Origin of the sequence: Methylobacterium sp. Leaf465, assembly GCF_001424705.1 — a bacterium.
Taxonomy (GTDB): domain Bacteria; phylum Pseudomonadota; class Alphaproteobacteria; order Rhizobiales; family Beijerinckiaceae; genus Methylobacterium.
Map to the genome: position 1 here is coordinate 113282 of NZ_LMRA01000034.1, position 56704 is coordinate 169985.

The 56704-nt window shown below is 71.7% G+C and carries 50 protein-coding genes and 1 pseudogene (2 of these 51 cut by a window edge); 15 read left to right on the forward strand and 36 right to left on the reverse strand.

Going from position 1 to position 56704, the window contains the following annotated elements; translation table 11 throughout:
• Positions 1-129, reverse strand: partial view of a response regulator transcription factor gene (locus tag ASG51_RS15655; protein WP_056218401.1) — the beginning only. Its footprint begins 558 nt before the window's first position; only the first 129 of its 687 coding nucleotides appear in the window; the start codon lies at positions 127-129; the stop codon falls past the left edge of the window.
• Between the two features lie 345 nt (positions 130-474).
• On the opposite strand from ASG51_RS15655, the gene ASG51_RS15660 reads away from it, so the two are divergent.
• Positions 475-1047, forward strand: a complete 573-nt coding sequence (locus ASG51_RS15660) for a L,D-transpeptidase family protein (protein ID WP_056381785.1) — start codon at positions 475-477, stop codon at positions 1045-1047.
• A 441-nt stretch (positions 1048-1488) separates the two neighbouring features.
• Here ASG51_RS15660 and ASG51_RS15665 read toward each other — a convergent pair whose 3' ends face one another.
• The 9 genes and pseudogenes from ASG51_RS15665 to ASG51_RS15705 form a co-directional block, all read right to left on the reverse strand.
• Complete coding sequence (locus tag ASG51_RS15665) at positions 1489-1968, reverse strand: hypothetical protein (RefSeq protein WP_056381787.1); 480 nt, start codon at positions 1966-1968, stop codon at positions 1489-1491.
• 136 nt (positions 1969-2104) lie between these two features.
• Positions 2105-3964: a dihydrolipoyl dehydrogenase gene (lpdA, locus tag ASG51_RS15670; RefSeq protein WP_056381789.1), complete on the reverse strand. Its 1860-nt coding sequence runs from the start codon at positions 3962-3964 to the stop codon at positions 2105-2107.
• Positions 3965-4004: 40 nt separating this feature from the next.
• Positions 4005-5333: pseudogene (gene aceF / locus ASG51_RS15675) on the reverse strand (dihydrolipoyllysine-residue acetyltransferase); the annotation flags it as partial.
• Positions 5334-5432: 99 nt separating this feature from the next.
• Entirely contained in the window at positions 5433-8096 is a 2664-nt protein-coding gene (gene aceE / locus ASG51_RS15680; RefSeq protein WP_056381793.1) for a pyruvate dehydrogenase (acetyl-transferring), homodimeric type, read from the reverse strand.
• A gap of 437 nt (positions 8097-8533) precedes the next feature.
• Positions 8534-9262, reverse strand: coding sequence for an amino acid ABC transporter ATP-binding protein (locus tag ASG51_RS15685; protein ID WP_056219417.1), 729 nt, complete (start codon positions 9260-9262; stop codon positions 8534-8536).
• A 132-nt stretch (positions 9263-9394) separates the two neighbouring features.
• The gene (locus tag ASG51_RS15690; protein WP_056218418.1) at positions 9395-10087 is read right to left on the reverse strand and encodes an ABC transporter permease subunit; all 693 of its coding nucleotides are present in this window, start codon (positions 10085-10087) and stop codon (positions 9395-9397) included.
• Between the two features lie 40 nt (positions 10088-10127).
• Positions 10128-10850 (reverse strand): amino acid ABC transporter permease, encoded by a 723-nt coding sequence (locus ASG51_RS15695; RefSeq protein WP_056381795.1) that lies wholly within the window; start codon positions 10848-10850, stop codon positions 10128-10130.
• Between the two features lie 370 nt (positions 10851-11220).
• Complete coding sequence (locus ASG51_RS15700) at positions 11221-12537, reverse strand: MFS transporter (RefSeq protein ID WP_056381796.1); 1317 nt, start codon at positions 12535-12537, stop codon at positions 11221-11223.
• 160 nt (positions 12538-12697) lie between these two features.
• Positions 12698-13441 (reverse strand): YggS family pyridoxal phosphate-dependent enzyme, encoded by a 744-nt coding sequence (locus tag ASG51_RS15705; RefSeq protein ID WP_056351799.1) that lies wholly within the window; start codon positions 13439-13441, stop codon positions 12698-12700.
• 244 nt (positions 13442-13685) lie between these two features.
• On the opposite strand from ASG51_RS15705, the gene leuS reads away from it, so the two are divergent.
• From leuS to holA, 3 genes are all read left to right on the forward strand, one after another.
• Positions 13686-16292, forward strand: a complete 2607-nt coding sequence (gene leuS / locus ASG51_RS15710) for a leucine--tRNA ligase (RefSeq protein ID WP_056381798.1) — start codon at positions 13686-13688, stop codon at positions 16290-16292.
• A 412-nt stretch (positions 16293-16704) separates the two neighbouring features.
• Entirely contained in the window at positions 16705-17256 is a 552-nt protein-coding gene (gene lptE / locus ASG51_RS15715) for an LPS assembly lipoprotein LptE (protein WP_056276722.1), read from the forward strand.
• A 13-nt stretch (positions 17257-17269) separates the two neighbouring features.
• Positions 17270-18298: a DNA polymerase III subunit delta gene (gene holA / locus ASG51_RS15720; RefSeq protein WP_056218436.1), complete on the forward strand. Its 1029-nt coding sequence runs from the start codon at positions 17270-17272 to the stop codon at positions 18296-18298.
• A 13-nt stretch (positions 18299-18311) separates the two neighbouring features.
• On the opposite strand, the gene ASG51_RS15725 is transcribed toward holA, so the two are convergent.
• From ASG51_RS15725 to ASG51_RS15765, 9 genes are all read right to left on the reverse strand, one after another.
• Positions 18312-19211, reverse strand: coding sequence for a ParB/RepB/Spo0J family partition protein (locus ASG51_RS15725; RefSeq protein ID WP_056219423.1), 900 nt, complete (start codon positions 19209-19211; stop codon positions 18312-18314).
• Positions 19212-19283: 72 nt separating this feature from the next.
• Entirely contained in the window at positions 19284-20132 is an 849-nt protein-coding gene (locus tag ASG51_RS15730; RefSeq protein ID WP_056218438.1) for a ParA family protein, read from the reverse strand.
• Positions 20129-20767, reverse strand: coding sequence for a 16S rRNA (guanine(527)-N(7))-methyltransferase RsmG (gene rsmG / locus ASG51_RS15735; protein WP_056381800.1), 639 nt, complete (start codon positions 20765-20767; stop codon positions 20129-20131). Before rsmG ends, ASG51_RS15730 begins: the two co-directional genes overlap by 4 nt.
• Positions 20757-22637 (reverse strand): tRNA uridine-5-carboxymethylaminomethyl(34) synthesis enzyme MnmG, encoded by a 1881-nt coding sequence (gene mnmG, locus ASG51_RS15740; protein WP_056381803.1) that lies wholly within the window; start codon positions 22635-22637, stop codon positions 20757-20759. The genes rsmG and mnmG overlap by 11 nt, the downstream gene beginning before the upstream one ends.
• Positions 22638-22753: 116 nt before the next feature.
• On the reverse strand, positions 22754-24070 hold the full coding sequence (mnmE, locus tag ASG51_RS15745) for a tRNA uridine-5-carboxymethylaminomethyl(34) synthesis GTPase MnmE (protein WP_056381804.1): 1317 nt from the start codon (positions 24068-24070) through the stop codon (positions 22754-22756).
• Positions 24071-24216: 146 nt separating this feature from the next.
• Positions 24217-25557 carry a transcription termination factor Rho gene (rho, locus tag ASG51_RS15750; protein ID WP_056218446.1) on the reverse strand — a complete coding sequence of 447 codons (1341 nt, stop codon included), beginning with the start codon at positions 25555-25557 and terminating at the stop codon, positions 24217-24219.
• A 250-nt stretch (positions 25558-25807) separates the two neighbouring features.
• The gene (locus tag ASG51_RS15755; RefSeq protein WP_056276401.1) at positions 25808-26488 is read right to left on the reverse strand and encodes a Smr/MutS family protein; all 681 of its coding nucleotides are present in this window, start codon (positions 26486-26488) and stop codon (positions 25808-25810) included.
• The gene (locus tag ASG51_RS15760; protein ID WP_082514037.1) at positions 26485-27591 is read right to left on the reverse strand and encodes a murein transglycosylase A; all 1107 of its coding nucleotides are present in this window, start codon (positions 27589-27591) and stop codon (positions 26485-26487) included. Before ASG51_RS15760 ends, ASG51_RS15755 begins: the two co-directional genes overlap by 4 nt.
• 107 nt (positions 27592-27698) lie before the next feature.
• On the reverse strand, positions 27699-28427 hold the full coding sequence (locus ASG51_RS15765; protein ID WP_056218452.1) for a Tim44/TimA family putative adaptor protein: 729 nt from the start codon (positions 28425-28427) through the stop codon (positions 27699-27701).
• A 549-nt stretch (positions 28428-28976) separates the two neighbouring features.
• On the opposite strand from ASG51_RS15765, the gene secB reads away from it, so the two are divergent.
• From secB to hisS, 4 genes are all read left to right on the forward strand, one after another.
• Complete coding sequence (secB, locus tag ASG51_RS15770) at positions 28977-29486, forward strand: protein-export chaperone SecB (protein ID WP_056218455.1); 510 nt, start codon at positions 28977-28979, stop codon at positions 29484-29486.
• A 161-nt stretch (positions 29487-29647) separates the two neighbouring features.
• Positions 29648-30958, forward strand: coding sequence for an MFS transporter (locus ASG51_RS15775; protein ID WP_082514038.1), 1311 nt, complete (start codon positions 29648-29650; stop codon positions 30956-30958).
• Between the two features lie 79 nt (positions 30959-31037).
• Positions 31038-31529, forward strand: coding sequence for a DUF3429 domain-containing protein (locus tag ASG51_RS15780; RefSeq protein WP_056218460.1), 492 nt, complete (start codon positions 31038-31040; stop codon positions 31527-31529).
• 82 nt (positions 31530-31611) lie between these two features.
• Complete coding sequence (hisS, locus tag ASG51_RS15785; protein WP_056382066.1) at positions 31612-33120, forward strand: histidine--tRNA ligase; 1509 nt, start codon at positions 31612-31614, stop codon at positions 33118-33120.
• 52 nt (positions 33121-33172) lie between these two features.
• Here the strand turns inward: hisS and ASG51_RS15790 are convergent, their stop codons facing one another.
• Positions 33173-33595 carry an organic hydroperoxide resistance protein gene (locus tag ASG51_RS15790; RefSeq protein ID WP_055946503.1) on the reverse strand — a complete coding sequence of 141 codons (423 nt, stop codon included), beginning with the start codon at positions 33593-33595 and terminating at the stop codon, positions 33173-33175.
• Positions 33596-33783: 188 nt separating this feature from the next.
• On the opposite strand from ASG51_RS15790, the gene ASG51_RS25375 reads away from it, so the two are divergent.
• Positions 33784-34374 (forward strand): MarR family transcriptional regulator, encoded by a 591-nt coding sequence (locus tag ASG51_RS25375; protein WP_156389745.1) that lies wholly within the window; start codon positions 33784-33786, stop codon positions 34372-34374.
• Positions 34375-34516: 142 nt separating this feature from the next.
• On the opposite strand, the gene ASG51_RS15800 is transcribed toward ASG51_RS25375, so the two are convergent.
• Complete coding sequence (locus ASG51_RS15800; protein WP_056218463.1) at positions 34517-34879, reverse strand: c-type cytochrome; 363 nt, start codon at positions 34877-34879, stop codon at positions 34517-34519.
• 304 nt (positions 34880-35183) lie between these two features.
• Between ASG51_RS15800 and ASG51_RS15805 the strand changes: the two genes are divergently transcribed.
• Positions 35184-36617 (forward strand): FAD-linked oxidase C-terminal domain-containing protein, encoded by a 1434-nt coding sequence (locus tag ASG51_RS15805; protein WP_056218466.1) that lies wholly within the window; start codon positions 35184-35186, stop codon positions 36615-36617.
• 122 nt (positions 36618-36739) lie between these two features.
• On the opposite strand, the gene rlmJ is transcribed toward ASG51_RS15805, so the two are convergent.
• The 4 genes from rlmJ to ASG51_RS15825 form a co-directional block, all read right to left on the reverse strand.
• On the reverse strand, positions 36740-37585 hold the full coding sequence (rlmJ, locus tag ASG51_RS15810; RefSeq protein WP_056218469.1) for a 23S rRNA (adenine(2030)-N(6))-methyltransferase RlmJ: 846 nt from the start codon (positions 37583-37585) through the stop codon (positions 36740-36742).
• Between the two features lie 65 nt (positions 37586-37650).
• Positions 37651-38286 (reverse strand): ribonuclease T2, encoded by a 636-nt coding sequence (locus ASG51_RS15815; RefSeq protein WP_056276715.1) that lies wholly within the window; start codon positions 38284-38286, stop codon positions 37651-37653.
• A gap of 62 nt (positions 38287-38348) precedes the next feature.
• Positions 38349-38816 (reverse strand): hypothetical protein, encoded by a 468-nt coding sequence (locus ASG51_RS15820; RefSeq protein ID WP_056218471.1) that lies wholly within the window; start codon positions 38814-38816, stop codon positions 38349-38351.
• Between the two features lie 151 nt (positions 38817-38967).
• Entirely contained in the window at positions 38968-39984 is a 1017-nt protein-coding gene (locus tag ASG51_RS15825) for an extensin family protein (protein ID WP_056381806.1), read from the reverse strand.
• Between the two features lie 110 nt (positions 39985-40094).
• Between ASG51_RS15825 and ASG51_RS15830 the strand changes: the two genes are divergently transcribed.
• A complete protein-coding gene (locus ASG51_RS15830; protein ID WP_056381808.1) occupies positions 40095-41333 on the forward strand; it encodes an amidase in 1239 nt (412 codons plus the stop codon).
• A 76-nt stretch (positions 41334-41409) separates the two neighbouring features.
• On the forward strand, positions 41410-42177 hold the full coding sequence (locus tag ASG51_RS15835; RefSeq protein WP_056381811.1) for a methyltransferase domain-containing protein: 768 nt from the start codon (positions 41410-41412) through the stop codon (positions 42175-42177).
• Between the two features lie 23 nt (positions 42178-42200).
• Here the strand turns inward: ASG51_RS15835 and metW are convergent, their stop codons facing one another.
• Positions 42201-42908, reverse strand: coding sequence for a methionine biosynthesis protein MetW (gene metW, locus ASG51_RS15840; protein WP_082514039.1), 708 nt, complete (start codon positions 42906-42908; stop codon positions 42201-42203).
• A complete protein-coding gene (locus tag ASG51_RS15845; RefSeq protein WP_056276378.1) occupies positions 42905-44122 on the reverse strand; it encodes a homoserine O-acetyltransferase in 1218 nt (405 codons plus the stop codon). Before ASG51_RS15845 ends, metW begins: the two co-directional genes overlap by 4 nt.
• A 311-nt stretch (positions 44123-44433) precedes the next feature.
• Between ASG51_RS15845 and ASG51_RS15850 the strand changes: the two genes are divergently transcribed.
• The 3 genes from ASG51_RS15850 (at position 44434) to ASG51_RS15860 (ending at position 47548) form a co-directional block, all read left to right on the forward strand.
• Entirely contained in the window at positions 44434-45297 is an 864-nt protein-coding gene (locus tag ASG51_RS15850; RefSeq protein WP_056218486.1) for a chorismate mutase, read from the forward strand.
• A gap of 174 nt (positions 45298-45471) precedes the next feature.
• Positions 45472-46614 (forward strand): histidinol-phosphate transaminase, encoded by a 1143-nt coding sequence (locus ASG51_RS15855; RefSeq protein ID WP_056276374.1) that lies wholly within the window; start codon positions 45472-45474, stop codon positions 46612-46614.
• Position 46615: 1 nt separating this feature from the next.
• Positions 46616-47548, forward strand: coding sequence for a prephenate/arogenate dehydrogenase family protein (locus ASG51_RS15860; protein WP_056382071.1), 933 nt, complete (start codon positions 46616-46618; stop codon positions 47546-47548).
• Positions 47549-47574: 26 nt separating this feature from the next.
• Here the strand turns inward: ASG51_RS15860 and ASG51_RS15865 are convergent, their stop codons facing one another.
• From ASG51_RS15865 to ASG51_RS15905, 9 genes are all read right to left on the reverse strand, one after another.
• Positions 47575-48657: a DUF2125 domain-containing protein gene (locus ASG51_RS15865; protein WP_056351835.1), complete on the reverse strand. Its 1083-nt coding sequence runs from the start codon at positions 48655-48657 to the stop codon at positions 47575-47577.
• A 162-nt stretch (positions 48658-48819) separates the two neighbouring features.
• The gene (locus ASG51_RS15870) at positions 48820-49266 is read right to left on the reverse strand and encodes a hypothetical protein (RefSeq protein ID WP_055946546.1); all 447 of its coding nucleotides are present in this window, start codon (positions 49264-49266) and stop codon (positions 48820-48822) included.
• Between the two features lie 124 nt (positions 49267-49390).
• Positions 49391-50188, reverse strand: coding sequence for a lysophospholipid acyltransferase family protein (locus ASG51_RS15875; RefSeq protein WP_056381813.1), 798 nt, complete (start codon positions 50186-50188; stop codon positions 49391-49393).
• Between the two features lie 100 nt (positions 50189-50288).
• Positions 50289-52061, reverse strand: coding sequence for a gamma-glutamyltransferase (ggt, locus tag ASG51_RS15880; protein ID WP_056381816.1), 1773 nt, complete (start codon positions 52059-52061; stop codon positions 50289-50291).
• Position 52062: 1 nt separating this feature from the next.
• Positions 52063-52575, reverse strand: coding sequence for a hypothetical protein (locus ASG51_RS15885; RefSeq protein ID WP_056381818.1), 513 nt, complete (start codon positions 52573-52575; stop codon positions 52063-52065).
• A gap of 3 nt (positions 52576-52578) precedes the next feature.
• A complete protein-coding gene (gene rlmN, locus ASG51_RS15890; RefSeq protein WP_056276363.1) occupies positions 52579-53868 on the reverse strand; it encodes a 23S rRNA (adenine(2503)-C(2))-methyltransferase RlmN in 1290 nt (429 codons plus the stop codon).
• Between the two features lie 129 nt (positions 53869-53997).
• Positions 53998-54444 (reverse strand): hypothetical protein, encoded by a 447-nt coding sequence (locus ASG51_RS15895; protein ID WP_056381820.1) that lies wholly within the window; start codon positions 54442-54444, stop codon positions 53998-54000.
• Between the two features lie 97 nt (positions 54445-54541).
• A complete protein-coding gene (hisG, locus tag ASG51_RS15900; protein ID WP_056218509.1) occupies positions 54542-55522 on the reverse strand; it encodes an ATP phosphoribosyltransferase in 981 nt (326 codons plus the stop codon).
• A protein-coding gene (locus tag ASG51_RS15905; protein WP_056381821.1) for an ATP phosphoribosyltransferase regulatory subunit crosses the window boundary here: on the reverse strand, positions 55515-56704 show its 3' portion. The gene runs 1 nt beyond the window's last position; only the last 1190 of its 1191 coding nucleotides appear in the window; only part of the start codon is in view: it crosses the right edge, with 2 bases visible at positions 56703-56704; it ends in the stop codon at positions 55515-55517. Before ASG51_RS15905 ends, hisG begins: the two co-directional genes overlap by 8 nt.

Here is a 56704-nt window from a genome sequence, read left to right on the forward strand (position 1 = left end):
GGTGATCGCGCTCTGTCCGTCCAGGGCGGTCAGCACGGTGAATTCGTCGTAGAGATCGAGCTGCTCCATCAGCGTCTCGCGCAGCGAGGCATCGTCGTCGCAGATCAGCAGGCGATGGGTATTCGGCATCGACCGAAGGACTTTCAGGCAGTTTGCAGGATCCGCCAGCGGTGTTCGGGTCCGCGGGCGGGCGGTGAGAGACAGGATCGACGGTGACGCCGCGATCCCGAGGCACGATGATGACACGCGGGCATCGTCTTGCCGTCAGGAAATCACACCGGGGTCATTAAACCAACAATCCGGGCTGCGCACAATACGGTTGTGCGCAGCCTAACACTGCGGAAACGGTGAAGCCCCAAGAAAAGTTTTAGCGGATGTAGCCGCCAATTGGTCCCGTCGCCGTTCCGCGCGGGGTGCGGCCGGATGGGGCCGGGCGGATTTGGCAGCCGCGCGGGCCCGCGCGATAAGCGCCCCATGAAGCGGACCCCGACCTCGACGCGGCAGCGTCCCCCGACGCCCACCGCCCTCCCCCGCCTGCGCGTCCGCGCCCTGGTGACGGACCGGAGCCGGGGCCAGCTCCTCGCGGGCGCCGCCATCATCCCCTGCGCCCTCGGGCGGAGCGGGATCGTGCAGGTGAAGCGCGAGGGCGACGGCGCCTCGCCCCGGGGCACGGTCCGCCTGCGCGGCGGGGTCTACCGGCCGGACCACTTCGCGAGCCGGCCGGCGAGCCCCCTCCCCCTGCGCCCGAGCGCCCCCGGCGACGGCTGGTGCGACGACGCCCGCGACCGGCGCTACAACCGGCCGATCCGCCTGCCCGCGCCGGGGGTCGGGCACGAGCGGATGTGGCGGGAGGACGGGCTCTACGACCTCGTGGTCGACCTCGACCACAATCGCGGTCCGATCCGGCCCGGCCGCGGCTCGGCGATCTTCCTGCACGTGGCGCGGGGCGGCTTCCTGCCCACCGAGGGCTGCGTCGCCCTGCGCCGGGCCGACCTCGTCCGCCTCCTGCGCCGGGTCGGCCCGGGCACCCGGATGCGGATCGGCTGAACCGGGTTCAGGCCAAATCCGCTGGATCCCTTCGGGAGGGCGGTTCTGGGCCTCGTTCGAACGCCGCGCGGGCCCGCAGGGCGGCGAGGCTCGCCGATTCCCCCCGATCGCCCCGGCAACCGGGGCCAGGCTGGCGATCATCGCATCCGCCTCTCTCCTCCCACGGGGCCGAGGCGGCGTGGGACGGGCGTGAACGCCCCCTGCCGAAAGGCGGCCGGCTCGGCAGATCTCAAGAAGAATTGCCGGCTCAGTAAGCGTGTAGCCGGCTCTTCCTGCTCGTCCCGGCCCGGTTGTTCCGGGGACCCGATCGGGCATTTCCAACGTAGGCGGCCTTCCCCGCGCCGTCGTTCCCGGAGCGCCGGAGGCGTGCAATCCGGAAACGCCGGCGGTGGAAAGGCTTGCACCACCGCGATCTCGTGGCCCGGCGCCCCGGTCCTGGGTTCAGGACGAGCCGGGTCGGCGCGCACCGGAGACGGGCGGACCCGCATCCGGCTCCTCCGCTCCCTGGCGGCCCTCCTTCAGCAGGTCGAGGGCCTGGGCCCGCATCCGCTCCCAATCGCCCAGGGCCCAGTCCATTTGCCGGCGCAGGAAATCCTGCTGCAGCTGGAGCATCGCGGACAGGGTCCGCGCGGCCATCAGGCCCTCCACCAGGGCGAGGTTGGCGGCGAGCTGCCGGTGGGTGGTGCGGGCCACCAGCCGGCCAGCGGCCTGCAGATCGGCGTCGAGGTCGGTGCGGGCCGCCCGACCCAAGGTGGCCAGGCGATCCAGATGGTCTTCCAGGGCCTCCGTGACGGCATCGCGGGCGGCCTCGGCGCGCCGGAGAGCCGGGTCTGTCTCGGGTGCCGGGCCGGGCTCCGGGGCCGGGCCGGGCTCGGGCGCGGGGCGGGAATCGGGTTTGGTCTCGGGCTCGTTCGATGACATCCGCGGGTCTCCCGAAGCCGGAGCCGGGACGGGCTCCGCGCGGACCGCGCCGGTCGTGGCGCGGTCCTGTCTTCCCGATGCGGCGCCCGTCCCGAAGGCGCTGCCGATCCCGAAGCCGCGGCGCGAACGCCCGGCCTCAGTGACCGGCCTTTTTCGGCCCGTCCTTCCGGGGCATGTAGAGGTCCGTGATGGTGCCCTCGAAGGCCTCCGCCGCCAAGCCGATCGTCTCCGACAGGGTCGGGTGCGGATGGATGGTCAGGCCGATATCCTCGGCATCCGCCCCCATCTCGATGGCGAGGGCCGCCTCCGCGATGAGGTCGCCGGCCGACGGGCCGACGATGCCGCAGCCGAGGATGCGGTCCGTCTCGGGGTCGAACAGGACCTTGGTCAGGCCCTCCTCGCGCCCCAGGGCCAGGGAGCGCCCGGAGGCGGCCCAGGGGAACACGCCCTTGCCGACCTTGATGCCCTTCGCCTTGGCCTCGTTTTCGGTCATGCCGACCCAGGCCACCTCGGGGTCCGTGTAGGCCACCGAGGGGATCACCTTGGCGTCGAAGGCGCTGGACTTGCCGGCGGCGACCTCGGCCGCGACCTTGCCCTCGTGCGTCGCCTTGTGGGCCAGCATCGGCTGGCCGACCACGTCGCCGATGGCGAAGATGTGGGGCACGTTGGTGCGCATCTGCCGGTCCACGGGAATGAAGCCGCGCCCGTCGACGGCGACCCCCGCCGCCTCCGCGCCGATGCGCTGGCCGTTGGGGCGCCGCCCCACCGAGACCAGCACCTTGTCGAAGGTGTCGCTGGCCGGGGCCGTGCCGCCCTCGAACGAGACCTTCAGCCCCGCCGGGGTCGCCTCCACGGCGGTGACCTTGGCCTTGAGGTGGATCGCCTCGTACTGCTTCGCGATCCGCTTCATCAGCGGCGTGACCATGTCCTTGTCCGCACCCGGGATGATCTGGTCCATCAGCTCGACGATGGTCACCTTCGAGCCCAGCGCGTGGTAGACGGTGGCCATCTCCAGCCCGATGATGCCGCCGCCGATCACGAGGAGGCGGGCCGGCACCCCGTCGAGTTCCAGCGCCCCCGTCGAGTCGAGGACGCGCGGGTCGTCGTGCGGGATGAAGGGCATCCGCACCGGCTCGGAGCCGGCCGCGATGATGGCGTGGTCGAAGCCGATCACGCGGGTCCGGCCCTCGTGCTCCACCGCGACCTGATGGGGTGAGACGAAGCGGGCCTCGCCCGTCACCACCGTGACCTTGCGCTGCTTGGCGAGGCCCGAGAGGCCGCCGGTGAGGCGCTTGACCACCCCGTCCTTCCAGCTGCGCAGCTTGTCGATGTCGATCTGCGGCGCGGTGAAGGAGATGCCGTGCGCCGCCATGGCGTGGCTCTCGTCGATGACCTTGGCCGCGTGCAGCAGGGCCTTCGAGGGGATGCAGCCCACGTTGAGGCAGACGCCGCCGAGGCTCGGCCAGCGCTCGACCAGCACCACCGACTGCCCGAGATCGGCCGCCCGGAAGGCGGCGGTGTAGCCGCCCGGCCCAGCCCCGATGACGAGCACCTGGGCCCGCATCGCCTCGCCGGAGACGGGGGCCGCCGCCGTCGGGGCCGGGGCGGGCGCCGCCCCGCCGGCGGCGGCGGCCGAGGAGCCGTAGCCGGCCTGACCCTCGCCCGGGGCGTGGCCAGGGACGCCCGCGCCGTTTGCGGACGCCCCCGCGCCCGCCTTGGTGGTGTCCGTCACCGTGGGCTTCGGCGCACCGGTGGCGGCGGCCTCGGCCATCACCAGGATCAGGTCGCCCTGGCTCACCGTGTCGCCGGGCTTGATCCGCACCTCGGCCACCGTGCCGGCCACCGGGGACGGGATGTCCATGGTGGCCTTGTCGGATTCCAGCACGATGATCACGTCGTCGAGCGCGATCACAGCGCCGGGGCCGACGCTGACCTCGATCACGGGCACGTTCTTGAAGTCGCCGATATCCGGCAGGTGGACGTCGTTGCTGCTCATCGGGTCACCTCGCTCGTTGGGTCGCGTGGGCCGGCCTTCGTCAGACGACGAGGCGCCGGACGTCCTCGAGGACGTGGGCGAGGTGGCGGGTGAAGCGCGCGGCGAGCGCCCCGTCGATGACGCGGTGGTCGTAGGAGAGCGAGAGCGGCACGATCAGGCGCGGCGCGAACTCGGTGCCGTTCCAGACCGGGCTCATCTTGGAGCGGGCGACGCCGAGGATCGCGACCTCCGGGGCGTTGACCAGCGGCGTGAAGGCGGTGCCGCCGATGCCGCCCAGGCTCGAGATCGAGAAGGTGGCGCCCTGCATGTCGGCGGCACTGAGTTTGCCGTCGCGGGCTTTGGCCGAGATCGCACCGAGATCGCGGCTGATCTCGACGAGGCCCTTGCGGTCGGCCTCCTTGATGACCGGGACGACGAGGCCGTCCGGCGTGTCCACCGCCACGCCGATGTTGTAGTAGCGCTTGAGGATCAGGGCGTCCTTCTCAGGCGACAGCGAGGCGTTGAACTCGGGATGCTTGCGTAAGCCAGAGACCGCGGCCTTGATCAGGAAGGCCAGCAGGGTGACGCGGTAGCCCTTGTCCTTGAGCTCCTTGCCCTGGGCGTCGAGCTCCCGGCGGTAGGCGTCGGTCTCGGTGATGTCCGACTCGTCCTGGTGGGTGACCAGCGGCACGTTGAGCCAGGACCGGTGCAGGTGCGCGCCGGAGATCTTCTTGATCCGCGACAGGGGTTGGGTCTCGATCGGGCCGAACTTGGCGAAGTCCACCGCCGGGATCTCCGGGATGCCCATGCCGCCGCCCTGGAACGCCGCCGTGCCGGCGGCCGCGGGGGCGGCCGAGCGGGTGAGATGGCCCTTCACGTCCTCCTTGGTGATCCGGCCCTTCTCGCCGGTGCCCTTCACCGCCGTCAGGTCGAGGCCGAGTTCGCGGGCGAGGCGCCGCACGCCGGGGCTGGCATGGACCTGGGAGAAGTCGGGCAGGGGGCCGGCGGGCGCGGCCGACGGCGCAGGCGAAGGCGCGGCGGGGGCGGCGCTCGGGGCCGGCTCCTGCTTGGCCAGCAGGGCGGCGCTGTCGGCGCCGGCCGGGGCCTCGGCGGCCTTCGCGGGGCTGCTCGACGCCTCACCCTTGAACACCAAGAGCGGCGAGCCCTCGCTCACCGTGTCGCCGAGCTTGACCAGGATCCGCTCCACCACGCCGGCGCTCGGTGAGGGCACGTCCATGGTCGCCTTGTCGGATTCCAGCGAGACCAGCGGGTCGTCGGGCCCGATCGTATCGCCCTCCTTCACGTGGATCTCGATGATCGGGATGTCCTTGAAGTCGCCGATGTCCGGGATCTGGATCTCGATGCCCACTGCGCGTTCTCCCTGGCTCTGAGTCGAGGCCTCTCGCGGGCCCCCTCGTGCGGTCGCTTATCGTCGATGATGGCGGAAAGGGTCGGGGCGCCGGCCGCGGGCGGGCGGCCGGCGCCGGAATCAGACGGTCCAGGGTGCCGGTCGGTCCGTGTCGATGCCGTACTTGGCGATGGCGTCCGCCACGGTCTGGGCCGGGATCACGCCGTCCTCGGCCAGGCTGTGCAGGGCCGCCACCACGACCCAGTGCCGGTTGACCTCGAAGAAGTCGCGCAGGCGGGCCCGGTAGTCGGAGCGGCCGAAGCCGTCGGTGCCGAGCACGCGGTAGCGTCCGGGCACCCAGGTGCGGATCTGGTCGGCGAACAGGCGCATGTAGTCGGTGGCCGCGATGACCGGGCCGGTGCGGCCGGTCAGGCAGGTCTCGACATGGGAGAGGCGCCGGCCCTCCAGCGGGTGCAGGAGGTTCCAGCGCTCCGCCGCCATGGCGTCGCGGCGCAGCTCGGTGAAGCTCGGGCAACTCCAGATGTCCGACGCGATCCCGAAATCCCGCTCCAGCAGCTCGGCCGCGGCGATGACCTCCCGCAGGATGGTGCCCGAGCCCAGGAGCTGGACCCGGTGGCCCTGGGTCGTCTCCTTCGGGCCGTCCTTGAAGAGGTACATGCCCTTGATGATGTCGGCCTCGGCGCCCTCCGGCATGCCGGGGTGCTCGTAGTTCTCGTTCATCACGGTGATGTAGTAGAACACGTCCTCCTGCTCGGCATACATCCGGCGCAGGCCGTCCTGCACGATCACCGCCACCTCGTAGGAGAAGGTCGGGTCGTAGGAGACGCAGTTCGGGATGGTGGACGAGATCAGGTGGCTGTGGCCGTCCTCGTGCTGCAGGCCCTCGCCGTTGAGGGTGGTGCGCCCCGCCGTGCCGCCGATGAGGAAGCCCCGCGCCCGCATGTCGCCCGCCGCCCAGGCGAGGTCGCCGACCCGCTGGAAGCCGAACATCGAGTAGTAGACGTAGAACGGGATCGTCGGCGCGTTGGAATGCGAGTAGGAGGTCGCGGCCGCGATCCAGGACGACATCGCCCCCGGCTCGTTGATGCCCTCCTGGAGCATCTGACCGTTCTTGTCCTCCTTGTAGTACATGAGCTGGTTGGCATCCTCCGGCCGGTAGAGCTGGCCGACCTGGGAGAAGATGCCGAACTGGCGGAACATGCCCTCCATGCCGAAGGTGCGGCTCTCGTCGGGCACGATCGGCACGATGCGGTTGCCGATGTTCTTGTCGCGCAGCAGCGTGTTGAGGATGCGCACGAAGGCCATGGTGGTGGAGATCTCGCGGCCCGCGGTCTCCTTGAGCTGGGCCGAGAAGGCCGAGAGCGGCGGGATCTCCAGGGCCTGCGAGGTGCGCCGCCGGGCCGGGAGCGGGCCGCCCAGGGCTTCCCGCCGCGCCATCAGGTAGCGGTGCTCGGGGCTGCCCTCGGGGAACTTGATGAAGGGGATCTCCTTCAGCTGGTCGTCGCTCAGGTCGATCTGGAAGCGGTCGCGGAACTGGCGCAGCACCGCCTCGCCCATCTTCTTCTGCTGGTGGGTGATGTTCTGGCCCTCGCCGGACTCGCCCATGCCGTAGCCCTTGACCGTCTTGGCGAGGATGAGGGTTGGCTGGCCCTTGTGCTTGGAGGCGGCGCTGTAGGCGGCGAAGACCTTGCGCGGGTCGTGGCCGCCGCGGGTGAGGCGCCAGATGTCGTCGTCGCTCATGTCGGCCACCAGGGCCGCGGTCTCGGGGTAGCGCCCGAAGAAGTGCTCGCGGATGTAGGCGCCGTTCTTCGACTTGAAGTCCTGGTACTCGCCGTCGACGCATTCCTCCATCAGGCGCGCCAGCATGCCGGTGCCGTCGCGCTGGATCAGGGCGTCCCAGCCCGAGCCCCACAGCACCTTGATGACGTTCCAGCCGGCGCCGCGGAAATCGGCCTCGAGCTCCTGGACGATCTTGCCGTTGCCGCGCACCGGGCCGTCGAGGCGCTGCAGGTTGCAGTTGATGACGAAGACGAGGTTGTCGAGCTTTTCCCGGGCCGCGAGCGCGATGGCGCCGAGGCTCTCCGGCTCGTCCATCTCGCCGTCGCCCATGAAGGCCCAGACCTTGCGGCCGTCCGTCTGCGCGAGGTTGCGGTGGTGCAGGTAGCGCAGGAAGCGCGCCTGGTAGATCGCCATCAGGGGGCCGAGGCCCATGGAGACGGTGGGGAACTGCCAGAAATCCGGCATCAGCCAGGGATGGGGATAGGACGACAGGCCCTTGCCGCCGACCTCCTGCCGGAAGCCGAGGAGCTGGTCCTCGGTGAGGCGGCCCTCCAGGAAGGCGCGGGCATAGACGCCCGGCGAGGAATGGCCCTGCACGTAGATGAGGTCGCCGCCGTGGCTGGCGTCGGCCGCCCGCCAGAAGTGCATGAAGCCGGTGTCGTAGAGGGTCGCGGCCGACTGGAAGCTGGCGATGTGGCCGCCGAGCTCGGACGAGTCCTTGTTCGCCCGTAGGATGATCGCGATGGCGTTCCAGCGGATAGCCGAGCGGATGCGGTGCTCGATCGCCCGGTCGCCGGGATGCGGGTCCTGCTTCTCGGGCAGGATCGTGTTCAGGTAGGCGGTGTTGGCAGAATACGGGACGGGCGCGCCCTTCTTGCGGGCCCCGTCGATCACCTGCTCGATCAGGTAGTGGGCCCGCTCCGGCCCGTCGACGTCGAGGACGCCGTCCAGCGAATCGAGCCATTCCTGCGTCTCGACGGGATCGAGGTCGCGGTTCCGCTCCATGGCATCCTCCTTGATTTTTCAGCGGCTCTCGTCGTCCGCCCTTTGGCTGGCCACGCTTCAGCGGCGTTCGTGCGTCGGCAGCGTGCGTTCGCCAGCAGCGTTCGTGCCAACTCCACCCAATCGCTTTTCGCGTTGTCTGGCAACGGCTTCGCCTGAACCGAAGGTTTTTGGTCTGCGATATTTGTTACGGGTTTGAATTTTTTTGTCTGGCTTTCCAGACCGGGGCCGACGGCGTTGGCCCGCGAGGGGGCGACGCAGCGCTCGGACAGCAGGGCCGGGACCGTCCGGGTACCGGACGATCCGCCCGCGCAGGGGAGCGCCCGGCGGGGCGAAGCCGAGTCGAAACGACGACGAGCCGGTTCCGTCTCGGCGGAACCGGCTCGTGCGAGCGCCGGGGGCATGGGAGCGTTCGGGGCGCCGGACCCGGCGCGCGGCCCTCAATGCACCAGGATCTTCGACAGGAAGTTCTGGGCGCGCTCGGAACGGGCGTTGGCGAAGAAGTCCTCCTTGGTGGCGTCCTCGACGATCTCGCCCTTGTCCATGAAGATCACGCGGTTCGCGACCTTGCGGGCAAAGCCCATCTCGTGGGTGACGCACATCATGGTCATGCCCTCGCGGGCGAGCTGGACCATGACGTCGAGCACCTCGCCGACCATCTCGGGATCGAGGGCCGAGGTCGGCTCGTCGAACAGCATCACCACCGGGTTCATGGCGAGCGCCCGGGCGATGGCCACGCGCTGCTGCTGGCCGCCCGAGAGCTGGCCGGGAAACTTCTTGGCATGGGCCGAGAGGCCGACCCGGTCGAGGAGCGCCAGGCCCGTCTTGAGGGCGGTGTCCTCGTCGCGCTTGAGCACCTTGCGCTGCGCCAGGGTCAGGTTCTCCGTGATGGAGAGGTGCGGGAACAGCTCGAAGTGCTGGAACACCATGCCGACCCGGGCCCGCAGCTTCGGCAGGTTGGTCTTCTTGTCGTGTACGGGCGTGCCGTCGACGACGATCTCGCCCTTCTGGAAGGGCTCGAGGGCGTTGACGCACTTGATCAGGGTCGACTTGCCGGAGCCCGAGGGCCCGCAGACCACGACCACCTCGCCCTTGTTCACGGCGGTGCTGCAATCGGTGAGGACCTGGAAGTCGCCGTACCATTTGCTGACGGACTTCATGGTGATCATGGGCCCCGTGGTCACGGGGGCCTGGGCGGTGTTGAGCGACGTGGGGTTGGGCGACGTGGTCATGGCGGAAATCCTCGTCTGGGGTGCGGCGACGCCTCGTCCGGGGGAGGCCTGGACAGGGGAGGCCGGGCGTCAGCGGATGATGGCGATCTTCTTCTGGAGGCGGCGCACCGCCAGGGAGGCCACGAAGCAGACCGCGAAGTAGACCACGGCCGCGAACAGGTACATTTCCACGAGGCGGCCGTCGCGCTGGGCGATCTTCGAGGCCGCGCCGAGGAAGTCGGTCACCGAGAGGACGTAGACCAGCGAGGTGTCCTGGAAGAGGACGATGGTCTGGGTCAGCAGGATCGGCGTCATGTTGCGGAACACCTGGGGCAGGATCACGCTGCGCATCGAGGCGAAGTAGGTCAGGCCCAGCGCCGAGGCCGCCGCCGCCTGCCCCTTGGGGATCGACTGGATGCCGGCGCGCATGATCTCGGAGAAGTAGGCCGCCTCGAACAGGGTGAAGGTCACCAGCGACGAGGTGAAGGCGCCCACCGTCATCGGCCGGTCGGCGCCCGTGACCCACTGCCCGAGATAGGGCACCAGGAAGTAGAACCAGAAGATCACCAGCACGAGGGGCAGCGACCGCATCAGGTTGACGTAGCCCTTGGCCACCAGCGGGATCACCGGGATGCTGGAGAGCCGCATCATGGCGATGAGCGTGCCGAGCACGATGCCGCCGATGGCGGCGAGCGCCGTCAGCGTCAGGGTGAAGCGCATGCCGTCCAGGAACAGGTACGGCAGCGCGGAGGTGATGACGGAGAAGTCGAAATTCGCGAGCATCGCGGCGATCCTTGAGGATGAGGAGGCGGAGGGCGGACCCTCAGCGATGGCCCGGGACGGCGACGCGGCGCTCGATCCAGCCGGAGGTGAAGATCACCACGACGTTGATCAGGACGTAGAGGACGGTGGCGGCGGTGAAGGCCTCGAACACCTGGAACGAGAATTCCTGCATGGCGCGGGCGCGGGCGGTGAGCTCGAGCAGGCCGATGGTGAGGGCGACCGAGGTGTTCTTGAGGTTGTTGAGGAATTCCGAGGTCAGCGGCGGGAGGATCATCCGGTAGGCGCTGGGCAGGAGCACGTAGCGGTAGGTCTGGTAGACCGTCAGGCCCATGGCGGTGCCGGCCATCTTCTGGCCGCGCGGCAGGGCCTGGATGCCGGCGCGCACCTGCTCGGCGACGCGGGAGGCGGTGAAGAAGCCCAGGCACACCACCGCCGTGTAGAACGGCGCGTTCGGCAGCTGCTTGATCCAGCCGCCCCAGGATTCGGGCAGCACCTCCGGCAGGACGAAGTACCAGAGGAACATCTGCACCAGCAGGGGGATGTTGCGGAACAGCTCGACGTAGGTCGTGCCGAGGGTGTTGGCGACCTTGGAAGGCAGGGTCCGCATCACGCCGATGAGCGAGCCGAGGAAGAAGGCGATGACCCAGGCGCAGAGCGCCGTCACCACCGTCCACATCAGGCCCGAGAGGAGCATGTCCGCGTAGGTCCCGGTGCCTTCCGGGGAGGCTTCGAAGAAGATGCCCCAGTTCCAGTTGTAGTTCATCGCGTCGTCGTCCCCTGTGATCGGGCATCCGGGCGAGCGCCCGTGGCAGGCATGCGGGCGCGCGCCCGTGAATGTGGCGGTGCTGTGTCGGACAGTGCCGAGACCTTGAGCGGAAGGTCCAGGGCCTTGAGGGTCGCGCCCCGGTCCCACACTGACATTTCCAGAGATTTGCTGCTTTTCCGGGCATCCCCCGGCGCAGGCCATGCGACGGCCGTCGCCCCGCCCCACGGGGGCGGCGCGGCGGCCTTCCGGCGATTCGGCCGGGCATGGAGGGGGTTGGGACGGATCGGTCGGGACCCAGGGCGGCACATCGGTGCCCGTCCCAAGCATCATCCGGACCAGAGCCTACAGGGGCAGGCCGGCCCCCGGCTCAGGCGCGGGCGGGTGTGGCCGCGGGAACACCCTGCGGGGCCGGCCGGCCCAGGGTGAGGATCAGCCCGGCGGCGGCGAGGCAGAGCGCCCCGGCGGCGAAGAAGGCCGGCAGGTAGCTCGCGAGTTCGGTCCGCGACAGGCCGGCCCCGTAGGCGATCGTCGCCGCGCCGAGCTGGTGGCCGGCGAAGACCCAGCCGAAGACGAGGTTGGCGCGCTCGCGCCCGAACCGCGCCGCGGTGAGCCGCACGGTGGGCGGCACCGTGGCGATCCAGTCGAGGCCGTAGAACACCGCGAACAGCGACAGGCCCACGAAGGAGAAGTCCGAGAACGGCAGGAACATCAGCGAGAGGCCGCGCAGGCCGTAGTACCAGAACAGGAGCCAGCGGTTGTCGTAGCGGTCGGAGAGCCAGCCCGAGGCCACGGTGCCGATGAAGTCGAACACGCCCATGGCCGCGAGCACGCTGGCCCCCTGCACCGGCCCGATGCCGTAATCGGCGCAGAGGGGGATGAAGTGGGTCTGGATCAGCCCGTTGGTGCTGGCCCCGCAGATGAAGAAGGTGGCGAACAGCACCCAGAACACGCGGGTGCCGGCGGCGTCCCGCAGGGCGGACAGGGCGCCGTTCGCACTCGGTCCCGGCATGGCCGGGGGCGCGAGGGGACGGGTCTCGCCGTAGGGCGCGAGCCCGAGATCCTCCGGCCGGTCGCGCATCAGGGCGAGGACGCCGAGACCCGCCGCGAGGAGGAGCGCGCAGATCACCAGGAGGGCGGCGCGCCAGCCGAGCGCCTCCGTGAGGGCGGCCAGCAGGGGCAGCACGACGAGCTGCCCGGTGGCGGAACTGGCGGTGAGGAGGCCGACCACGAGGCCGCGCGATCGCGAGAACCAGCGCGTCGCCACCGTCGCCCCCAGCACCAGGGCGGTGAGCCCCGTGCCGATGCCCACCACCACGCCCCAGAGCAGGACGAGCTGCCAGACCCGGGTCATGCTTAAGGAGGCCAGCAGGCCGCCGGCGATGAGCGCCAGGGCCAGGAGCACGATCCGGCGCGGGCCGTAGCGGTTCATCAGGGCGGCGGCGAAGGGGCCCATCAGACCGAACAGGATGAGGCGCACGGCGAGCGCCGAGCCGATCGTCGCCGTGTCCCAGCCGAACTCCTTCTGCAGGGGCAGGATCAGCACCCCGGGGGCCCCGACGGCGCCCGCCGTCACCAGCATGGTCAGGAAGGTCACGGCGGCCACCGCCCAGCCGTAATGGACGCCGCGGCGGGCGAGGCCCGCCGCGACGGCGTCGGAGAGGCGAAGGGTGGGGTCGGTGGCCATGGCGCATCGCTCCGGAGCGCCGGCTGCCGAGGCGCTGCGCCCTCCATAGGGGCATGGACACGGATGAGCCAAGGGGCCCGGTCCCGCCGGCCCGGCCCGAGCGCGCTCGCGGCCTTGGCCGGCGCCCTGGCGGTGGACCGCGCCGGTGCGAGGCGGCGCCCTAGTCCCTGCGCGGGCGGGCGCCGAAGATCGCGGTACCGACCCGGACATGGGTCGCGCCCATCTGGATCGCGGCGGGGTAGTCCGCGCTCATGCCCATGGAGAGGATCGGCAGGTTGTGGCGCTCGGCGATCCGGGCCAGCAGGGCGAAGTGCGGCGACGGCGGCGCCTCGGCGGGCGGGATGCACATCAGCCCCTGGATCGCGAGGCCGTGGGTCTCGCGGCACTCCGAGAGCAGGGTGTCGACCTGGGCCGGGGAGATGCCGCCCTTCTGCGGCTCGTCGCCGGTATTGACCTGGATCAGGAGCTTGGGCGCCCGTCCGACCCGCGCGATCTCCTTGGCGAGCGCCGCCGCGAGGGAGAGCCGGTCGAGGCCGTGGATGACGTCGAACAGCTCCACCGCCTCCCGGGCCTTGTTGGATTGCAGCGGGCCGACGAGGTGGAGCTCCACATCCGGGAAGCGCTCGCGCAGGGCCGGCCACTTGGCCTTCGATTCCTGGACGTAGTTCTCGCCGAACAGGCGCTGCCCGGCCTCGAGCGCCGGCAGGATGCCCGCGGCGGGAATCGTCTTCGACACCGCCACCAGGGCGACCGAGGCGGGGTCGCGCTCGGCATCCTCGGCCGCCTGGGCGATCTGGTGGCGCACCGCCGCGAGCCCGGCCACCACGTCGGCGGCGTTCGGGGGGGGCGGGGCGGCGTGGGGAGCGGCTTCGGGAGCGGCGTCGTCGGAGACTGTGTCGGCCATGCTGCCTCGCAGGGAAGGGGTTCGGTGAACCGGTCGGCCCGGGAACTACCATCCCGGGCGCGGGCCGCGAAGGACAACGCGCATCGCGCCGACGCGGCCCCCGCGACGCGGCTCCCCCGGCGGGCGGGACGACCCGATCCGTGTTGACCCCTCCCCTCCCCGTGGTAGTCCGGCCCTCAGCCTCTCAGGGCGCGCCCGCACCGTGCGGGGCGCGCCCCTCACCCCCAAACCCCGGCGCCGGCCCATGACGACCACCCCCGCCCCCAAACCCGCTCCCGAGCGCTACAACGCCAAGGAGACAGAGCCGCGCTGGCAGCAGGCGTGGGATGCGGCGGCCATCTACGCCACGAAGAACGACGATCCGAAGCCGAAATACTACGTGCTGGAGATGTTCCCCTACCCGTCGGGGCGCATCCACATGGGCCACGTGCGCAACTACGCCATGGGCGACGTGGTGGCGCGCTACAAGCGGGCGCGGGGCTTCAACGTGCTGCACCCGATGGGCTGGGACGCCTTCGGCCTGCCGGCCGAGAACGCCGCCATGGAGCGCAAGGTCAACCCGCGCGACTGGACCTACGCCAACATCGCGACGATGCGCGGCCAGCTCCAGAGCATGGGCCTGTCGCTGGACTGGAGCCGGGAGATCGCGACCTGCGACCCCGACTACTACAAGCACCAGCAGCGCATGTTCCTCGACTTCCTGGCCAAGGGTCTGGTGACGCGCCGCACCGCGAAGGTGAACTGGGACCCGGTGGACCACACGGTGCTGGCCAACGAGCAGGTCATCGACGGGCGCGGCTGGCGCTCGGGCGCCCTGGTGGAGCAACGCGAGCTGACCCAGTGGTTCTTCAAGATCACCGATTTCGCCCAGGATCTCTACGACGCCCTCGACGGCCTGGAGCGCTGGCCCGAGAAGGTCCGGGTGATGCAGAAGAACTGGATCGGCCGCTCGGAAGGGCTGGAGGTCCGCTTCGCCCTGGAGGCGCCGCCGGCCCATGTCGACCCCGAGGTGAAGGTCTACACGACGCGGCCCGACACCCTGTTCGGGGCGAAGTTCCTGGCCATCGCCGCCGACCACCCGATCGCCGCCGCCCTGGCCCCGGCCCACCCGGCCCTGCAGGGCTTCATCGAGGAATGCCGGCGCACGGGCACGGCCCAGGCCGCCATCGACACGGCGGAGAAGCTCGGCTTCGACACCGGCCTCACGGTCCGCCACCCCCTCGACCCGTCCTGGCTGCTGCCGGTCTACGTCGCGAACTTCGTGCTCATGGACTACGGCACCGGCGCGGTGTTCGGCTGCCCGGCCCACGACCAGCGCGACCTCGACTTCGCCAACAAGTACGGGCTCGGCAACACGCCCGTGGTCTGCCCGGAGGACCAGGACGCGGCCAGCTTCGTCATCACCGACACCGCCTATGACGGCGACGGGCGGATGATCCACTCGCGCTTCCTCGACGACATGACCACGGACGAGGCCTTCCACGCCGTGGCCAACCGCCTGGAGGCGGAGATCCTCGACGGAGAGCCGGTGGCGCAGCGCAAGGTGCAGTTCCGCCTGCGCGACTGGGGCGTCTCGCGCCAGCGCTACTGGGGCTGCCCCATCCCGATCATCCACTGCGAGGCCTGCGGGCCCGTGCCGGTGCCGGTGGCCGACCTGCCGGTGAAGCTCCCCGACACGGTTTCCTTCGACGTGCCCGGCAACCCCCTGGAGCGCGACCAAGCCTGGCGCAACGTCCCCTGCCCCACCTGCGGGCAGCCGGCGCGGCGCGAGACCGACACCATGGACACCTTCGTGGATTCGTCCTGGTACTATGCCCGCTTCACCGCCCCCTGGCTGCAGGACGCGCCCACCGACCGCGCCGCGGTCGACCAGTGGCTCGCCGTCGACCAGTATATCGGTGGCATCGAGCACGCGATCCTGCACCTGCTCTACGCCCGCTTCTTCATGCGGGCGATGAAGGCCACCGACTGGTCCGGCGTCTCGGAGCCCTTCGACGGCCTGTTCACGCAAGGCATGGTGGTCCACGAGACCTACAAGGATGCGGCCGGGGCCTGGGTGCCGCCGGCCGACATCCGGATCTCGGCCGAGTCCGGCACGCGGGAGGCGTTTCACGTGAAAACGGCGGCGCCGATCACGATCGGCGCCATCGAGAAGATGTCGAAGTCGAAGAAGAACGTCGTCGACCCGGACGACATCATCGCCAGCTACGGCGCCGACACCGCGCGCTGGTTCATGCTCTCCGACTCGCCGCCCGAGCGCGACGTGATCTGGACCGAGGACGGCGTCCAGGGCGCGGCCCGCTTCGTCCAGCGCGTCTGGCGTCTCGTCTCCCTGGCGAGCACCGTGGCGGCACCGGAGGCCGCCGGCGACGCCGCCCTGCGCAAGGCCGCCCACAAGGCCCTGGCCGCCGTGGAGGAGGATGTGGAGCGCCTGCGCTTCAACCGCTGCGTGGCGCACATCTACACCCTTGCCAACGCCCTCGACGAGGCCCTGCGGGGCGGCGTCTCGCGGGCCGTCGCCGGGGAGGCGGCCGGGATCCTGACCCAGCTGATCGCCCCGATGATGCCGCATCTCGCCGAGGAATGCTGGCAGGCGCTGGGCCGCGACGGCTTGGCCGCGCAGGCGGCCTGGCCGGAGGTCGAGCGCGCGCTTCTCGTGGAGGACAGCGTCACCCTCCCCGTCCAGCTCAACGGGAAGAAGCGGGCGGACGTCACGGTGCCGCGCAGCGCCGACGTGGCGGCGGTCCAGGCCCTGGTCCTGGCCGACGAGGCGGTGCAGCGAGCTCTGGAGGGCCGTAGCCCGAAGAAGGTCATCGTGGTGCCGGGCCGGATCGTGAACCTCGTCGTCTGATCGAGGAGACCGCGCTCCGGCTTCCGGCGGGCGGAACGGAGCCTGGCACAGCGCCCGGCCTTCCCAACGCTGAAATTCGGTTCGGCGCGCGCGACGCAGCCCTCCTCCCCAGCGGATCTCGGGCCTGCCCGAGATCCATAGCGCTTGTGGGGAGGCGTTGGAGGCGGGGTGGTTGGGCGACCCTCGCGTTGCGGAGGCAAGTGGAACCGCCCCCACCCCCGACCCCGCCCCTTTAAGAGGAAGGGGGACGCCCACATTGTCCACACCCCCGGTCCGGCGACCATGATCCTGCCGGATAGGAAACGTAAAGCTTGGCGCGAATAGGCTGTCGTCGAACTCCGGTTCGCCGTACAGACGGGCAGGACGAGACAGCGGGACGGCAGCGGGCATGATGCGCTTGGCAAACGGGGCGATGGCGGTTCGGGTCGCGGCAACCGGTTCGGTCGGCCGGGCCGTGCGGGTCGCGGCCGTCGCCGCCCTGGCGCTCAACCTGTCGGCCTGCTTCCGCCCCCTCTACGGCCCCACCGCCTCCGGCGAGCCCATGGCCGCCCTCCTCGCCTCCGTCCAGGTGGACGACGTGGCGATGGCGCAGGGCCAGGAGCGCCTGGGGCATTACCTGCGCAGCGAACTCATCTTCGATCTCGACGGCTCGGGCCAGCCCTCCGCCAAGCGCTATCGCCTGAAGATGCAGGGCAGCGAGTCGGTGCAGACCCCGATCGTCTCCTCGCAGACCGGTCGCGCCGAGGCCGGCACCATCGTCGGAACCGTGAAGTACGCCCTGGAAGACCTGAGCGGCACGAAGATCATCAGCGAGGGCGTGGCGACCTCCACCGCCACCTACGACCGCTCGATCCAGCGCTTCGCCAGCCTGCGGGCCGCCCGTGACGCCGAGATCCGCCTCGCCAAGGTCCTGGCCGAGCAGATCAAGACCCGCATCGCCTCCGTGCTGGTGACGAAGCCCTGAGCGGGACGGGCGCGTGACCGCCGTCAAGGCCGGCGACGTCGACGGGCTGATCCGGCGCGGGCCCGATCCGCGCATCGCGATCCTGCTCGTCTACGGCCCGGATACGGGCCTCGTCTTCACCCGTGCCAAGGCCCTGGCGGAAGCCTTCGTCAGCGATCCGGGCGACCCCTTCGCCATGGTGAAGATCGACGGGGACGTGCTCGCCCAGGACCCCGGACGCCTCGTGGACGAGGCCGGCACGGTCGGGCTCTTCGGCGGCACCCGCACGATCTGGGTCCGCTCCGGCAGCCGCAACTACGCCCCCGCCGTCGAGGCCGCCCTGAAGGCCGAGATCCAGAACGCCCGCATCGTGGTGGAGGGCGGCGACCTCGCCAAGAGCGCGCCCTTGCGGACGCTCTGTGAGAAGTCGCCGAAGGCCCTCGCCCTGCCCTGCTATCCCGACGACGAGCGGGCCTTGGGCGACCTCATCGACCGCACCCTGCAGGACCAGGGCCTGCGCATCGCCCGCGAGGCGCGGGACGTGCTCGCCACCAGCCTCGGCGGCGACCGCGGCGCCAGCCTGTCGGAGATCGAGAAGCTCGCCCTCTACGCCCGTGGCCAGAGCCAGGTGAGCCTCGACGATGTCGAGGCGGTGGTCAGCGACGTCGCCGGCAGCGTGCTCAACACCCTGATCGATGCGGCCTTCGCCGGGCGCAGCGGCGAGGTCGAGCGCGATTATCGCCGCTTCCGCCACGAGGGCATGGATCCCTCGGTGATGCTCGGCTCGGCCCTGCGGCACGCCCTGACGCTCCTGGCCACGCGGCTCGCCGGGGAGGGGCAGAGTGCCAGCCTGATGGTGGCGAACTGGCGTGGCCTGCATTTCCGGCGGAAAGCCCTGGTGGAGACCCAGCTCGCCCGCTGGTCGCCCCCGGCCCTGCGCCACGCGATCCAGCTGTTGCAGGACTCCGTCCTAGCCTGCCGCCGCGCGGACCCGGACCTGGCCCACGCGCATGCCTCGAGCACCCTCCTGCGCATCGCCGGCGAGGCGGCCCGGCGGCGTTAGCGATCGGTCTGGCTCAGGCCTCCGCCTGCCCCAGGTTGAAGCGCTGGCACAGGGCTTCGAGCTCGGCCGCGTTCTCGTAGCGGATGCGGATCTCCCCCGCCCCGGCCACCTTCGACTTGACGGCCACCGTCATGCCGAGGGCGCGGGCCATGGCCTGCTCCAAGGTGCGGATCTCCGCATCCTTCTCGGCCGCGCGCCGGGGCCGGCCGGGGCGGGGGCCGTCGCCCTCCGGCACCTCGGCGGAGGCCAAGGCCTCGACCTCGCGGACCGACAGGCCCTCCTCCACAATCCGGCGGGCAACGCCCTCGGCATCCCGCACGGCCAGGAGCGCGCGGGCATGGCCGGCCGTGATCTCACCGGCCACGACCCGGTCCTGAATCGTCGGGGCGAGCTGGAGCAGCCGAAGGGTGTTGGCGAGGTGGCTGCGGCTCTTGCCGAGGATCTCCGCGAGCTCGCTCTGGCTGTACTGGAACTCGCTCATCAACCGCTCGTAGCCCGCGGCCTCCTCGATGGCGTTGAGGTCCGTGCGCTGGACGTTCTCCAGGATGGCAAATTCGAGGGAGGTCCGATCGTCGATCTCCACCGTGACCACCGGCACTTCGTGGAGCCCGGCCCGCTGGGCCGCGCGCCAGCGGCGCTCGCCGGCGACGATCTCGTAGGTGTCCGGCACGCCGGCCAGGGCCCGGACCACGATGGGCTGGATGATGCCGCGCAGCTTGATCGAAGCCGACAGCTCCTCGAGGTCGGATTCGTGGAAACGGCGACGGGGGTTGCGCGGGTTGGGACGCAGGAATTCCACCGCGACCTTGCGCTGCTCCTGCGACTTGCTCGCCGCGGCACTGTCATCGCCGAAATCGCCGATCAGGGCCGCGAGGCCGCGCCCGAGCCGGGGCCGCACCACATCATCCGCCATCGCCACCTGCTTCAACTCCGAACCTTCGGGAAACGCTTGTCACACACCGGGGGCAGGGGGCCCCCGCATCGGTCACGCGGCGACGGGCAGACGCCCCTCGCGCTGGATGATCTCGGAGGCGAGGCGCAGGTAGGCCTGCGAGCCCGCACATTTGAGATCGTAGAGCAGCACGGGCTTGCCGTGCGACGGCGCCTCGGACACGCGGACGTTGCGGGGAATCATGGTCTCGTAGACCTTCTCCCCCATGAAGCTGCGCACATCCGCCACCACCTGCGCCGACAGGTTGTTGCGGGGATCGAACATGGTCAGGACGATGCCCTGGATGGTGAGGCGCGGATTGAGGGCGCCCCGCACCTGCTCCACCGTGCGCAGCAGCTGGCTCAAGCCTTCGAGGGCGAAGAACTCGCATTGCAGGGGGACCAGCACCGCGTCGGAGGCCGCCAGGGCGTTGATCGTCAGCAGGTTCAGGGAGGGCGGGCAGTCGATCAGCACGTAGGTGACACCCGCCGTGGCGCCGACCTCGCCGACGCCCTTCAGCACGTTGCGCAGGCGATGGGCGCGGTCCGGCGCGCTCGCCATCTCCAGCTCCAGGCCGAGGAGGTCCATGGTGGAGGGGGCCACCATCAGGCGCGGCACCGCGGTGGGGATGCAGGCCTGCCCCAGGGACGCCTCGCCGGCGAGCACGTGGTAGGTCGAGACCTTGCGCTGGCGGCGGTCGATGCCGAGACCCGTGGAGGCGTTGCCCTGCGGATCGAGGTCGATCACCAGAACGCTCTCGCCGATGGCCGCCAGAGCGGTGCCGAGGTTGATCGCCGTCGTCGTCTTGCCGACGCCCCCCTTCTGGTTGGCCAGGGCCAGGATGCGCAGCGGCCGATCCGGATGCGCTCCGGTCGTCGGTACGGCAGTCGGATCGCTTGTCATGAATCCACGCGAGATAGGGTCGTGACGCGGACGATCCGCGCTTCCGACTCGGTTCGGCTCGGCACGAGATCGTAAACGAATCTCCACCGTTGCGCGGCCTCGGTCAATTCCGATTGGACATCCCGTCCTTTCGGAAACAGGCCGACCGTGCCGGTTGTCAACAGCGGCTCAGCCCAGGCGAGCAGCTGGGCGAGGGGGGCGAGCGCCCGGGCGCAGACCACCGCGGCGCCGCGATGCGCGCCGATGACCTGGTCGATCCGGGCGTTGTGCACCGTCGCCGGCGCGCCAGTGAGGCGCGCGGTCTCGGTGAGGAAGGCGCATTTGCGCGCATTGCTCTCGACGAGATCGACCCGAAACCCGGGACGCTCCCGGCCTGCGATGGCAAGGACGAGGCCGGGAAGTCCCGCCCCCGCACCGAGGTCCAGCCAGGTGTCGGCCTCCGGCACGAGCTCCCGAAGCTGGAGCGCGTCGGCAATGTGGCGGGTCCAGACGTCGGACAGGGTGGCCGGTCCGACCAGATTCTTGACCGTCTGCCAGCGCCGAAGCTGGTCGACATAGAGATCGAGGCGCTGCGCTGTTTCACGTGAAACACCCGCAGCGGCCAGGACCCGATCGCGGTCGCGATCAGCGGCCATGGATGGCCCCACGCTCGGCCCGGCGGGCATGGGCGGCGAGGAGCGTAAGGGCGGCGGGGGTCACGCCCTCGATGCGGGCCGCCTGCCCCAGGGTTCCCGGACGCACGGCTTCGAGCTTCAGCCGCATCTCGTTCGACAACCCGGGAATGCCCGCATAATCCAGGCGGATCGGCAGGGCCACGGCCTCGTCCCGGCGGAAGGCGGCGATGTCGGCCCGCTGCCGGTCGAGATAGACGGCGTAGGTGGCATCGGTGCAGAGTCGCTCCGCCACGCGGGGCGGGACCGCCGCGAGTTCCGGCCAGACCGCGCAGAGGCGCGCCCAGTCGATGTCCGGGTAGGACAGGAGCTGGAAGGCGCTGCGGCGGATTCCGTCCTGGTTGAGCGCGATGCCGGCGGCCCCGGCCTGGTTCGGGCTGAGACTCAGGCAGTCGAGCTGCGCGCGCGCGGCCTCGAGGGCCGTCTGCCCGGCGGCGAAATGCGCGGCGCGGTGCCGCCCGACGCAGCCGAGGGCGGCGCCCTTCGGCGTCAGGCGCTCGTCGGCATTGTCGATGCGCAGGGAGAGCCGGTACTCCGAGCGCGAGGTGAACATGCGGTAGGGCTCGCTCACCCCATGGGTAACGAGATCGTCGATCATCACGCCGAGGTAGGATTCGGCCCGGTCGAAGGTGGCGAGGGCCGAGCCGCCGGCGAGGCGGGCCGCGTTGATGCCGGCCACGAGCCCCTGCCCCGCCGCTTCCTCGTAGCCGGTGGTGCCGTTGATCTGCCCGGCCAGGAACAGGCCCGGCAGGCGCTTGGCCTGGAGGGTCGCGTCGAGTTCGCGGGGGTCCACGTAGTCGTACTCGATGGCGTAACCCGGCCGCAGGATCGCGGCACGCTCCAGCCCGGGGATCAGCCCGATGACGTCGCGCTGCACGCTCTCGGGCAGCGCGGTGGAGATGCCGTTGGGGTAGACGGTCGGGTCGTCCAGGCCTTCCGGTTCGAGGAAGATCTGGTGGCCCTCGCGATCGCCGAAGCGCACCACCTTGTCCTCGATGGACGGGCAGTAGCGCGGCCCCCGGCTGGCGATGCCGCCGGAATACATCGGCGAGCGGTGCAGGTTGGCGCGGATGAGGTCGTGGACCGCCTGGGTCGTGCGGGTAATACCGCACTGAATCTGCGGCGTGGTGATTCGCTCGGTGAGGGTCGAGAACGGGACGGGGTCCGCGTCGGCCGACTGCATCTCCAGGCCGGACCAGTCGATGGTGCGCCCGTCGAGGCGGGCCGGCGTGCCGGTCTTCAGGCGGCCGAGGGCGAAACCGGCGCGGTCCAGTGTCCGGGCCAAGCCCACGGACGGCCCCTCGCCAATCCGACCGGCGGGGATCTGGGTCTCGCCGATATGGATGAGGCCGCGCAGGAAGGTGCCGGTGGTCAGTACGACAGCGGCGCAGGGGAGGGTGCGCCCATCGGCCAGGATCACCCCCGAGACGCGTCCCCCGGCGAGGGCGAGGTCGGCCACCTCCCCTTCGATCACCGCCAGGTTCGCGGTCCCGGCGATGGCCGCCTGCATGGCGCGGGCGTAGAGCTTGCGATCGGCCTGGGTGCGGGGACCGCGGACCGCGGGACCCTTGCGTCGGTTGAGGAGCCGGAACTGGATGCCGGCCGCGTCGGCGACCCGCCCCATCAGGCCGTCGAGGGCATCGACCTCGCAGACCAGATGACCCTTGCCCAGACCGCCGATGGCGGGATTGCAGGACATGGCACCGATGGTGGCGGCCTGATGGGTCACGAGGGCCGTCCGCGCGCCGATCCGGGCCGCGGCGGCCGCCGCCTCGACGCCGGCATGGCCTCCACCGACGACGATCACGTCGTAGGAATCAGGGGTGTGGTGCATGGGATCGATTAAGCGGCTGGCGCGCCGATGGTCAATCGATGGTTCGACCACGGCGTGGTTTTCACGTGAAACCGCCGCCCCGTGGTCCCAGGGTCACAGGCCGGGGTCGACCGGGCTCACTTGCCGATGCAGAAGCCGGAGAACAGCCGATCCAGCATCTCCTCGACGCTCACATGCCCTGCCACTTCGCCCAGCGCGCGCACGGCGAGCCGGAGATCCTCGGCGGCGAGCTCGGGCAGGGCCGCCCCCGCCAGCAGGCGGTCGAGATCCTCGCGGCAGCGGGTCAGCCCCAGCCGGTGGCGTTCGCGGGTGATCAGGGCATCGCCGCTCCCGACTGCTCGGGAAGCCTCGGCCTCGATGGCCGCCAGCAATCCGTCCAGGCCCGCGCCGGTGATCGCCGAGATGCCGATCGCGCTCTCCGGCACGCCGACGGCAGGCTCGAGGTCGCGCTTGGTCCGCACGCGGAGCACTGGTCCCTCCGGCATCGGCTCGAGCGTGGTCGCCGGCGCGTCCGGGCCGTCGAGCATCACGACGAGGTCGGCCTGCCGCATCCGGGCCCGTGTGCGGCGGATGCCCTCCGCCTCGATGGCATCGCCCGCCTCGCGCAGGCCGGCGGTGTCGACCAGGATCACCGGCAAGCCGCCGAGGTCGCAGCGGACCTCAATGACGTCGCGGGTGGTGCCGGGGATGGCCGAGACGATGGCCGCCTCGCGCCGGCTCAGGGCGTTCAGCAGCGTCGACTTGCCGGCATTGGGTGGCCCGGCCAGGACCACGGTGAAACCATCCCGCAGGCGCTCGCCGCGCCGGGCATCGGCCAGGACCGTTGCGATCTCGTCGCGGATCGCGCGGGCCTTCTGCGCCAGGGCGGCGTCCAGGGCCGCGTCGTCGACGTCCCCTTCGTCGGAGAAATCGAGGGCCGCCTCGACGCCCGCGAGGAGATCGATGAGGCGTGCGCGCCAATCGGCCACCCGCCCGCCCAGGGCCCCATCGAGTTGGCGCAGGGCCTGGCGTCGCTGCGCCTCGGTCTCGGCATCGACGAGGTCGGCGATCCCCTCGGCTTCGGTGAGGTCCAGACGGCCGTTGAGGAAGGCCCGGCGGGTGAAGGCCCCGGGCTCGGCCGGTCGACAGTGCGGGATCTCGGCCAGGGCTTGCAGGACCGCGCTGCGAACGGCCAGGCCGCCATGCAGGTGCAGCTCCACCATGTCCTCGCCGGTGAAGCTGGCGGGGCCCGGCATCCAGGCGACGAGGGCCTGGTCGAGCGGCGTGCCGTCGGGGCTGCGCAGCGTGCGCAGGGACAGGCGGCGGGGCGGGGGGAGGGGGCCGGCGAGGGTGTATATCACCGCGGCCGAGGCCGGTCCGGAGATCCGGATGACGCTGACCGCCGATCGACCCGGGCCGGTGGCAGGCGCGTAGAGGGTGGGGGTTTCGGTCATCGGCGCGGCGCCCCGGACGCCAATCCCTGACGCGTCAGGCAATCATTAACCAGCTAACAAACTTATTTCAGCCGGAAATCTTCGAGCGGGCGAGGGCACCGACCGGACCCGTAGGCTGATGCCGCGCGGGTCCGGTCGGGTCGGTCTCAGGTGTTCATCGAGTCGAAGAAGTCGTTGTTGCTCTTGGTCTGGCGCAGCTTGTCCATGAGGAACTCGATCGCGTCGGTGACGCCCATCGGGTTGAGGATGCGGCGCAGGACGTAGGTCTTCTTGAGCGCATCCGGCGGCACCAGGAGCTCTTCCTTGCGGGTGCCCGAGCGGGTGATGTCGATGGCCGGGAAGATGCGCTTGTCGGAGACCTTGCGGTCGAGAATGATCTCGGAGTTGCCGGTGCCCTTGAACTCCTCGAAGATCACCTCGTCCATGCGCGAACCGGTGTCGATGAGCGCGGTGGCGATGATCGAGAGCGAGCCGCCCTCCTCGATGTTGCGGGCGGCACCGAAGAAGCGCTTCGGGCGCTGCAGGGCGTTGGCGTCGACGCCGCCCGTGAGCACCTTGCCGGAGGACGGCACCACGGTGTTGTAGGCCCGGCCCAGGCGGGTGATCGAATCGAGCAGGATGACCACGTCGCGGCCATGCTCCACGAGGCGCTTGGCCTTCTCGATCACCATCTCGGCGACCTGCACGTGGCGGGTGGCCGGCTCGTCGAAGGTCGAGGCGATGACCTCGCCCTTCACCGAGCGGATCATGTCGGTGACTTCCTCGGGGCGCTCGTCGATGAGCAGCACGATGAGGTAGCATTCCGGGTGGTTGATGGTGATCGACTGCGCGATGTTCTGCATCAGCACGGTCTTGCCGGTGCGCGGCGGCGCCACGATCAGGGCGCGCTGGCCCTTGCCGATGGGGGCGACGATGTCGATGATCCGCGGCGAGAAATCCTTCTTGGGGGGATTGTCCAGTTCGAGCTTGAAGCGCTGCGTCGGGAAGAGCGGCGTCAGGTTGTCGAAATGGACCTTGTGCTTGATCTTCTCCGGGTTCTCGAAGTTGATCGTGTTGACCTTGAGCAGCGCGAAGTAGCGCTCGCCGTCCTTGGGTCCGCGGATCGGCCCCTCGACGGTGTCGCCGGTGCGCAGGCCGAAGCGGCGGATCTGCGTCGGCGAGATGTAGATGTCGTCGGGACCCGGCAGGTAGTTCGAATCGGACGAGCGCAGGAAGCCGAAGCCGTCCTGCAGCACCTCGACGGTCCCGGCCCCGATGATCTCGACTTCCTTGGCAGCGAGCTGCTTCAGGATGGCGAACATCAGTTCCTGCTTGCGCATGGTCGAGGCGTTCTCGACCTCGACCTCTTCGGCGAAGGCGATCAGGTCGGTCGGCGTCCTGGACTTGAGGTCCTGGAGCTTGACCTCGCGCATGCCGTCGAGATCGGCGGCGACGATTCCGCCCTCGGCCGGGCTTTCCACGGGGAGGGTCTCGTACGGTGACGTCATGGGGGATTCAGAACCGGCGGGAAGGGCGAGGCGGGGCAGAGGGTCGGACAGGGCAGTCGGGGAGTTTGGTCGCCGGGCGCCGTTTCGGCGCCGATCAGTCGGTCCGTCCTGGGGAAAGACGGCTCCGCGCATCGTCTTGGCGGAGCCAGGGGCTCACGGATGCAACACGGCGTAACGAGGAGAGGCCTCAGCGGTAGCGCGTTTCCCGGCTTTTCGCAAGGTCCGTCCGTCGGGGCACCGCCAGGGGCCCTCAGCGGCGGCGCAGGCGGACGTAGAGGGCCCCGGCGCCGCCGTGGTGGCGGGCCGCCTCCTCGAAGCCGAGGACCACGGTGCGCAGCTCCGGCGCGCGCAGCCAGTGGGGCACGCTGCGGCGGAGCACGCCGCGCTCGGAGAAGGCGTCGTCGTAGGTCGGGCCGCCCTTGCCGGTGACCACGAGGACGTGGGTGTGGCCCGACGCCCGGGCCCGCATCAGGAAGCCGATCAGCGCCCCGTGCGCCTCCGCCTGGTACATCCCGTGGAGATCGATCCGGGCATCGACCTGGAGGGCGCCCCGGCGCAGGGCAAGGCGGACGCGGCGCTCGAGACCGGGCGCGGTCGGCGGTGCCGGTGCCAGAACGGGGGCCGGCGGCGCCGGCGGCGGGTTCGGCTTCAGCGCCGCGCGCTTGGCCAGCGTCCGGGGCATCGGTTTCGGGGGCGCGGGCTTGGCGGGACCCGAGTTGGTGATGGCGGACTTGGCGATGGCGGACTTGGCGGGGACGACCTTGGACGACGCCCCCGCGGGCGTCGCCGGGGCCGGCGTGGCGGCGGCCGGCTTGCCCGCCGCGCCCCGCCCCGCGAGGCGGCCGCGCAGGGGCGTGATCAGCCGGGCGATCTCGCCCCACAGATAGGCGTCCTCCCCGGAGAGGCCGCGCGGGCGCCGGGGCGTCTTCATGGGGCGGACGTCCCGGATTTCGGGAGCAGGACGACGAAGCCGACGGCGTCGCGCAGGTTGCCGGCGGCGATCCCCGCCTCCGCGCCGGTGCCGAGATAGAGGTCGCCGCGCGCCGGGCCGACGATGGCCGACCCCGTGTCGGCGGCGACGACGAGGCGCCCCGGCTCGGCGGATCCGGCGATCCGGCCCTCGAGCCAGAACGGCAGGCCGTAGCGCCAGAGGGTGGCGTCCACCGCGAGGTTGCGGCCGGGGCTCAGGGGCACGCCGGCCCCGCCGGGCGGCCCGAGCGTCGGGTCGTCGATCTCGGCCAGGCGGAAGAAGATGTAGGAGGCGTTGGCCCGCATCAGCCGGGCGGCGTGCCGGGGGTTGGCCCGCAGCCAGCCGGTCCAGCGGGCCAGGGTGAGGCCGTCGAGGGGCAGGTGCCCCTCCGTCACGATGAGCTTGCCGATGGAGGTGTAGGGCCGGCCGTTGCGGCCGTCGTAGAGGACCCGGACGGAGCGCCCGTCGGTCAGGCGGACCCGGCCGGAGCCCTGGACCTGGAGCACGAACAGGTCGACGGCGTCGCGCAGGTAGAGGAGGGGGCGGGCGCGGGCGCCTAGGGCGCCGTCCTCGATCGCGGCCCGGTCGGGATAGGCCTCGAAGCCGTCGCCGGTCCGGCGCGCGGCGCGCAAGGACGGGTCGAGGCCGGGCCGCGTCTCGCCGGGCTCCAGGCTGACGAGGTCGTCGGGCCGGGCCAGCACCGCGGCGGTGAAATCCGGGCTCGGGGTGACGGCGCCGACGAGTTCCGGCTCGAAGTAGCCGGTGAGGAAGCCCGTGCGCTGCTCGGGCTTGCCCCCGGCCGAAGGCCTGACGATCCGGTAGGGCGTGAAGGCTTCGGCGAAGAAGCGGGCCGCCGCGGCGTCAGCCACGGTCTCGGACACGGTCTCGGCCCGGGCGCAGGCGGTCCGGAGCGCCTCGGGCGCGCCCGCGACGGTGGCGGGCTGGGGCGTCCCCGGCGGGGTCCGGCAGGTCCGGCGGAAGGCCGCGAGCGCCGCGCCGGCGTCGGGGCCGGGGAACCCCGGCAGCGAGGCGGGATCGACCGGCTCCAGCACGGCCCCGCCCACGCGAAACGGCTCGGCCGCGGGGGCGGCCGAGCCGGGGGCTGAGGGCGGCGAGGAGACTCGCCGCGGGACGGAAGAACCGGATCACGCGACCTTGGGCCCCTTGAGGCTCAGGCGCCGGCTTCCGTGGCGACGAGCTGCCAGTTCGGGTCGCGGGTGCCCAGCGTCCGGGCGAAGGTCCAGACGTCCGGCACCTCGACCACCGCCTCGGCGCTGCCGTCGGTCACCTGCCCCTGCGCGTTGCGGGTGGCGGTGATGAGGTGGGAGAGGAAGTGCACGGTGACCTGCGCGACGCGGTTCTTCACGTCGACGGCCACGATCTCGGCCTTGTCGAGGGAGACGAAGGTGGTCTCCACGGTCTCGCGGCGGGCCTCGCGGGCGTCGATCTCGCGCTCGAAGCCCTCGCAGACCTCGCGGGAGAGCAGGCTGCGCAGGGTCTTGCGGTCGCCCTTGGCGAAGGCGATCACGATCGCCTCGTAGGCGCTGCGGGCCCCCTCGACGAAGGCGCGCGGATCGAAGGCGGGCTCGACCTGGACGATGGATTCGAGGCCCTGGGCGATGGCCGAGCCGGGCTCGGCGATGCCGCGCCAGTCGCGCACGTCGGTCTTCACCGCGGTCTGGCCGCGATCGGCCGGGGGCTGGACCCGGTCGGCGCCGGGCAGGCGCACGACGTTGTCGCCTTCCCCGCGGGCCGGCGGCTCGGTGCGGCTGCGGTCCACCGGCTTGAAGGGCGAGCGCTCCGTGCCGGTCTTCTGACCCAGCACCGAGCGCAGGCGCCAGATGACGAAGACCGCCAGCGCGAGAAAGATCAGGGTCGTCAAGTCGAAGGAGTCCTGCATCACTGATCCGATCGTGGCCGTGGCACGAATACGTTACTTCACGGGGCTCTGGAAACCCGGCCCGGGTCCTCGGCTGACATGCGTGGCCGAGACACGCCCGGCCGAATAAGTCCGGCCAGGAAGGATCTGGCCGGGAGAGATCTGGCCAGAAAGATCTGGCCATGTCGCGCATTCCCCGCGCCCCGCGCAAGGCGCAGGCCGGGTTCCTGCGCGCGGAAGTCTCGATCGGGGTCGAACCTCCGGGCTCGTGCGGAGATATGGATATCGCGGGCGGCGATTCCAGGCGAGGGCGTGCGCCTGCGCCGCCTTGACCCGGCGGCGGCCCCGACGGGTCCCGCGTCCCGGGCTCCCGGGCTCGCCTTGTCCCGTGCGGGCGAGCGTGATAGCGCGCTATCGCGCGGGCCGGGCGGTTGGTGGCAGGCCAGTGTGCAGGCCGGTGCGCCCGGTTCCGGGCGACCGGGATCGGCGCCCACGGGGTTCGCCCCCGGGAGAGCGCATCAGACCCGGGCCCCACCGCGCCCCGACGATCCAGGAAGAGGACAGAACGCCATGGCCGACACTCCGGCACCGAACGGCAACGGTGGCGCCACGGCGCAGACCGACGACGCGACGCCGACGATCAACGCGCTCGCGCAGTACACCAAGGATCTCTCCTTCGAGAATCCGAACGCGCCGCGCTCCCTGCAGCCGCAGGAAAGCGGGCCGCAGATCAACATCCAGGTGAACGTCAACGCCAAGCAGGTGGCCGAGTTCGATTTCGAGGTCGACCTGACCCTGGAAGGCGATGCCAAGATCGCCAACGAAGTGCTGTTCGCCTTCGAGCTGACCTATGCGGGCATCTTCCGCATGCGCAACATCCCGCAGGACCAGCTCCACCCGGCCGTGATGATCGAGTGCCCGCGCCTGCTCTTCCCCTTCGCGCGCCAGATCGTCGCCGAGGCCGTGCGCAACGGCGGCTTCCCGCCCCTCTACATCGACCCGATCGACTTCGTCGGCCTCTACCGCCAGAAGGCCATGGAGGCCCAGGCCCAGGGCGAGACCGGCCCGCTCGCCTCCTGAGAGCGCGCGTCGCGCCCCGTCCGCCCGGGGCGGGATCCGGGGTCCTGAGGATCGAAGGCCGGACTTGAGGATCGAAGGCCGGACTTGGCCGTTACTCGCAGCCAGTCCGGCCGCGGCCCCGCGTGCCGCCGGTCGCCGGATCGCCTCAGCCCCGGGATCGCATGCTCGCCACACACCACCTCGCCCTGATCAACGTCTTCACGGGCGACATCCAGGGCGGGCTCGGACCGTTCCTCGGCACCTGGCTCGCGGAAGCCGCGTCGTGGAGCCCCTCGCGGATCGGCTTCGTCACCACCCTGGTGGGGATCGGCTCCCTCCTCCTCAGCGGCCCCTTCGGCGCCCTGGTCGACCGCCTCGGCCGGCCCCGGATGCTGATCGCCGTGGCCTGCGGCGCCATCCTGTGCGGCACCCTGCTGCTGCTCCCCGCACGCGGCGTCATCCCGGTCTTCGCCGCGCAGATGATGGCGGCGGCGGGCGGCACGCTGCTGCTGCCGGCCGTCACCGCCCTGACCCTCGGCATCGTCGGCAAGGACCGCTTTCCGAAGCAACAGGGCCGCAACCAGGCCTTCAACCATCTCGGCATCCTGCTCGCGGCCGGCGGCATCAGCCTCGGCACCGGCTGGTTCGGCCCCGCCATCGCCTTCTGGGTGCTGGGCGCCATGGCGGTGCTGGCCATCGTGGCGGCGCTGACGACGCCGGGGCATTGCTACAGCGAGCGCCGGGCCGTGGGCTGGCAGGAGGAGGGCGACGACACGCCTGAGCGCGCCGGCCTGCGCAGCATCGTGGCCAACCGCAAGCTCCTCGTCCTCGCCGTGGCGCTGGCCCTGTTCAACCTCGGCAACGGCGGCATGCTCTCGCTGCTCGGCCAGAAGCTGGTGGCCACCGCCGTCGACGCCACGAGCTGGACCGCCCGCTACGTCATGGTGGCGCAGCTGGTGATGATCCCCGTGGCGCTCTTCGCCGGATCGCTCGCCGACCGGCGCGGGCGGCGCCAGCTCCTCATCGCCGCCTGCGCGGTGCTGCCGGTCCGCGCCGCGCTCTCGGCCTTCATCGACGATCCCCTCTGGCTGATCTCGGCCGAAATCCTCGACGGCGTCGCATCCGGCATCATCGGCGTGGCCGTGCCGGTGGTGGTGGCCGACCTGACCTGGGGCTCCGGTCGCACCCAGACGGCGCTCGGCGCCCTCAACGCCCTCCAGGGCATCGGCGGCGCCCTCTCGGCCTGGTACGGCGGCCTCGCCCAGGCGATGCTCGGCTGGACCGGCGCCTTCCTGGCGCTGGGGGCGCCCGCCCTCGTCGCCCTCGGCCTCGTCCTGTGGCTCGACACCACCAGCGAGAGTCGCGGCCGAGGCGAAGGTGACGGACATCCGGGCGACGGGTCGTCCGCGAACGGCGCCGCCGCCGAGAGCGGGAGCGAACCCGGCCGCGACACCGAGAAGGCTCGGGGCGCGCGCGAGCCGGAGACCGCCTGAGGGCGGATTGCCGCCCGGCGGAACAGGCCGCCCCCGCCCCGGTTTGGCGAGGGAGCCTCAGCCACCGGAGCCCCCGACCATGCACGATCGACCCGACGGACGGACCCTGCGGGTCACCGAACCGCGCGCCGTCCCCTGGCTCAGCATCGTGTTCGGCTACGGCCCGATGCTGCCCTTCGTGGTCGGCGCCGTCACCGCCTGGGTCCGGCCCGGCGATCCCTTGGGCGAGGCCGCCCTGCTCCTGACGATCCTCTGGGGCTGCGCCATCCTGCTGTTCCTGTCGGGCGTGCGCCGGGGCCTCAGCTTCCGCACCGAGGGCGGGCCGACCCTCACCCAGATGGCCACCATGATCGGGCTGTTCAGCCTCGGCTTCGTCGCCCTGGCGCTGGCGACCCTGGACGCGGCAGTGGCCGCGCTGGTCCTGCTCCTCGTCGGATTCGGGGCGATCGCGGTGCTCGACCCGATCGCGGCACGGCGGGGCGAGGCGCCCCTGTTCTTCGCGCGCCTGCGCCCGGTGCAGATCCCCATCGCCCTCCTCAGCCTCGCGGCCCTCCTGGCCCTGAGGCTCTGAACGCCCCCCTGCTTGCCGCCCCCCGCCACCCGCGATAGAGCCCCCGGGACCCCGAACAGCCCCGATGGACGCGAAGATCACCATGGCCAAGGCCGATTCAACGAAGGCCGACACCCTGAAGCCGCGCCTGCCGCGCGGTTTCGTCGACCGGCGCGCGGACGAGATCGCCGCCCAGCACCGGATGCTGGAGACGATCCGGCAGAGCTTCGAGCTCTACGGCTTCGAGGCGCTGGAGACGCCCTTCGTCGAGTACACCGAGGCGCTGGGCAAGTTCCTGCCCGACCTCGACCGGCCGAACGCGGGCGTGTTCTCCTTCCAGGACGACGACGAATCCTGGCTCTCGCTGCGCTACGACCTCACCGCCCCCCTGGCCCGGCACGTAGCCGAGCACTTCGACGCGATCCCCAAGCCCTACCGGAGCTTCCGCGCCGGCTACGTCTTCCGCAACGAGAAGCCGGGTCCGGGGCGCTTCCGCCAGTTCATGCAGTTCGACGCCGACATCGTGGGCGCCGCCTCGGTGGCGGCGGATGCCGAGATCTGCATGCTGATGGCCGACACCCTGGAGAAGCTCGGGCTCACCGGCCAGTACGTGGTCAAGGTCAACAACCGGAAGGTGCTCGACGGGCTGATGGAGTCGATCGGGCTCAGCGGTCCCGACAAGGCCGGTCAGCGCCTGACCGTGCTGCGCGCCATCGACAAGCTCGACCGCCTCGGCGACGCGGGCGTGCGCGAGTTGCTGGGCGCGGGGCGCAAGGACGAGAGCGGCGACTTCACCAAGGGCGCCGGATTGCCCGATGAGGCAATCGGCCGGGTGCTGGCCTTCACCGGCTGGACCGGAGCGGGATCGGCGCCGGCCGACAACGCCACCACCCTGGCGAACTTCGAAACCTCCCTGGCGGGCAGCGCCATCGGCCTGGAGGGCGTGCGCGAGCTCGCCGAGATGGCCGCCCTGTTCGCGGCGGCCGGCTACGACGCCCGCATCCGCATCGACCCCTCGGTGGTGCGCGGGCTCGAGTACTACACCGGCCCGGTCTACGAGGCGGAGCTGACCTTCCCGGTGACCAACGAGGACGGACAGGTGGTGCGCTTCGGTTCGGTCTCGGGCGGCGGCCGCTACGACGGCCTCGTCGGGCGTTTTCGCGCCGAGCCGGTGCCGGCCACCGGCTTCTCCATCGGCGTCTCGCGCCTGTTCTCGGCGCTGCAGCTGGTGAAGAGCCCGCTGCTGGACGGCCTCGCCAAGCCCGGCCCCGTGGTGGTGCTGGTACTCGATCGGGACAACGTCGCCGATTACCAGCGCCTCGTCGCGGCCCTGCGCGAGGCCGGCATCCGGGCCGAGCTCTATCTCGGCGGCTCGGGCATGAAGGCGCAGATGAAGTATGCCGACCGGCGCGGATCCCCCTGCGCCATCATCCAGGGCTCGAACGAGCGCGAGGCCGGCGAGGTCCAGATCAAGGACCTGATCGAGGGCGCCAAGGCGGCGGCCGCCATCACCAGCAACGCCGCCTGGAAAGCCGCGCGCCCGGCCCAGTTCTCGGTGCCGGTGGCCGAGATGGTCGAGCGGGTGCGCGAGGTCCTGGGACGCCACTTCTGACGTCCCAGGCGCACGACGGGGCCGGGGAGTCCTGCTCCACGGCCGGGAGCCGTCAGGCGACCGAGATGTCGACCTGGATGTTGCCGCGGGTGGCGTGGGAGTAGGGGCACACCACGTCGGCGCGCTTCACCAGATCCTCGGCCACCGCCCGGTCGAGGCCCGGCAGGGTCGCCTTGAGGGCGACGACGAGGCCGAAGCCGGTACCGTCGTCCCGCGGGCCGATGCCGACACTCGACTCGATCTTGGACTCCTCCGACACCGTGATCTTGTCCTTGCCGGCCACGAACTTGATCGCGCCGAGGAAGCAGGCGGCGTAGCCGGCCGCGAAGAGCTGCTCCGGGTTGGTGCCGGCGCCACCGCCGCCGCCCAGCTCCTTGGGGGTGGAGAGCTTGACGTCCACCTTGGCATCGTCGGTCGCGGCGGAGCCTTCACGGCCGCCGGTGGCATGGGCGTGGGCGGTGTAGAGTGCCTTCATGTCGGTCTCTCCTGCTGAACGAACGCGGGGATCGCACGCGTCGGTCCGGCCGGGGCCGGTCCATATCGATTGCGCGCAACCTAGTTATTTCCTCGCATAGAACTTGATTGTGCGCAATATGAAATTTGAATAAGATCGGTCCCGCGGCCCGAGTTCGGCGCGCGGCCCATCGTGAAGGATCGTTGAATATGTCGGGACGGCAGACCCGCACGCGCCGGGAGCCGGTGGCGGAGCCGGCATCCCCGGACGCCCTGAGCCTGGACAGCCAGCTCTGCTTTGCCGTCTATGCCACGGCCCATGCCTTCGGACGGGCCTATCGGGCCCTGCTGGCAGCGCATGACCTGACCTACCCGCAATATCTGGTCCTGCTGGTCCTGTGGGAGGAGGAGGGGCTGACGGTCAAGGAGATCGGCCAGCGCCTGTTCCTGGATTCCGGAACCCTGACGCCCCTGCTCAAGCGGCTGGAGGCGGCCGGCCACGTGAAGCGGGCGCGGGACCGGGCCGACGAGCGGCAGGTGAGCATCTTCCTGACCGAGCAGAGCCGGGCCCTGCGCGGCCGGATGGAATGCGTGCCGGACGAGGTGGGCGGCCTGACCGGCCTCGATCTCGAGGGGCGGCGGGCCCTCCTCGACACCCTGATGAACCTGCGCGGCGCGCTGCATGCGGGTCTCGGCGAGGGCCAGGCCGGCGCCGGCGCCGGCGAAGACCAAATCAGCCTCGGCGAGGGGAGGGACCGCTCCGTTCCCTCCGGCCGCGACGCCGCGCGACGCGGATCCTGAGGGACGCGAGGCATGAAAAAAGCCGCTCCCGCCGTGGCAGGAACGGCTTCCTGATCGAGCCCGGGCGGATGAACCCGGCCGGCCCCGAAGGACAGGCCGGACCGATCGCGGAACCCCGGGCCTCGGAATCAGGTCCTCAGGATCAGGACTTGGTCTTGAGGTAGGCGATGATGTCGTCGACCTTCTTGGGGTCCTTGATGCCGGGGAAGACCATCTTGGTGCCCGGAACCTTCTTCTTCGGGTCGACCAGCCACTCGTGGAGATTGGCCTCGTCCCAGGTGATGCCGGAGGCCTTCAGGGCCGCCGAGAAGGCGTAGCCGTCCGCGCCTTCGCCGGCCTTCGAGCCCACGACGCCCTTCAGGGTCGGGCCGACGCCGTTCTTCTCGAAGTTGTGGCAAGCCTTGCAGGGGGCGAAGGCCTTCTCGCCGGCGGCGGCGTCGCCCTCGGCATGCGCCGACAGAGGCAGCAGCAGGGCCAGGGCGGCGCCGAACATGACATGACGCATCGTGTTTTTCCTCCTAGAAGCGGCTTCAGCCGCTTGGGCTTATGGCAGAGCTTACCCGTTTAGAACAGATCGAGACAGGAACGCGCAAGGTCCGCCGCGATGAGCTGCGGCCAAAGGAAGCTTCCCCGGCGGCATTCGGTTCCGCCGCCGCGGTCGAGGCCACGAACCGGATGCGCCGCGCCGGCGTTTGTCCTAAGGTCCACCGCAAAGCGCCGTCCGTCCCTCCGTCTCTCACCGCCGCTTGCTTATAGGCGATCGCGGCTGAGCGGATAATGAAGATGGCCCGCCCCCGGAGGACATGCCCATGTCGATCGCCTTTCCCGTGCCCGATGCCGCCATCGTCGCCCGCCGCGAGGCGATCATCGCGGGCCTCGCCCCCCTGGTCGCTCCGGAGGCCCTGGTCACGACGGAGGACGAGCGCCGCGCCTTCGAGACCGACGGGCTCACCGCCTACCGCAAGATGCCCCTGGCCGTGGTGCTGCCCTCCACCACCGCCGAGGTCTCGGCCGTGATGGCGTTCTGCCACGCCAACGGCGTCAGGGTGGTGCCGCGGGGCGCCGGCACCTCCCTGGCCGGCGGCGCCATCGCCCAGGAGGATGCGGTGATCCTCGGCATCTCGAAGATGAACCGCATCCTCGACATCGATTTCGAGAACCGCACCGCGCGGGTCGAGGCCGGCATCACCAACCTGGCCATCTCGGGCGCGGTCAGCCACGAGGGCTTCTTCTACGCCCCCGACCCCTCGAGCCAGCTCGCCTGCACCATCGCGGGCAACATCGCGATGAATTCGGGCGGGGCGCACTGCCTCAAGTACGGGGTGACCACCAACAACCTGCTCGGCGTGACCCTCGTGATGAACGACGGCACCGTGGTGACGATCGGCGGCACGCATCTCGACGCGCCCGGCTACGACCTCCTCGGTCTCGTCTGCGGCTCGGAGGGGCAGCTCGGCATCGTCACCGAGGCGACCGTGCGCATCCTGCGGGCGGCGGAGGGCGCGCGCCCGGCGCTGGTCGGCTTCGGCTCGGTGGAGGATGCGGGCGCCTGCACGGCCGCGATCATCGGCGCGGGCATCATCCCGGTGGCGATCGAGTACATGGACCGCGAGGCGATCCTGATCACCGAGGACTTCGCCCAGGCGGGCTATCCGCGCGACGCCGAGGCCATGCTGATCATCGAGGTCGAGGGGTCCGACGCCGAGTGCACGGCGATGCTCGCCCGCATCGAGGCCATCGCCAGCGACTTCAACCCGACGAGCATCCGGGTCTCGAAATCCGAGGCCGAGAGCGCCGCCATCTGGAAGGGCCGCAAGTCCGCCTTCGGCGCCACCGGCCGGATCTCGGACTACATCTGCATGGACGGCACCATCCCCACCGGGCAGCTCCCCGGGGTGCTGGAGCGCATCGGGGCGATCTGCGCCGAGAAGGGCCTGCGCGTCGCCAACGTGTTCCATGCCGGCGACGGCAACCTGCACCCGCTGATCCTGTTCGACATCAACAAGCCGGGCGAGATGGAGAAGGCGGAGGCGGCCGGCGACGAGATCCTCAAGCTCTGCGTCGAGGTCGGCGGCTGCCTCACGGGCGAGCACGGCGTCGGCATCGAGAAGCGCGAGCTCATGCGCTTCCAGTACGCCCAGGAAGACCTGGAGCAGCAGATGCGGGTGCGGAACGTCTTCGATCCGCACTGGCTGATGAACCCCGCCAAGGTGTTCCCCCTGGAAGGGCGCCTGGTCGCCTGAATGCCGAGAGCCTGAGCGCCCCGGGGTCTGTCAGGTTCCTCCTGAACCAGACAGATCCTCGATTCCGGTCTCGTCGTTCGTCGTGTTCGGGATAGCCGGTTTCCGCCGATCCCCGACGACCTCTAGGGCTCGGCGCCGAAGGCCTCGCAGCGGAAGGCGCCGTAATCGGTGCGGGCCAGGCGTTCGGCGAGCGCCGGCAGGAACAGCGTCGCTTCCTCGGCGAGCCGCCACGGCGGGTTGACGACGATGAGGCCGTTGCCGTTGAGCCGGGTCGGATCGGGTTCGGACACCATGAGGTCGAGGCGCAGGGCCGGGCGGGCGAGAACCCGGTCGAGCTGCGCCACCATGTGGTCGACCTTGGCCACGTCCTTGATCGGGTACCAGCCGAGATAGATCCCGGTGGGCCACTTGGCCACCGCCCTGGCCAAGGCCGTTCCGAGGCGGTCGATCTCGCCGAGTTCCTCGTAGGGCGGGTCGATCAGGACCACGCCGCGGCGCTCCGGCGGCGGGATCAGCGCGTTAAGCGCGGTCCAGCCGTCGCGATGCATCACCTTCGACAGGGAATCCTGGTTGAAGCGCGCCCGCAGGATCTCAGCATCCGCCGGGTGCAGCTCCACGAACACGCCCTGGTCTGTGGGCCGCAGGAATTCGCGGATCAGGGCGGGCGAGCCCGGATAGGTGTCGGCCCCGTGCCGCTCCTGCACCGCCGCCACCGCCGCGCGGTAGGGCCCGAGCAGGGCTTCCACGGCCTCGGGAAAGGGGGTGTCGAGGCGGCCCCAGCCGTCCCGCCACTCGCCGGTGCGACCGGCCTCGTCGGCGGTGAGGTCGTAGAAGCCGAGGCCCGCATGGGTGTCGATCGCCCGGAAGCCCGTGGGCTTCAGGCAGAGATGCGCCAGCACCCGGCTCAGCACGAGGTGCTTCAGGACATCGGCGAAATTGCCGGCGTGGAAGGCGTGGCGGTAATTCATGGCGTCCGGGCCTGTCTCACCCCGCCCCCCCGGCGCTCCGGCCCGGGGTGGAATCGCGGCATCATCTACCGCGCGGCGTCGATGGCGACCGCGTCGGCACGGCAATTCTGGCGCGCCACCTCGGGGCAGGGGGTGAAGCCGCGCAGGTCCTTGGCAAAGCAGATCCGCACCTCCTGGAGCTGGCCGCCCCGGCAGGTCACCGACATCATGTCGGGACGTAGGCCCCGGTTGGCCGCCACGAACTGCCGGGCGATGTCGATCGGCGCCATCCGGGTGTCGCGCTCGGGGGCCTTGAAGGCGTCCGGAAGGGTCACCGCCGCCCGGGCGTCGCGGGCCGCCTGGAAGTAGGAGACCGGGTCGAGACCCGAGCAGGTGCCGTGGGTGCGCCACTCGTGCCGGGCGAGGCCCTCGCTCGGGTAGACCTCGCCCGCCACCGCGATCGCCTGCCGGGTGGGCGACCGCTCGACGGAGGAACAGTTGGACGGGTAGCCGCGGGTGTATTGGGGCCAGAGCCCGTGGACGACGAAGCCGAGGCCGCGTCCCGGCCGGCACTGGCCCTGCGCCTCGCGCCGGGCGCCGGGCCCCTCGCAGTAGGTCGGCGACCAAGACAAGGCCAGGACGTAGAAGTCGAACGTGCCCGGCGTGCCGCCGCGCTCGAAACCCTGCGCCATCGCCGGCGACGCCGGTCCGCCCGACGCCATCAGCGCCAGGGTCAGGCCCGCCAGGGTGCCGCGTGCGCGCGACCGGTGCCCGGCGGCAGGGCTCACGGACGGGCTTCGCGGCAGGCCGAGGAATAGGCGTAGGCGAGGTTGCGATCCAGGCCGTGGACGCAGAACTCGATGCCCCAGTCGGCGCCGATGATCCCGAGCCCGTCGCGCACCGAGTAGTCGACCTTGCGGCGGACGCCGTCCGAGGTGGTGGCCACGGCGCTGCAGAAGCGGCGCGGGACGTAGTCGAGGCCCCAGGGGCGCCAGGCCGTGCGCTCGATGTGCTCGTAGCGCAGGATGGTCAGGGACGAGTTCCAGAACTTCGCCTCCTTCTCGGCGAAGTGCGTCGAGAGCCGCTCCAGCACCTCGGGGGCCTGGCAGCCGGGGATGTCGGCGTCGTAGTTGAATTCGCGCTCCTCGGCGGGGGTGATCTCCTCGCGGCCGGAGCGGGCGAGCGCCGGCTGGAGGGCGCCCGCCAGGACGAGGCCGAGGGCGAGGGCGGTGGAGAGGGGATTCGGGCGCATGCCGGCGTCTTTGTTCCGCTGGAGTCCGTGAAGCTGACCCGAACGATGGCGGCTCGGCCCGCCCTGTCAAGCAGGCGGCCGGCCGCGCCGTCGCTTTCCGCGGACCCTGGGGTGCGCCGGGCACACCCCGGATGCGGGACCAGCGCGCCTGTCAGTAGATCGGTTCGGCGAGGCCGGGGGCCGCGAGCGAGAGCGGCTCGGCGGCGAAATCCTCCGGGGGGAGGGCGGCCGCGACCCGGGGCGCCGGGGCGCGCGGCACCGGACCCCGCGGCGCGGCGGCGTAGGCCACCGGCGGAGTGGTCGGACGAACGGGGGCCGGGCCGTGGGCGAGCTGCGCGGCCGGAACCTTCGCGGGTTGGCGCGCCGACATCGGGGCGACGCCGTAGGGATCGTCCTCCTCCACGTCGATCGGGGCCTGGGGCGGGGCGGGCAGGCGCTCGGGCGGACGGGGCCGGGCCGTGGCGCGCGGCACGCCGTCGGCACCGAGCTGCGGTGTGAACTTGATCAGCGGCTGGCAGATGCGACGCAGGCCGCGCGGGTCGTGCCGGGCAAGGTCGACGTGGATGTGGTCGTAGTGGAAGACGTTCGAGCCCGGCGCCAGCACGGTGGAGAACCGGGCGCAGGCCCCGAGGAAGACCTCGCGCAGGAAGCCCTGCTCGGCCTCGGTACCGCGCCAGCCGCCCTTCACGGTGATGACGTAGCCGTCGGCGAGCTTGAACGACATGATGTCGACGGCATTGCCGAAGGAATGCTCGGAGAGCTTGGCGCCGGCCTGGTTGTTGCGGCCGCGGCAGGCATAGGTGCCGGCGTTGATCTCGGCCACGGGCTGGCCGAAATACAGGTTCGCGGCCGGCTGGATCGTGTCGGCGAGCCAGGCCTCGGCCTCGGTCAGCGCCGGGCAGGCCAGGGTCACCCGCTGCTTCAGGGCGACGGTCCCCTTGCCCAGGCGGGTGACGCGATAGGGCTGCAGCATGCCGCAGACGCCCGGCCCGCTGATCTCCTTGACGGGGGTGACGAACTCCGTCGTCTCCACCAGGCGTTTGGCGTTGCAGGCCTGCTCGGTCTGGTCACGCCACGGCTCGCGCTGCTCAAACTTGTTGAGTGCACAGCCGGTGAGGCCCGCGCCGAACAGCGTCAGGGCCGAGAACGCGAATACGCTACGCCACATGACGCGGACGATGCGCCGGGTTCCGTAAACGTTGCGTCAACGATGCGGTGCGGGCGGCGTCCCTGTGGACGGGTGTTGACAGGAGGCGGCCGAGGCCGGACCAAGCCCCCATGCTGTCCCTCGTCGATCTCCGCACCCGTATCGCCGCCGGCACCCTCGACCCCGCCGGCGCCATCCGTCTCGCCGAGGCCGCCATCGCGGCCCGCGACCCCGGCATCGGGGCGATCGTCAGCCGAAATCCCGCCCCGGCGATCGCCGACTCCGGGCCGCTGGCGGGCATCGCGGTCGGGGTCAAGGACATCATCGACACCGCCGACCTGCCGACGCAGATGGGGTCTCCGATCTATGCCGGCTGGCAGCCCAGGGCGGATGCCGCCATCGTGGCGCGTCTGCGGGCGCTCGGCGCCGTGCCCCTGGTCAAGACCAGCACCTCCCCCTTCGCCAGCCACGATCCCACCGCCACGGTGAACCCGCGCGACCCCGGCTACACGCCCGGCGGCTCCTCGGCGGGGTCGGCCGCGGCCGTCGCCGCCGGGATGGTGCCCCTCGCGCTCGGTACCCAGACCGGCGGCTCCGTGATTCGGCCGGCGGCCTTCTGCGGGGTGGCGGCGATCAAGCCGTCCTTCCGGCTCCTGCCGACGGTGGGCGTGAAGACCTTCTCCTGGGCGCTGGACACCGTCGGCCTGTTCGGCGCCGGCATCCGCGACGTCGCCCAGGGCCTGAGCCTGATCGCCGACCGGCCCGCCCTCGGCCTCGACCTGGACGCGGCCCCCCAGGCTCCGCGCCTCGGCCTCTGCCTCCAGGGCTTCGCCGACGCGCCCGACCCGGACGCCCTCGCCGCCCTGCACCGGGCCGCCCGCGCGGCCGAGGCCGCCGGCGCCCGGGTCGTCGACCTCGTCCTGCCGGCCCCGCTGCCCGAGGCCTGGGCTGCCCACCCCGTGATCCAGGACTACGAGGCCCGCCAGGCCCTGGCCTGGGAATACGCCCACCACCGGGCGCAGCTCAGCCCGGAACTCGGCGTGCAGCTCGATGCGGCCCAGGATCTCGTCGCCGCCCAGTACGACGCGGCGCGGCGCGCCGCGCACCGGGCCCGGCGCGCGCTGAAGGACCTGTTCGGGGACTTCGACGCGATCCTGACCCTGTCGGCCCCGGGCCGGGCGCCGGCCGGGCTCGGCACCACCGGCGACGCGCGCTTCAACCGCCTCTGGACCCTGATGGGCGTGCCCTGCGTCACCGTCCCGGTCCCCGGGGAGGGCCTGCCGCTCGGCGTTCAGGTCGTCGCCCGCTTCGGCGACGACGGCCGGGCGCTCGCCGTGGCCCGGATGATCGAGCAGGCCCTGGCGGCCTAGCACCCGGACGCCTTGAGCGACGAGATCGAACGACGACCGCCCCTCATCCCTGCCCGTGCCACGGACGATCGCCCCGATGCAGTCTTGGAAACAGGCCGTGGCCCGGGCCTTCGACGGGGCCGAGGGCTATGACGGCGCGGCGGCGATCCAGGCCCTGGTGGCGGAGCGTCTCGCGCAGCGCATCGCGGCCGAGCCCCTGGCCCCGGCGCCGCGCATCCTCGAGATCGGCTGCGGCACCGGCCTGCTGACCGCGCACCTGCGCCGGCACCTGCCGGGGGGCGTTCTCTTCGCCTCGGACCTCGCCCCCGCCATGGTGCAGCGCTGCCGCGCCCGCCTCGCCGGAACCGCGGACCTGCGCTTCGTCGTCATGGATGCCGAGCGGCCGGCCTGCGCGCCCGGCTTCGACCTCATCGCCTCGAGCCTCGCGGCGCAATGGTTCGAGGACCTTCCCGGAACCCTGGCGCGCCTCGCCGCGCTGCTGGCCCCCGGCGGCCTGCTGGCGGTGGCGACGCTGGGCGCGGGCACCTTCGCCGAGTGGCGGGCGGCGCATGCGGCCCTGGGCCTGGAGGCGGCGACGCCCGTCTATCCGGCCTTGTCGGACCTCGCCGCGCTGGCCTGTCCGGGCTGCACCCTCGCGGTCTCCGCCGAGCCCGTGGTCGAGGCCCATGCCGACGGCCGGGCCTTCCTGGGTTCCCTGCGCGCCATCGGCGCCGGGACGCCCGGCGCCGCGCGGACCCTCGCGCCGGGCACGATGCGGCGGGTGCTGCGGGGCTTCGAGGCGGGGGGCGCGCAGGTCACCTACGAGGTCGCGACGCTGCTCATCCGGCGCGCGCGACAGGGTTAAGGGTTTTCACGTGCAACAGCGGCTCAGGCCGCGGGTTGGGTGTCGCCGCCCGGGCCGCCGCCCCGACGCAGCAGGAACACGCCCTGCGCGCCCATCAGGTTCCAGACCCACCAGGGCATCGCGAATCGCATCGGCCGGCCCCTGGCATCGAGGGCGGTGGCCTTCTCGATCTCGGCGTTCACGGTCCGGCACAGGCCGACGAAGTCGCGGATCGTGCAGTGATGGATGTTCTGGGTCTCGTACCATTCCTCGGGCATCAGGGCCGTGACCGGCATGCGACCCCGCAGGGCGAGTTCCGAGCGCACCCGCCAATGGCCGAAATTCGGGAAGGAGATGATCACCTGCCGGCCGATGCGCAGGAGGTGCTCCAGCACGATGCGCGGGTTGCGCGTCGCCTGGATGGTCTGGGACAGGACGACCATGTCGAAGGCGTCGTCGGGATAGTTCGCCAGATCGGTGTCGGCGTCCCCCTGGATCACCGGCAGGCCCCGGGCGAGGCAGGCGTTCACGCCCTCCCGCGACAGCTCGATGCCGCGCCCGTCCACGCCGCGCCGGTCGCGCAGCAGGGCGAGCAGGGCGCCATCGCCGCAGCCGATGTCGAGGACCCGGGCGTTCGTCGGCACGAGGTCGAGCACCACGAGGTGGTCGACGCGGGTGCTGCCGGCCTCCTCGCGCGGCAGCGTCTCCGCCGCCTCCCAGGGCCGCTGCGCGAACCTCTCCGATCCCGTCACAGGCCGCGGGCCCGGGCGGCGGCGTCGATGTAGCCGCGTGCGGCGGCGAACATCGCCGGCTCGTCGAGGAGGAAGGCGTCGTGGCCCTTGTCGCTCTCGACCTCCACGAAGGCGACCGGGGCCGAGGCCGCGTTCAGGGCGTGGACGATGGCGCGGGATTCGGAGGTCGGGAACAGCCAGTCGGAGGTGAAGGAGATCACACAGAACCGGGTCTTCGTGCCCCGGAAGGCCTTGGCCAGCACTCCACCCTGGTCGGCGGCGAGGTCGAAATAGTCCATCGCCCGGGTGAGGTAGAGATAGGCATTGGCGTCGAAGCGCTCGACGAAGCTGAGGCCCTGGTGGCGCAGGTAGCTCTCGATCTGGAAGTCGGCGTTGAACGAGAAGGTGGGTGCCGAGCCACCCTGGAAGCGGCGGCCGAACTTGCGGTGCAGGGCCGGCTCCGACAGGTAGGTGATGTGCGCGCCCATGCGGGCGACGCCGAGGCCCTTGGCCGGCCGGGTGCCGGCCTCGAGGTAGCGCCCCTCGGCCCAGGCGGGATCGGCCATGATCGCCTGCCGGCCGACCTCGTGGAAGGCGATGTTCTGCGCGGAGTGGCGGGGCCCGGTGGCGATCGGCATCGCGGCGAAGACCCGCTCGGGGTAGCTCGCGGCCCATTGCAGCACCTGCATGCCGCCCATAGAGCCGCCGATGCAGAGGAACAGGTCGCGGATGCCGAGCCGGTCGAGCAGCATGGCCTGGGCCCGGACCATGTCGCGGATGGTCACGAGGGGGAAGTCGAGGCCGTAGGCCCGGCCCGTGGCCGGGTCGATCGAGGCCGGGCCGGTGGAGCCCATGCACGAGCCGATGACGTTGGAGCAGACGACGAAGTAGCGGTCGGTGTCCACGGGCTTGCCCGGCCCCACCAGGGTCTCCCACCAGCCGCGCTTGCCCGTCACCGGATGGGTGTGGGCGAAGTGCTGGTCGCCCGTGAGCGCGTGGCAGATCAGGACGGCGTTGGAGCGGTCCGCGTTGAGGGTGCCCGCCGTCTGGTAGGCGATCTGGAACGGTGCGAGCTGCACGCCGGCATCCATCGCCAGGGGCTCGTCCAGGCCGAACTGCGCCACGAGGCCCTTGGGCTCGCGGGCCTGGGACAGCTCGGCGCCCGGCGCGTCGGCGCGCACCGATTCGTCTTCGGGCGTGCCTGGCTTGAGGGCGGTATCCAGCGACATGGTCATGAAACGGGTTGGAGGAGACGGCGCGTCGGTCCGGGCGGGACGGAAGGGACGGCTCGGCGTGCCATCCGGAGAGAAGACCATGCGTCGTAAGGCGTTGAGGTAGTGTGCGCTCCCTCACGCGTCAACGAAAGGGCCACGCACCGCGCTTGGGGCCCGCCCACGGTTTCACAACCGCCCGGTCGCGCCGGTTCCGGGCAAACGGCTCTGGCCCTTCGGCGCGCGCGATCGTAGACCGGGGCGGTGGCGCCCGGGAGGCGAGACCCCGGCGCCGGCTCCCCCGATCGTCCCCACCGCACCCTCGCGAGCCCCCGATGCGCTTCACGACGAGACCCGCGCCGCCCCTCGACAACCTCGGCGACCTGCGCGCCGAGATCGATCGGATCGACGCCGAGATGCACGCCCTGCTGATCCAGCGCGGGTCGATCATCGACCGGCTGATCGCGGTCAAGCGCACCTCGGCCAGCGGCTCGGCCTTCCGGCCCGGACGCGAGGCCTCGATGATGCGGCGCGTCGCCGAGCGCCATCGCGGGCTCCTGCCCCTCGACACCGTGGAGGGGATCTGGCGGGTCATCATCGCTACCTTCACCTACGTGCAGGCGCCGTTCTCGGTCCATGCGGACATCTCGGGCGGGGATGCGCCGATGCGCGATTCCGCCCGCTTCCATTTCGGGTTCACGGTGCCCTACCGGCCCCACCCCACCTGCCTCGCGGTGATCGAGGCCGTGGCCGCCTCCCGCGGCGACCTCGGCATCTTCCGCCTTGACCCCGACGGCTCGGGCGCCACCACCGACGCCGCACCCTGGTGGGAAGGGCTCGTGGGCGCCGGCCGGCCCAAGGTCATCGCGCGCCTGCCCTTCATCGAGCGGCCCACCCACCCGGCCGGCACCCCGGTCTTCGTGGTCTCGAACCCGCTGGACGATCCGGCGGCGGCCCAGCGCGACTGGGTCCTCCATGCCACCCGCGTCGCCGCCTGGGAGCCGGAGGCCGCGCGGGCCCTGCAGGACCTCTACGGAGAGGTCGTCGCCCGCGCAGCCGGGCCGGACGGGCACGGCCTGCTCCTCGCCGTCCCCGGCGGGGTCAGCGCCCGGCAGCTGCACGAGGCCCTGACCCGGGCCGGCGCCGCCCCCGAGACCCTCGACGAGATCGGCAGCCACGCCGCCCGCTTCCGGGTCTGAGGCATGCGCGTCTGAGGGACGCGGATCTGAGGCATGCGCGTCTGAGGGACGCGGATCTGAGGCATGCGGGTCCGAGGGACGCGGGCCGGAGGCACGGGGCCCGCTCGCAAAGCCGGGCCAGCTTTGTTAGACGGGCGCTTCGCCGATCCACCGGCGGCCGCCAGGTCCTCGTCCATGTCCTCGTCCCCGTCCTCCGCCTCCGCCCCCGTCGCTCCCTCACGCCCGGTGCCCCGCCCCGGCGTCCTCGCCATCGAGGCCTACGTGCCCGGCAAGAGCGGGGCGCCCGGCCATGCCAAGGTGCACAAGCTCTCCTCGAACGAGACCCCGCTGGGCCCGAGCCCGAAGGCGGTGGCGGCGATGCGGGCGGAAGCCGCCAAGCTCGAACTCTACCCGGAGGGCACGTCCCGGGCGCTGCGCGAGGCGATCGCCGCCCGTTACGGCCTCGACCCGGCGCGGATCGTCTGCGGCGCGGGCTCCGACGAGCTCCTGTCCTTCCTGGCCTACGCGTATCTCGGGGCCGGCGACGAGGGGATCTTCACCGAGCACGGCTTCCTGGTCTACCGGATCGCCATCCTGGCCGCCGGCGGCACCCCCGTGGTGGTGCCTGAGCGCGACCTGCGCGCCGACGTCGACGCGCTGCTGGCCGCCGTCACGCCGCGCACCCGGATCGTCTACCTCGCCAACCCCAACAACCCGACCGGCACCTACCTGCCCTTCGACGAGATCCGTCGCCTGCATGCGGGCCTGCCGCCCCACGTCCTCCTCGTCCTCGACGGCGCCTACGCGGAATACGTGCGGGCGAACGACTACAGCGCCGGCCTCGACCTCGCGCTCGAGGCCAACAACGTCGTGATGACCCGGACCTTCTCGAAGATCCACGGGCTGGCGGCGCTCCGCATCGGATGGATGGTCGGCCCGTCGGAAGTGGTCGACGCCGTCAACCGCATCCGGGGACCCTTCAACCTGTCGGGGGCCGGCATCGCCGCCGGGGCGGCCGCCATCGCGGACGACGTGCACGTGGCTGCCGCCGTCGCCCACAACGACACCTGGCTCGCCACGATGACGGGGGCGGTGCAGGAACTCGGGCTGACCGTGACGCCGAGCGTCGCGAACTTCATCCTCGTCCACTTCCCCGACGCGCCGGGCCGGACGGCCGCCGAGGCCGACGCGTTCCTCTCCGCCCGGGGCGTCATCACCCGGCGGGTCTCGTCCTATGGGCTGCCCCACGCCCTGCGCGTCACCGTCGGCGGCGAGGAGGCGAACACCGCCTTCCTCGACGCCCTGACCGCCTTCGTGCGGGGCGAGACCCGTGGCTGAGATCGACGCGCCCCCCCTGGAGACCCTGGCCATCGTCGGCCTCGGGCTGATCGGCTCCTCGATCGCCCGGGGCGCCCGGCAGTTCGGCCTCGCCCGGCGCATCGTCGCCCTCGACCGCGACGCCGCGGTGCTGGAGCGGGTGCGGGCGCTCGGCCTCGCGGACACGGCCACGGACGACCTCGCCGCGGGCGTGGCGGGGGCCGATCTCGTCATCCTGTGCGTACCGGTGGGCGCCGTCGGCGCGGTGGCCGAGATCCTGGGTCCGGCCCTGAAGCCGGGAGCCATCGTGTCGGATGTCGGCTCGGTCAAGGCCTCGGTGGTGGCGGCCGTCACGCCGCACCTGCCCGCCGGCGTGCATTTCGTGCCGGCGCACCCCGTGGCCGGCACCGAGTATTCGGGGCCGGATGCCGGATTCTCGACCCTGTTCTCCGGACGCTGGTGCATCCTCACTCCGGCCGAGGACACCGACCCGGCTGCGACCGCGCGAGTCCAGGCCTTCTGGGAAGGCCTGCGCGCCATCGTCGAGACGATGACGCCGGAGCATCACGACCTCGTCCTGGCCATCACCAGCCACGTGCCGCACCTCATCGCCTACAACATCGTCGGCACCGCCGCCGACCTCGAGGCCGTGACCCAGTCCGAAGTGATCAAGTTCTCGGCCGGCGGCTTTCGCGACTTCACCCGCATCGCCGCCTCCGACCCGACCATGTGGCGGGACGTGTTCCTGACCAACAAGGACGCGGTGCTGGAGATGCTGGGGCGCTTCAACGAGGACCTCGCGGCCCTGGCCCGGGCGATCCGCTGGGGCGACGGCGAGGCCCTGCACGACCTCTTCACGCGCACCCGCGCCATCCGCCGGGGCATCGTCGCCATGGGCCAGGAGACGCCCGAGGCCGATTTCGGCCGCGGGCGCCCGAGCGACCCCGCGGCCTGAGGCGCGTCCCCCGCGCGGGCGGTCGCTCAGTAGAGCGGCGGCAGCTGCACGTTGGGGATCGGGAACGGGCCGAGCATCAGGCGGCCCTCGGCGAGGCGCAGGGGGGGCAGGGGCTTGAGGGCATCGTCGGCCGGGGCCGCGACGCCGGCCTCGGCACTGGCCTGGCTGCGACGCCCGAGGAGCTGGCCGACGAGGCTGCCGATCAGCGCGCCCTTCTCGGCGCCGAAGCGCTGGCCCATGACCTGGCCGACCAGGGCCTCGACGCCGGCCGCGCGCAGGTCGAGCTGGCCCTGGAGCCGGTGCGCGGCGTCGAGGTCGAGGCGGCCCTTGGCCTGGAGCCGGCGCTCGCCCTTGGCCAGGGACAGCAGCGCGATGTCGAGGCCGCCGCCGGCCTGGCGCCAGTCCTCCAGCTCCTTGGCCACGGTGCCGGTGCCGAGGGCCGTGGCGCGGCTCACGGTGGCGTCGAGGGCGAGGTCGGCCGGGTCGGCATTGCCCAGCGCCGCGTCGACCAGCGGCAGGCGAATCCGGTTCGCCCGCAGGCTGGTGTCGATGGACCCCTCCGATTCGAAGCGGCCCGGGGTCGGACGGGCGTGGAGCTCGAGGTGCTGGGTGTCGAACGCGATCGGCTCGGGACCGGCGCCGCGCACCACGCCCTTGGCGCCGTTGGCCACCACGGAGGCACGCACGAAGCCGTCGGAGGCGCCATGGAAGCTGCCCTCCAGGGAGGTCCAGGTCGCGTCCGCCGTGAGGTCGCCCTGCTCGACGTGGAACGGCCCGCCGACCTCGAGGATGCCCTGGCGCGGCTGGTAGACCTGGGTCACCGCCGTGACCGGCCCGAGGGTGAAGCGGCTGTCGGAGCGGCTGAAGGCCAGGGAGGCGCAGCGCAGCTCAATGCGGAAGGGATAGCCGGTGATGCTGCGGTCGGCGCAGGTCCAGGTCCGGCCCGCGGCCGCTTCCTGCGCGATCCAGCCATCCATCTCGGAGGCGGCCCGGTGGCGGATGTAGAACCACCCGAGCGACCAGGCGATCACGAGGGTGGCGAGGAGAATGTAGGGGAGGAACAGCCCCTTGCGCGAGAGGGGACGGGTCGGGGTCGGGCTCTGCGCCATCGCGTGTCGGTATCCTGCGCTCGCGTCACGGGCCTGCGGCCATCGTCGGGGCAGCCCGGATGCAAGGCTTGGCAGGGTCTCGGCGGCGAAAGCATGGCAGGGCCCCACGGGCGCTGCAAAACGCGAAGCCGTGACGTCAGCGGAGCGACCGCTCCGCCGCGATCAGTTCGCGGCGTCGGCCTTCTGCTCGCTCCCGAGATCGGCCACGATGGCCTCGCGCTCGGCCTCGTCCTCGGCCAGCCGGTGGACGTGCATCTCGGTCGCGCCCTTGTGCCGGGCCCGGGCGATCCAGTTCCGGTGCAGGCGTTCCCGCGGGCTCTGCCCGGCGGAGGCCACCGAGACGAGTTCGCCGACGCCCGAGGCGTCGCGACGCACCGCCATCACCACGGCCTCGCCCATGTCGTCGAGCTCGGGCTCGGCCAGCTCATGGATGCCGACCACGTAGCGGCGGCCGGACCGGCCGCGCCAGGCGCTGAGCACCAGGGCGGGGGTCCCGCGCAGGCCGGCCGTCGTCCTCAGGCGTTCCTCGCGCACTTCCTGTCTCCGTGCTCGATCGTCCTTCAGGTCGCGCAGGGCGGCCGACCAGGACAGGGCTCTCTTGTTCGCCATTTGTTCCACATTAATCTTAACGGTTCGTTGGCGTCAAGGACGACGCCCCGGCTTCCAATGAGATGGGGATGACGGAAGTTATCCACAAGTCGTACACAGGGGCAACCCGGCCCCGGCGACCCCCTCAGGCGACGGGCGATCCGTTCCGCCGGGCCTTGGCCGGAGAGGCCGGGACGGCATCCGGAATCGCGTGCCCGGCGGCCGCGAGCTCGTTCCGGCCGGCGGCCAGCAGCGCGTCCGACGCGGACTCGATCCGGCCCTGGACCACCTCGAGGAAGGGGGCCCGGTCCAGGCCCGGCGCGATCGGGGCGAGGAACTCGATCACCGCAGTGCCGGGCCGGCGGACCAGGCGGCGGCGGGGCCAGTGCAGGCCCGTGTTCAGGGCGACGGGCAGGCAGGGCACGCCGAGGGCGGCGTACAGGTGGGTGATGCCGAGCTTGTAGGCAGGGGGCGCGCCGGGCGGGCGGCGGGTGCCTTCGGGGAAGATGATGAGCTGACGCCCGTCCCGGATGGCCCGGGCGGCGGCCTCGTTCATGGCGGTCATCGCCCGGGCCCCCTTGCTGCGGTCGATGGCGACCATGCCGGAGCGCGAGAGGAACCACCCGATCAGCGGGATCCAGAGCAGCTCGCGCTTGAGGATGTAGGCGAAGTCCGGGAAGGCGGTGACGAGGGCCAGGGTCTCCAGGGCCGACTGGTGCTTGGCCGCCACCAGGAGGGGGCCGGACGGGATGTTCTCGACGCCCCGGAACTCCACCGTGATGCCGCCCACCACCCGCAGGAGCCACAGGGTGACGCGGCTCCAGAGCTGGGCCAGCCGGATGACCCCGCGCCGGGAGACGAGGGTCGGCAGCCCACCGATCGCGATGAGGGTCGTAGCGACGTAGAAGGCGAGGTTGAACGCGAGGGAGCGGACGAGGAGCATCGGGAACCTGGAGGAGACAGCCCGGGACAGGGCGCGGCCCGGCTCCCGTGTAGCGTGCGATCTCGTCCCAGACCATCCGAGCGCGGGATTATCCGCCCCCTCAATCCCCCTCCGCCAGGGTGCCGCGCTGGCGCGGATCGGCGGCGCCCGCCAGCAGCCCGTCGGCGGCCTGCACCGAATTGGCCGAGCCGGAGGTCGCCCCGACCCGGACCGTGTGACCGCGGGCCCTGAGCAGGGCCAGAGTGTCGGGGGAGAGGCCTTCCTCGGCCATCAGCACGTCCGGCTGCCACTGGTGGTGAATGCGCGGCGCGGCCACGGCCTCGGCCAGGTTCATGCGGAAGTCGAGCACGTTGACGATGACCTGCAGCACCGTCGAGATGATGCGGCTGCCGCCGGGGCTGCCCGTCACCAGGACGAGCCGGCCATCGCGGAAGACGAAGGCGGGGGTCATCGAGGAGAGGGGCCGGGCCCCGGGCGAGACCGCGTTGGCGACGCTGCCGACGAGGCCGTAGGCGTTGCGGGCGCCGGGCTTGGCGGAGAAATCGTCCATCTCGTTGTTCAGGAGCACGCCGGTGCCCTCCGCCACGAGGCCGAGCCCGTAGGAGAAGTTCAGGGTGGTGGTGTTCGAGACCGCGTTGCCGGCCCTGTCCACCACGGAGAAATGGGTGGTCTGGTCGGATTCGAAGGGGAGGGGATCGCCCGCCTTCACCTCGGCGGCGGGCCGGGCGCGGGCGGGATCGATCCCGGCCCGCAGGCGCGCCGCGTAGGGCTTAGCGATCAGGCCCTCCATCGGCACCTGGGTGCGGGCGGGGTCGCCGAGCCAGGTCGCCCGGTCGGCATAGGCCGGCTTCATCGCTTCGGCCAGGGTGTGGAGGGCATCGGCGCTGCCCGCCCCCATGCGGGCGAGGTCGAAGCCCTCCAGCACGTTCAGGATCTCGACGAGGTGGATGCCGCCGGAGCTCGGCGGCGGCATCGACGCGATGGCGTAGCCCCGATAGGTGCCGCGCACGGGCTCGCGGAGCACCGGGCGATAGGCGGCAAGATCCTCGGCCGTCATCACCCCGCCCGCGGCCCGTACGGCGGCGGCGATGCGCTCCGCGATGGGGCCCGTGTGGAAGGCGTCGGGGCCGGATGTCGCGATGGCCGCGAGGGTGTCGGCGAGATCGGTCTGGACCAGCCGTTCACCGCGCTCCAGGGGTCTATCGCCGGCAAAGAAGATTTTTCGCGAAGACGGCCAGCGGCCGAGCAGGCCGGCGGCGCGGGGCAGCGAGTCCGCGAGGCCCGACTCCACCGGGATGCCCTCGCGGGCGAGTTTCTCGGCCGGGGCGATCAGGTCGGCCAGGGTGAAGCGGCCCGAGCCGTAGAGGCGGTGCGCTTCGGCCAGACCCCGCACGGTGCCGGGCACGCCCACCGCCTTGCCGGTGCGGGTGGAGGCGGCGCGGTCGGGCTCACCCCGGGAATCGAGGAACATGTCGGAGCGGGCGGCGGCCGGGGCGGTCTCGCGGTAATCGAGGGCGATCGTCTCGTCGCCCACCGCCCGGTGGATCATCATGAAGCCGCCGCCGCCGAGGTTGCCGGCCCGCGGCAGGGTCACGGCCAGGGCGAAGCCGACCGCCACGGCGGCGTCGATGGCGTTGCCGCCGGCGCGCAGGATCGCGACGCCGACGCGGGTGGCCCGTGCCTCCTGCGAGGCGACCATGCCGTGGGCGCCGAGCACCGGCAGCAGGCGGGCGTCGTCGGACTGGATCGGCGGCGGCTCCGGCAGGGCCGAGGCGGGGCCGGGCCCCCCTTGCGCGAGACCCGGCCCCGTGGCGGACAGGACCGTGCCGGCCAGAACCAGGGCGAGGGCGATGCGCGAGGAGGTCAGCCGCATGTCAGGCGCGTCCGTTGTCGCGGGGCGGGAGGACGGGCGCGCCGCGATGGCGCGCCGCGATCAACCAGTAGACGAGGCCCGACGCCGCGCCGGTGAGGAACAGCACCGCGGTGATGCGCCCCTCCAGCGCCAGGGTCTCGGCGCTCGCCCCGCTGCGCGACAGGCCGCGGGCGAGCCAGGGCACGGAGGCGGTGAGGAGACCGGTCCCGGCGCCGTACCAGCTGGCGGCGCGCCAGCCCAGGACCGCCCCGAGGACGGCCACCAGGACCGGCGGCACCACCAGGAGCACGAACAGCGCGCGGGCGATGGCGGCGAGCGCGAACAGCAGGGTCTCGGGACCAATCCCGGAGGCGAGGTCGGTCAACCCGGAGAACAGCCCGACGAGGCCGAGGCGGGACAGGGTCTCGCTGGTGGCCGGGTCGAGCATCGCGCCGAGGGCCAGAACGGCCGCCCCGCACGGGATCGCCAGGACCAGGGCGAGGCTCGCGATGAACAGGTCGCCGAGGAGACGCACCCCTCAATCTTCGTCGCCGTCGTCGGCGCCCGCATAGACGCCCTCGGCGCCGATGCCGTCCTCCAGCATCATCCGGGCCCGGGCCCGCAGCTTCTCGGTCTCGCTCTTCAGCTGACCGCAGGCGGCCAGGATGTCGCGGCCGCGCGGGGTGCGCACGGGTGAGGCGTAGCCGGCTTCGTAGATGATGTCCGAGAACTGTTCGATGCGGTCCCAGTCCGAGCATTCGTAGGCGCTGCCCGGCCAGGGATTGAACGGGATCAGGTTGATCTTGGCCGGGATGCCCTTGAGCAGGCGCACCAGCTCGCGCGCGTCGGCGTCGCTGTCGTTCACGCCCTTCAGCATCACGTACTCGAAGGTGATGCGGCGGGCGTTGTTCAGGCCGGGATAGGACCGGCAGGCGGCCAGCAGCTCGGCGAGCGGGTACTTGCGGTTCAGGGGCACGAGGGTGTCGCGGAGGTCGTCGCGCACCGCGTGCAGGGAGATCGCCAGCATGGCGTGGGCCTCGTCGCCGAGGCGCTGCATCTGCGGCACCACGCCGGAGGTCGAGACGGTGATGCGCCGGCGGGAGAGGCCGAGGCCCTCCTGGTCGGCCATCACGCCGACGGCGTCGACGACGTTGTCGAGATTGTAGAGGGGCTCGCCCATGCCCATGAAGACGATGTTGGTGACCTTGCGCCGGGTCTCGTCGGCGCCGGGGGCGGTCGGATTCTGGCCGGCCCAGTCGTTGAGGTGGTCGCGGGCGACGACGAGCTGCGCGGTGATCTCGGCCGCCGTCAGGTTGCGCACGAGGCGCTGCGTGCCGGTGTGGCAGAACGAGCAGGTGAGGGTGCAGCCGACCTGGCTCGAGACGCAGAGGGTGCCGCGCCCGCGCCCCGGGATGTAGACGCACTCGATCTCGGCGCCGCGGTTGTGGTCGTGCTTGCCCGTGGGGGCCATGCGCATGAGCCACTTGCGCGTGCCGTCGCGGGACACCTGCTCGGTGACCACCTCGGGCCGGTCGAGGGTGTAGGCCTCGGCGAGCTGGCCCTTCAGGCCCTTGCCCACATTGGTCATCTCGTCGAAGGCCTTGGCGCCGCGCACGTTGAGCCAGTGCCAGATCTGGCCCGAGCGCATGCGCTGCTCGCGCTCGGAGACGCCGATGGCGCCGAGCCGGGCCTTTAGCTGCTCGCGGGTGAGCCCCACGAGGGAGGCGCGCCCGAGAGGGGCCGCCTGCGGCTCGAACTCGGGCAGCTTCTCGATTGCGGGGACGGCGCTCGCGTCGCGCCGGGCGGTGTCGAACGACGCCGTCGCCATGATCTGGATGAACCTTCGGACTTGGGATGGGTCCGATATAGGGGATTCGGCTCGAAAACGCGAATGCGGGCGGGTGTCCCGGCCTCGGGCCTCGTCCCGGACCGGTCCCCAGGGCCGGCCGGCGGGCCCTTACTGTGCCGGCTTGACCTCGCCGGGCTTGGTCTCGCCCGGGGAGGCGCCGGCGGCGGGCGCTTCGGAGGGCGGAGCGGGCAGGAGAACGTTCTTGCTGATGCTGCCCTCGGGACCGTACTCCCCCGCGACCGCGATGCAGGCCGTCTCGCGGTTGAGCTGCATCTGGTTCGACATCAGGGCGAACATGGTCTGCACCCGCCCGCCGAACGGTCCGCGGGGGCTGACGTCGGCGGCGCGCACGTTCTGCTTCTCGAGGAGGGCGTCGAACTCCTCCGTGCCGATGCGGTAGCCGCAGACATTGGCGGCGGCGAAGATGTAGGCGGCGAATTCCAGGGCCCGCGGCGCGGGCGCGTTGCGGATCTGGGCCTGCGCGGCGAGCGGCAGGGCGAGACTGGTGGCGAGGCAAGCGACGCGGCCTGCGGCCTGCGGGAGACGAGCTAACATGCGTGGGGTTTCCTCAGGCGCGGAGGCTTCGCGCTCCGCTTGCGCGCTGAGATAGGCCCCGGGCGCGACGCGTCAAACGCCGGCCCCACCGCGAGTCTCAGCCGAGCCGGCTCAGCAGCCGGTCCATCAGCGGATTGTCCGGCGTGAAGGCATAGTCGATCTTGCGCACGTTCACGGCGCCCGCCCCGGCCTTCACCAGGGCGTCGGCGAGGTCGAACACGGCATCGACGGGGCAGTGCAGCACCATCTCGCCGCGGCCCTCGGGCGCGCCGTAGGGCAGGGCCGCGTCGTGCAGGGCGGCGATGCCGGCGAGATCGATGTCGCCGTCGTCGGGCATGGCGGCGCGGACCTCGCGGGTGGTGCGGGCGCGCTCCTCCGCCTGGATGCGGCCGAGGACGGCGCGCAGGGCCCGGCGCTGGGGCTCGCCCCAGGGAGCGTTCAGGGAGGCGACGAGGTTCGCCTCCGAGCGCAGGATGATCCCGTCCTCTAGGATCTTCAGGGCGTTGGCGGCCAGCGTCGCCCCCGTGGTGGTGATGTCGACGATGATCTCGGCCGAACCCGCCGCCGGCGCCCCCTCGGTGGCGCCCAGGCTCTCGACGATGCGGTAATCCGCCACGCCGTGCTCGGCGAAGAAGCGGCGGGTGAGGTTGATGTACTTCGTGGCGATGCGCAGGCGCTTGCCGTGGCGGACCCGCATCTCGGCGGCGACCTCGTCGAGGTCGCTCATGGCGCGGACGTCGATCCAGGCCTGGGGCACGGCGACCACCACGGTGGCCTGGCCGAAGCCGAGGGGCGTCAGCAGCTCGACCTGGCCGCGGGCGTCGGGCAGCGACTCGCGGATCAGGTCCTCGCCGGTGATGCCGAGATGGGCCGCCCCGCTGGCGAGCTGGGCCGCGATCTCGGAAGCCGAGAGGTAGCGCACCTCGACGCCCGGCACGCCCACGAGCTTTCCGCGGTAGTCGCGCGCGCCGGTGTTCTGGGCGAGCTTGAGGCCGGCCCGGGCGAAGAAGGCGGCGGCGTTCTCCTGCAGCCGGCCCTTGGAGGGAACCGCGAGGACGAGGGAATCCGGTTCAGCCAACGGTCGCGTCCTTCGCGGTGGGGGCGTCCGCGACGACCCGCGAGAGCCAGACGGCGCAACCGACGGCAGGCACGGGCACGGGGCTCCCGAGGTGCTGGAGCAGGCCGTCGTAGCGGCCGCCGCCCACCAGGGGCAGCTTCGGCGCATCGGGCGCCGTGCCCTCGAAGATGAAGCCGGTATAGTAGTCGAGGTTGCGGGCGAAGCCGCCGGAGAAGCGGAAGTTCTCCACGGCCAGGCCGCGGGCGGCCATGAAGCCGGTGCGCTCCTCGAACAGGTCGAGGGCCGCGTCGAGGGGCGGATGGTCGAGGCCGGCCTCCTGCACCAGGGCCCGCACCGCGGCGGCGGCGCTGTCGGGATCGCCCTCGATGGCGCGATAGCGATCGATGAGCGCGCGGTTCTCGGGGTTGAGTCCGGAACCCCCACTCGCCTGCGCGGAGGCCTTGGCGAGGAAGCGCTCGGCGATCTCGCCGGCGCTGCGGCCGCCGACCCGCGAGATGCCCGCGATCGACAGCACGTCCTCCACGAAGGCGCGAACCCCCTTCGGATCCTGGCCCTGGATCGCGGCGAGGAGACCCGCATGGGGGTCTTCCGTGCGCAGGCCGTTGGTGACCGCGTCGAGGGAACGGCCGGCGGCCAGCGCCCGCAGGGTGCGGCGCTTGGCGGTGGGCGGCACGCTGAGGGCGTCCAGCAGGGCGTCGACGAGACCCATGTCGCCGAGGCGGACGGCGACGTCGCTGCGCCCGAGCAGGGCAAGGCCCTCGAGGGCGAGGCCGATCACCTCCGCGTCGGCGGCCGGCGTGTCGGTGCGCCCGACCGACTCGATGCCGGCCTGGAGGAACTCGTCCGGCTCGTCGCCGGCGAGCCGGAAGACGGGTCCGAGGTAGCTGTAGTCGGCCCCCTGCGGGTCCTTGGGCGCGGAAAACTTCGGGGCATGCGCAAGGTGGTGGCGGCAGACCGGAATCGTGAATTCCGGGCGCAGGCAGAGCTCGCTGCCCGCAGCGTCCTGGGTCACGAAGATGCGCCGGCGGATGTCCTCGCCGGACAGTTCGAGGAACGGCTCCACCGGCTGCAGCACAGGCGGCGTCACGGCGCCGTAGCCGGCCTCCTGGAAATAGGCGAGCAGGCGCAGGTGCTCCTGCGATCGTTCGCCCGCGGTGCCCCCGCCTGCCTCCGGTCTCGTCA

Bases quoted from the DNA above. Each gene is read 5' to 3' on its own strand.
- ASG51_RS15660 (WP_056381785.1), top strand. From the start codon at position 475: ATGAAGCGGACCCCGACCTCGACGCGGCAGCGTCCCCCGACGCCCACC.
- ASG51_RS15665 (WP_056381787.1), bottom strand. From the start codon at position 1,968: ATGTCATCGAACGAGCCCGAGACCAAACCCGATTCCCGCCCCGCGCCC.
- lpdA (WP_056381789.1), bottom strand. From the start codon at position 3,964: ATGAGCAGCAACGACGTCCACCTGCCGGATATCGGCGACTTCAAGAAC.
- aceE (WP_056381793.1), bottom strand. From the start codon at position 8,096: ATGGAGCGGAACCGCGACCTCGATCCCGTCGAGACGCAGGAATGGCTC.
- ASG51_RS15685 (WP_056219417.1), bottom strand. From the start codon at position 9,262: ATGATCACCATGAAGTCCGTCAGCAAATGGTACGGCGACTTCCAGGTC.
- ASG51_RS15690 (WP_056218418.1), bottom strand. From the start codon at position 10,087: ATGCTCGCGAATTTCGACTTCTCCGTCATCACCTCCGCGCTGCCGTAC.
- ASG51_RS15695 (WP_056381795.1), bottom strand. From the start codon at position 10,850: ATGAACTACAACTGGAACTGGGGCATCTTCTTCGAAGCCTCCCCGGAA.
- ASG51_RS15700 (WP_056381796.1), bottom strand. From the start codon at position 12,537: ATGGCCACCGACCCCACCCTTCGCCTCTCCGACGCCGTCGCGGCGGGC.
- ASG51_RS15705 (WP_056351799.1), bottom strand. From the start codon at position 13,441: ATGGCCGACACAGTCTCCGACGACGCCGCTCCCGAAGCCGCTCCCCAC.
- leuS (WP_056381798.1), top strand. From the start codon at position 13,686: ATGACGACCACCCCCGCCCCCAAACCCGCTCCCGAGCGCTACAACGCC.
- lptE (WP_056276722.1), top strand. From the start codon at position 16,705: ATGGCGGTTCGGGTCGCGGCAACCGGTTCGGTCGGCCGGGCCGTGCGG.
- ASG51_RS15725 (WP_056219423.1), bottom strand. From the start codon at position 19,211: ATGGCGGATGATGTGGTGCGGCCCCGGCTCGGGCGCGGCCTCGCGGCC.
- ASG51_RS15730 (WP_056218438.1), bottom strand. From the start codon at position 20,132: ATGACAAGCGATCCGACTGCCGTACCGACGACCGGAGCGCATCCGGAT.
- rsmG (WP_056381800.1), bottom strand. From the start codon at position 20,767: ATGGCCGCTGATCGCGACCGCGATCGGGTCCTGGCCGCTGCGGGTGTT.
- mnmG (WP_056381803.1), bottom strand. From the start codon at position 22,637: ATGCACCACACCCCTGATTCCTACGACGTGATCGTCGTCGGTGGAGGC.
- mnmE (WP_056381804.1), bottom strand. From the start codon at position 24,070: ATGACCGAAACCCCCACCCTCTACGCGCCTGCCACCGGCCCGGGTCGA.
- rho (WP_056218446.1), bottom strand. From the start codon at position 25,557: ATGACGTCACCGTACGAGACCCTCCCCGTGGAAAGCCCGGCCGAGGGC.
- ASG51_RS15755 (WP_056276401.1), bottom strand. From the start codon at position 26,488: ATGAAGACGCCCCGGCGCCCGCGCGGCCTCTCCGGGGAGGACGCCTAT.
- ASG51_RS15765 (WP_056218452.1), bottom strand. From the start codon at position 28,427: ATGCAGGACTCCTTCGACTTGACGACCCTGATCTTTCTCGCGCTGGCG.
- secB (WP_056218455.1), top strand. From the start codon at position 28,977: ATGGCCGACACTCCGGCACCGAACGGCAACGGTGGCGCCACGGCGCAG.
- ASG51_RS15775 (WP_082514038.1), top strand. From the start codon at position 29,648: ATGCTCGCCACACACCACCTCGCCCTGATCAACGTCTTCACGGGCGAC.
- ASG51_RS15780 (WP_056218460.1), top strand. From the start codon at position 31,038: ATGCACGATCGACCCGACGGACGGACCCTGCGGGTCACCGAACCGCGC.
- hisS (WP_056382066.1), top strand. From the start codon at position 31,612: ATGGCCAAGGCCGATTCAACGAAGGCCGACACCCTGAAGCCGCGCCTG.
- ASG51_RS15790 (WP_055946503.1), bottom strand. From the start codon at position 33,595: ATGAAGGCACTCTACACCGCCCACGCCCATGCCACCGGCGGCCGTGAA.
- ASG51_RS25375 (WP_156389745.1), top strand. From the start codon at position 33,784: ATGTCGGGACGGCAGACCCGCACGCGCCGGGAGCCGGTGGCGGAGCCG.
- ASG51_RS15800 (WP_056218463.1), bottom strand. From the start codon at position 34,879: ATGCGTCATGTCATGTTCGGCGCCGCCCTGGCCCTGCTGCTGCCTCTG.
- ASG51_RS15805 (WP_056218466.1), top strand. From the start codon at position 35,184: ATGTCGATCGCCTTTCCCGTGCCCGATGCCGCCATCGTCGCCCGCCGC.
- rlmJ (WP_056218469.1), bottom strand. From the start codon at position 37,585: ATGAATTACCGCCACGCCTTCCACGCCGGCAATTTCGCCGATGTCCTG.
- ASG51_RS15815 (WP_056276715.1), bottom strand. From the start codon at position 38,286: ATGGCGTCGGGCGGACCGGCGTCGCCGGCGATGGCGCAGGGTTTCGAG.
- ASG51_RS15820 (WP_056218471.1), bottom strand. From the start codon at position 38,816: ATGCGCCCGAATCCCCTCTCCACCGCCCTCGCCCTCGGCCTCGTCCTG.
- ASG51_RS15825 (WP_056381806.1), bottom strand. From the start codon at position 39,984: ATGTGGCGTAGCGTATTCGCGTTCTCGGCCCTGACGCTGTTCGGCGCG.
- ASG51_RS15830 (WP_056381808.1), top strand. From the start codon at position 40,095: ATGCTGTCCCTCGTCGATCTCCGCACCCGTATCGCCGCCGGCACCCTC.
- ASG51_RS15835 (WP_056381811.1), top strand. From the start codon at position 41,410: ATGCAGTCTTGGAAACAGGCCGTGGCCCGGGCCTTCGACGGGGCCGAG.
- ASG51_RS15845 (WP_056276378.1), bottom strand. From the start codon at position 44,122: ATGACCATGTCGCTGGATACCGCCCTCAAGCCAGGCACGCCCGAAGAC.
- ASG51_RS15850 (WP_056218486.1), top strand. From the start codon at position 44,434: ATGCGCTTCACGACGAGACCCGCGCCGCCCCTCGACAACCTCGGCGAC.
- ASG51_RS15855 (WP_056276374.1), top strand. From the start codon at position 45,472: ATGTCCTCGTCCCCGTCCTCCGCCTCCGCCCCCGTCGCTCCCTCACGC.
- ASG51_RS15865 (WP_056351835.1), bottom strand. From the start codon at position 48,657: ATGGCGCAGAGCCCGACCCCGACCCGTCCCCTCTCGCGCAAGGGGCTG.
- ASG51_RS15870 (WP_055946546.1), bottom strand. From the start codon at position 49,266: ATGGCGAACAAGAGAGCCCTGTCCTGGTCGGCCGCCCTGCGCGACCTG.
- ASG51_RS15875 (WP_056381813.1), bottom strand. From the start codon at position 50,188: ATGCTCCTCGTCCGCTCCCTCGCGTTCAACCTCGCCTTCTACGTCGCT.
- ggt (WP_056381816.1), bottom strand. From the start codon at position 52,061: ATGCGGCTGACCTCCTCGCGCATCGCCCTCGCCCTGGTTCTGGCCGGC.
- rlmN (WP_056276363.1), bottom strand. From the start codon at position 53,868: ATGGCGACGGCGTCGTTCGACACCGCCCGGCGCGACGCGAGCGCCGTC.
- ASG51_RS15895 (WP_056381820.1), bottom strand. From the start codon at position 54,444: ATGTTAGCTCGTCTCCCGCAGGCCGCAGGCCGCGTCGCTTGCCTCGCC.